The organism is Paraburkholderia unamae (genome assembly GCF_003096875.1).
Classification (GTDB): Bacteria; Pseudomonadota; Gammaproteobacteria; order Burkholderiales; family Burkholderiaceae; genus Paraburkholderia; species Paraburkholderia unamae.
The window spans coordinates 113,679-171,349 of record NZ_QEOB01000001.1; the positions used below are offsets into that span (position 1 = coordinate 113,679).

The 57,671-nt window shown below is 65.6% G+C and carries 49 protein-coding genes, 1 tRNA gene, 1 pseudogene and 2 riboswitches (1 of these 53 only partly in view); of the genes and pseudogenes, 15 read left to right on the forward strand and 36 right to left on the reverse strand.

The genetic code is table 11. The features are described 5' to 3' along the window. The 16 genes and pseudogenes from flhB to flhD all read right to left on the reverse strand — a co-directional run. Positions 1 to 180: pseudogene (gene flhB / locus C7402_RS00520) on the reverse strand (flagellar biosynthesis protein FlhB) (its annotated part extends 1,020 nt beyond the left edge of the window); the annotation flags it as partial. Positions 181 to 431: 251 nt separating this feature from the next. After that, a complete protein-coding gene (locus C7402_RS00525; RefSeq protein WP_116609319.1) occupies positions 432 to 1,754 on the reverse strand; it encodes a DUF3443 domain-containing protein in 1,323 nt (440 codons plus the stop codon). Positions 1,755 to 1,770: 16 nt separating this feature from the next. Continuing rightward, positions 1,771 to 2,367, reverse strand: a complete 597-nt coding sequence (locus tag C7402_RS00530) for a DUF2844 domain-containing protein (protein WP_116609320.1) — start codon at positions 2,365 to 2,367, stop codon at positions 1,771 to 1,773. 219 nt (positions 2,368 to 2,586) lie between these two features. After that, entirely contained in the window at positions 2,587 to 3,300 is a 714-nt protein-coding gene (gene cheZ / locus C7402_RS00535; protein ID WP_112170275.1) for a protein phosphatase CheZ, read from the reverse strand. Positions 3,301 to 3,382: 82 nt separating this feature from the next. Further along, positions 3,383 to 3,778 carry a chemotaxis response regulator CheY gene (gene cheY, locus C7402_RS00540; RefSeq protein ID WP_112169901.1) on the reverse strand — a complete coding sequence of 132 codons (396 nt, stop codon included), beginning with the start codon at positions 3,776 to 3,778 and terminating at the stop codon, positions 3,383 to 3,385. Positions 3,779 to 3,908: 130 nt separating this feature from the next. Then, complete coding sequence (locus C7402_RS00545) at positions 3,909 to 5,039, reverse strand: protein-glutamate methylesterase/protein-glutamine glutaminase (protein ID WP_112169902.1); 1,131 nt, start codon at positions 5,037 to 5,039, stop codon at positions 3,909 to 3,911. Further along, positions 5,036 to 5,842 carry a chemoreceptor glutamine deamidase CheD gene (gene cheD, locus C7402_RS00550; protein ID WP_116609321.1) on the reverse strand — a complete coding sequence of 269 codons (807 nt, stop codon included), beginning with the start codon at positions 5,840 to 5,842 and terminating at the stop codon, positions 5,036 to 5,038. Before cheD ends, C7402_RS00545 begins: the two co-directional genes overlap by 4 nt. Then, complete coding sequence (locus tag C7402_RS00555; RefSeq protein ID WP_112169904.1) at positions 5,839 to 6,801, reverse strand: CheR family methyltransferase; 963 nt, start codon at positions 6,799 to 6,801, stop codon at positions 5,839 to 5,841. Before C7402_RS00555 ends, cheD begins: the two co-directional genes overlap by 4 nt. 228 nt (positions 6,802 to 7,029) lie before the next feature. Beyond that, positions 7,030 to 8,871: a methyl-accepting chemotaxis protein gene (locus tag C7402_RS00560; RefSeq protein ID WP_116609322.1), complete on the reverse strand. Its 1,842-nt coding sequence runs from the start codon at positions 8,869 to 8,871 to the stop codon at positions 7,030 to 7,032. A gap of 176 nt (positions 8,872 to 9,047) precedes the next feature. After that, positions 9,048 to 9,587: a chemotaxis protein CheW gene (locus C7402_RS00565; RefSeq protein ID WP_425273755.1), complete on the reverse strand. Its 540-nt coding sequence runs from the start codon at positions 9,585 to 9,587 to the stop codon at positions 9,048 to 9,050. 58 nt (positions 9,588 to 9,645) lie between these two features. Continuing rightward, positions 9,646 to 11,979 (reverse strand): chemotaxis protein CheA, encoded by a 2,334-nt coding sequence (gene cheA, locus C7402_RS00570; protein WP_116609323.1) that lies wholly within the window; start codon positions 11,977 to 11,979, stop codon positions 9,646 to 9,648. 46 nt (positions 11,980 to 12,025) lie between these two features. Next, positions 12,026 to 12,400, reverse strand: coding sequence for a response regulator (locus tag C7402_RS00575; RefSeq protein ID WP_112169907.1), 375 nt, complete (start codon positions 12,398 to 12,400; stop codon positions 12,026 to 12,028). A gap of 13 nt (positions 12,401 to 12,413) precedes the next feature. Next, positions 12,414 to 13,568: a flagellar motor protein MotB gene (motB, locus tag C7402_RS00580; RefSeq protein ID WP_116609324.1), complete on the reverse strand. Its 1,155-nt coding sequence runs from the start codon at positions 13,566 to 13,568 to the stop codon at positions 12,414 to 12,416. 10 nt (positions 13,569 to 13,578) lie between these two features. Further along, positions 13,579 to 14,439: a flagellar motor stator protein MotA gene (gene motA, locus C7402_RS00585; RefSeq protein WP_112169909.1), complete on the reverse strand. Its 861-nt coding sequence runs from the start codon at positions 14,437 to 14,439 to the stop codon at positions 13,579 to 13,581. 359 nt (positions 14,440 to 14,798) lie between these two features. After that, positions 14,799 to 15,341, reverse strand: coding sequence for a flagellar transcriptional regulator FlhC (gene flhC / locus C7402_RS00590; protein WP_116609325.1), 543 nt, complete (start codon positions 15,339 to 15,341; stop codon positions 14,799 to 14,801). A gap of 103 nt (positions 15,342 to 15,444) precedes the next feature. Then, the gene (gene flhD, locus C7402_RS00595; protein WP_112169911.1) at positions 15,445 to 15,762 is read right to left on the reverse strand and encodes a flagellar transcriptional regulator FlhD; all 318 of its coding nucleotides are present in this window, start codon (positions 15,760 to 15,762) and stop codon (positions 15,445 to 15,447) included. Between the two features lie 552 nt (positions 15,763 to 16,314). Here flhD and C7402_RS00600 point away from each other — a divergent pair. Beyond that, complete coding sequence (locus C7402_RS00600) at positions 16,315 to 17,379, forward strand: glycosyltransferase family 4 protein (protein ID WP_112169912.1); 1,065 nt, start codon at positions 16,315 to 16,317, stop codon at positions 17,377 to 17,379. 215 nt (positions 17,380 to 17,594) lie between these two features. Here the strand turns inward: C7402_RS00600 and C7402_RS00605 are convergent, their stop codons facing one another. After that, on the reverse strand, positions 17,595 to 17,891 hold the full coding sequence (locus tag C7402_RS00605; RefSeq protein WP_112169913.1) for an H-NS histone family protein: 297 nt from the start codon (positions 17,889 to 17,891) through the stop codon (positions 17,595 to 17,597). Positions 17,892 to 18,178: 287 nt separating this feature from the next. Between C7402_RS00605 and aqpZ the strand changes: the two genes are divergently transcribed. Together aqpZ and C7402_RS00615 are read left to right on the forward strand one after the other, a co-directional pair. Beyond that, positions 18,179 to 18,925, forward strand: a complete 747-nt coding sequence (gene aqpZ / locus C7402_RS00610; protein ID WP_116609326.1) for an aquaporin Z — start codon at positions 18,179 to 18,181, stop codon at positions 18,923 to 18,925. 333 nt (positions 18,926 to 19,258) lie between these two features. Further along, positions 19,259 to 19,867, forward strand: a complete 609-nt coding sequence (locus tag C7402_RS00615; RefSeq protein WP_116609327.1) for a histidine phosphatase family protein — start codon at positions 19,259 to 19,261, stop codon at positions 19,865 to 19,867. 87 nt (positions 19,868 to 19,954) lie between these two features. Here the strand turns inward: C7402_RS00615 and C7402_RS00620 are convergent, their stop codons facing one another. After that, on the reverse strand, positions 19,955 to 20,776 hold the full coding sequence (locus C7402_RS00620) for a Cof-type HAD-IIB family hydrolase (RefSeq protein WP_116609328.1): 822 nt from the start codon (positions 20,774 to 20,776) through the stop codon (positions 19,955 to 19,957). A gap of 171 nt (positions 20,777 to 20,947) precedes the next feature. Then, on the reverse strand, positions 20,948 to 21,832 hold the full coding sequence (locus C7402_RS00625) for a glucosamine kinase nucleotide-binding domain-containing protein (RefSeq protein WP_116609329.1): 885 nt from the start codon (positions 21,830 to 21,832) through the stop codon (positions 20,948 to 20,950). Between the two features lie 221 nt (positions 21,833 to 22,053). On the opposite strand from C7402_RS00625, the gene C7402_RS00630 reads away from it, so the two are divergent. Continuing rightward, the gene (locus C7402_RS00630) at positions 22,054 to 22,650 is read left to right on the forward strand and encodes a DNA-3-methyladenine glycosylase I (protein WP_116609330.1); all 597 of its coding nucleotides are present in this window, start codon (positions 22,054 to 22,056) and stop codon (positions 22,648 to 22,650) included. Positions 22,651 to 23,021: 371 nt separating this feature from the next. Continuing rightward, positions 23,022 to 23,468 carry a hypothetical protein gene (locus C7402_RS00635; protein WP_116609331.1) on the forward strand — a complete coding sequence of 149 codons (447 nt, stop codon included), beginning with the start codon at positions 23,022 to 23,024 and terminating at the stop codon, positions 23,466 to 23,468. Between the two features lie 124 nt (positions 23,469 to 23,592). Here the strand turns inward: C7402_RS00635 and rpsU are convergent, their stop codons facing one another. Beyond that, positions 23,593 to 23,805 carry a 30S ribosomal protein S21 gene (gene rpsU, locus C7402_RS00640; RefSeq protein ID WP_006401410.1) on the reverse strand — a complete coding sequence of 71 codons (213 nt, stop codon included), beginning with the start codon at positions 23,803 to 23,805 and terminating at the stop codon, positions 23,593 to 23,595. Positions 23,806 to 24,240: 435 nt separating this feature from the next. Further along, positions 24,241 to 25,182, reverse strand: a complete 942-nt coding sequence (locus C7402_RS00645; protein WP_112169920.1) for an aldo/keto reductase — start codon at positions 25,180 to 25,182, stop codon at positions 24,241 to 24,243. A 324-nt stretch (positions 25,183 to 25,506) separates the two neighbouring features. On the opposite strand from C7402_RS00645, the gene C7402_RS00650 reads away from it, so the two are divergent. Further along, positions 25,507 to 30,396 carry an O-linked N-acetylglucosamine transferase family protein gene (locus C7402_RS00650; RefSeq protein WP_224045145.1) on the forward strand — a complete coding sequence of 1,630 codons (4,890 nt, stop codon included), beginning with the start codon at positions 25,507 to 25,509 and terminating at the stop codon, positions 30,394 to 30,396. Between the two features lie 145 nt (positions 30,397 to 30,541). Here the strand turns inward: C7402_RS00650 and C7402_RS00655 are convergent, their stop codons facing one another. The 12 genes from C7402_RS00655 to C7402_RS00710 form a co-directional block, all read right to left on the reverse strand. Then, complete coding sequence (locus tag C7402_RS00655; RefSeq protein ID WP_116609333.1) at positions 30,542 to 31,207, reverse strand: LbetaH domain-containing protein; 666 nt, start codon at positions 31,205 to 31,207, stop codon at positions 30,542 to 30,544. Positions 31,208 to 31,240: 33 nt separating this feature from the next. Further along, positions 31,241 to 32,386, reverse strand: a complete 1,146-nt coding sequence (locus C7402_RS00660) for an aromatic ring-hydroxylating oxygenase subunit alpha (protein WP_112169923.1) — start codon at positions 32,384 to 32,386, stop codon at positions 31,241 to 31,243. Between the two features lie 13 nt (positions 32,387 to 32,399). Continuing rightward, positions 32,400 to 33,590 carry an FkbM family methyltransferase gene (locus C7402_RS00665; protein ID WP_116609334.1) on the reverse strand — a complete coding sequence of 397 codons (1,191 nt, stop codon included), beginning with the start codon at positions 33,588 to 33,590 and terminating at the stop codon, positions 32,400 to 32,402. Next, positions 33,591 to 34,508, reverse strand: a complete 918-nt coding sequence (locus C7402_RS00670) for a nucleotidyltransferase domain-containing protein (protein ID WP_112169925.1) — start codon at positions 34,506 to 34,508, stop codon at positions 33,591 to 33,593. Positions 34,509 to 34,528: 20 nt separating this feature from the next. Further along, positions 34,529 to 35,728 carry an FkbM family methyltransferase gene (locus C7402_RS00675; RefSeq protein WP_116609335.1) on the reverse strand — a complete coding sequence of 400 codons (1,200 nt, stop codon included), beginning with the start codon at positions 35,726 to 35,728 and terminating at the stop codon, positions 34,529 to 34,531. Beyond that, positions 35,725 to 36,771, reverse strand: coding sequence for an aromatic ring-hydroxylating oxygenase subunit alpha (locus C7402_RS00680; protein ID WP_224045144.1), 1,047 nt, complete (start codon positions 36,769 to 36,771; stop codon positions 35,725 to 35,727). Before C7402_RS00680 ends, C7402_RS00675 begins: the two co-directional genes overlap by 4 nt. 73 nt (positions 36,772 to 36,844) lie before the next feature. Beyond that, positions 36,845 to 37,489 carry a PglD-related sugar-binding protein gene (locus C7402_RS00685; protein ID WP_116609337.1) on the reverse strand — a complete coding sequence of 215 codons (645 nt, stop codon included), beginning with the start codon at positions 37,487 to 37,489 and terminating at the stop codon, positions 36,845 to 36,847. A gap of 1 nt (position 37,490) precedes the next feature. After that, positions 37,491 to 38,246: an SDR family NAD(P)-dependent oxidoreductase gene (locus C7402_RS00690; RefSeq protein WP_112169929.1), complete on the reverse strand. Its 756-nt coding sequence runs from the start codon at positions 38,244 to 38,246 to the stop codon at positions 37,491 to 37,493. 2 nt (positions 38,247 to 38,248) lie between these two features. After that, positions 38,249 to 39,286: a ketoacyl-ACP synthase III gene (locus tag C7402_RS00695; protein WP_112169930.1), complete on the reverse strand. Its 1,038-nt coding sequence runs from the start codon at positions 39,284 to 39,286 to the stop codon at positions 38,249 to 38,251. Between the two features lie 4 nt (positions 39,287 to 39,290). Then, positions 39,291 to 39,533: an acyl carrier protein gene (locus tag C7402_RS00700; RefSeq protein WP_112169931.1), complete on the reverse strand. Its 243-nt coding sequence runs from the start codon at positions 39,531 to 39,533 to the stop codon at positions 39,291 to 39,293. Then, positions 39,530 to 40,651, reverse strand: coding sequence for a DegT/DnrJ/EryC1/StrS family aminotransferase (locus tag C7402_RS00705; protein WP_112169932.1), 1,122 nt, complete (start codon positions 40,649 to 40,651; stop codon positions 39,530 to 39,532). Before C7402_RS00705 ends, C7402_RS00700 begins: the two co-directional genes overlap by 4 nt. 84 nt (positions 40,652 to 40,735) lie before the next feature. Further along, positions 40,736 to 42,418: a glycosyltransferase gene (locus C7402_RS00710; RefSeq protein WP_116609338.1), complete on the reverse strand. Its 1,683-nt coding sequence runs from the start codon at positions 42,416 to 42,418 to the stop codon at positions 40,736 to 40,738. Positions 42,419 to 42,713: 295 nt separating this feature from the next. Here C7402_RS00710 and C7402_RS00715 point away from each other — a divergent pair, with 295 nt between their 5' ends. From C7402_RS00715 to fliT, 3 genes are all read left to right on the forward strand, one after another. After that, a complete protein-coding gene (locus C7402_RS00715; RefSeq protein ID WP_112169934.1) occupies positions 42,714 to 43,895 on the forward strand; it encodes a flagellin in 1,182 nt (393 codons plus the stop codon). A gap of 184 nt (positions 43,896 to 44,079) precedes the next feature. Beyond that, positions 44,080 to 45,663, forward strand: a complete 1,584-nt coding sequence (gene fliD / locus C7402_RS00720; protein WP_116609339.1) for a flagellar filament capping protein FliD — start codon at positions 44,080 to 44,082, stop codon at positions 45,661 to 45,663. A 19-nt stretch (positions 45,664 to 45,682) separates the two neighbouring features. Then, on the forward strand, positions 45,683 to 45,982 hold the full coding sequence (gene fliT / locus C7402_RS00725; protein ID WP_112169936.1) for a flagellar protein FliT: 300 nt from the start codon (positions 45,683 to 45,685) through the stop codon (positions 45,980 to 45,982). A gap of 230 nt (positions 45,983 to 46,212) precedes the next feature. Here the strand turns inward: fliT and C7402_RS00730 are convergent. Continuing rightward, positions 46,213 to 46,288: transfer RNA gene (locus C7402_RS00730), tRNA-Arg, on the reverse strand. Positions 46,289 to 46,619: 331 nt separating this feature from the next. Here C7402_RS00730 and C7402_RS00735 point away from each other — a divergent pair. Then, complete coding sequence (locus tag C7402_RS00735; protein ID WP_112169937.1) at positions 46,620 to 47,531, forward strand: c-type cytochrome; 912 nt, start codon at positions 46,620 to 46,622, stop codon at positions 47,529 to 47,531. An 84-nt stretch (positions 47,532 to 47,615) separates the two neighbouring features. On the opposite strand, the gene C7402_RS00740 is transcribed toward C7402_RS00735, so the two are convergent. Continuing rightward, positions 47,616 to 48,194, reverse strand: a complete 579-nt coding sequence (locus C7402_RS00740; protein ID WP_116609340.1) for a hypothetical protein — start codon at positions 48,192 to 48,194, stop codon at positions 47,616 to 47,618. Positions 48,195 to 48,281: 87 nt separating this feature from the next. Next, complete coding sequence (locus C7402_RS00745; RefSeq protein ID WP_112170277.1) at positions 48,282 to 50,372, reverse strand: UvrD-helicase domain-containing protein; 2,091 nt, start codon at positions 50,370 to 50,372, stop codon at positions 48,282 to 48,284. 358 nt (positions 50,373 to 50,730) lie between these two features. Here C7402_RS00745 and C7402_RS00750 point away from each other — a divergent pair, with 358 nt between their 5' ends. The 5 genes from C7402_RS00750 to gcvP all read left to right on the forward strand — a co-directional run bounded on the left by C7402_RS00750 (position 50,731) and on the right by gcvP (position 57,551). Beyond that, complete coding sequence (locus tag C7402_RS00750) at positions 50,731 to 51,792, forward strand: oxidoreductase (RefSeq protein WP_244314712.1); 1,062 nt, start codon at positions 50,731 to 50,733, stop codon at positions 51,790 to 51,792. A 188-nt stretch (positions 51,793 to 51,980) separates the two neighbouring features. Next, positions 51,981 to 52,355: a hypothetical protein gene (locus tag C7402_RS00755; RefSeq protein ID WP_112169940.1), complete on the forward strand. Its 375-nt coding sequence runs from the start codon at positions 51,981 to 51,983 to the stop codon at positions 52,353 to 52,355. A gap of 213 nt (positions 52,356 to 52,568) precedes the next feature. Further along, a riboswitch (glycine riboswitch) is annotated at positions 52,569 to 52,670 on the forward strand. 56 nt (positions 52,671 to 52,726) lie between these two features. Next, positions 52,727 to 52,863: riboswitch (glycine riboswitch) on the forward strand. Between the two features lie 81 nt (positions 52,864 to 52,944). Continuing rightward, entirely contained in the window at positions 52,945 to 54,063 is a 1,119-nt protein-coding gene (gcvT, locus tag C7402_RS00760; RefSeq protein ID WP_116609341.1) for a glycine cleavage system aminomethyltransferase GcvT, read from the forward strand. Between the two features lie 73 nt (positions 54,064 to 54,136). Next, entirely contained in the window at positions 54,137 to 54,517 is a 381-nt protein-coding gene (gene gcvH / locus C7402_RS00765) for a glycine cleavage system protein GcvH (protein ID WP_112169942.1), read from the forward strand. Positions 54,518 to 54,590: 73 nt separating this feature from the next. Next, positions 54,591 to 57,551, forward strand: a complete 2,961-nt coding sequence (gene gcvP, locus C7402_RS00770) for an aminomethyl-transferring glycine dehydrogenase (protein ID WP_116609342.1) — start codon at positions 54,591 to 54,593, stop codon at positions 57,549 to 57,551. Positions 57,552 to 57,671 lie beyond the last annotated feature (120 nt).

Sequence of the window (57,671 nt, forward strand, 5' to 3'; positions counted from 1 at the left end):
CATGGCCTGCAAGTGCTCGCTGATGGTGCCCGAAAGCATCCACGCGCCATAGAAGCCCGCCGAGAGCAGCGCGAACGTGGAAAGCTCCCGGGAACGCGGAACCTGCCCCTCCTCCCGCGCCTTGCCGATGCGCTTGGGAGTGGCTGATTCGGTTTTCTCGAGGTCGCTGTCCTCAGCCACGCATGCTCCGGTCGCGGGCACGCGCCGCTCGTCGCGGCTGCGCGGCTGGCGCGCGCCCTTTTTCAGTGAGAGCGATTATTGCCGCGCAAGCCAGGCACTGATTGACGGAGTAAGGCGGGGAAACCGGGGTATTTCGGTGGATGGAAACGGGGTGCCATCACTGCGGGCGAGCGATGGCGCGCGCCGCGCTCAAGGCTCGAGGCGGGCGGTCCGAAGCCGCCCGCCTTGCCTCACGCCGTGTGAGCCAGGCGTCAGAAGGCGACGAAGGGCGCCTTGCCGCCGCTCGCGGTCATGTCCTGACCGTAGTAGACATAGCGGCCGTAGAAGAACGGCAGCCCCAGGTCGAGGCTTGCCGACGAGCCGAACTGCCCGCCCAGGTTGTTGGCCGCGTAGTTCTGGCCGTTGCCGATCAGCGTGTTCGCGTTGGCGATGTTGAAGCTCGCGGTGCCCGACGCGCCCGAGCCATTGGGGATGAGCGTTGCGCTGAAACCCTGCGTGGTGGACGGGCAGTAGAACGTGCCGAGGTTGCCGCCGCACTGCGCAAGCCCGCTGTCGGCGAAGAAGAACGCGTTCGAGCCCGAGTCGAGGAAGGCCTGGAGCGTGCGGCCGTTGAAGGTCGCGCTCAGGTTGCCCCACGAGTCGGTGGCGAAGGTTTGCGAGGCGCTCATCGCATTGTTCGACTGCGTGCCGATGCCGAACACGAGCGTGCCGGTGGCGCTCGGCGCGCCGCTGTCGGACACGGGCGCCATCTGCAAGATCACGCCGTTGTTGTCGGTGGCGAAGTGCGGCACGGGGTTGGCCACCTGCTGCGCGAGGGTGACCGCCGTTTTGGCGCAGTTCGCGCCCGACGGGCAGGCGTAGTAGCTGCTGTTCGCCGCGACGGTGCAGGCCGAGCCGCAATCATGGGGGGCAACGCCGATGCCGAGAATGCCGTTTGCGCCCAGGTCCTGCACGGTGTTCTGCGCGGCCCCGAAGTTCGCGCAGGCCGTGGGCACCGTGCTGGAAGCGAGGTCGCCGATCAACTGGATCGGAATGGCCGAGGCGGTTTCGCCGCTGAGCTTGACGTCGGCGGAGCGCACGGTCCCCCAGGTATAGCCGTCGGCGAAGGCCGTGCACTCGGCGAGCGTGCTGCCGTTGCCGGCGGCGGCCACGGGCAGCGCGCTCACGAACGACGCCGGCAGTGACGACGCGAGCAGGCGCAAGCCGAACGACGCCGTGTCCACCTGCACGTTGTTGACGGTCTGGCAGTTGCTCGTGCCCGCCACGCACACCGTGACACTCACGGTGGGAATGTTCGGCAGCGAGCCGGTCAGCCCGCTATTCACCGTCACCGGCACCGTATTCGCGGCGGTGGCCGCGGTGGGCTGCTGGTTGGGGCTCGCGGACGGCGAGCCGCCGCCGCTGCTACCGCTGTTGCCACTGTTGCCGCTATTGCCGCCCGTACTGCTACTGGTGCTGCCGCCACTGCCGCCCCCGCCTCCGCAGGCGGCGATGAGCGAAACCAGGACAGCGATCGAAAGGAACCGGAAAGGGCGCAGCCAGCAAACGCTGCGGAGGTTGCGTGATGTCAGCACGTTGGGCCTCCGCTCGTCATTGGATATCGGTGGCGCTGACGCCGGCAGGCAGCGCCTGCGGCAACCACGCCTGACCGGAGAAGGCGCCCATGTGGCCGCCCGAATGCACGACGACGTTCGAGTTTTCGACCACGCCCGGCCCGCGCACGAGGCCGGCCGCGTGGCTCGCCTTCACGCCGGCCGTGTATTGGGGAAAGTAGCTGCCTAGCAGCGTGGCGAGATCGGGCGGCTGCGGGCCGCTCCACGCGACGCCGAACACGGTGCCCGCCTGCGTGAGGTACTCGCGCACAACGGTGCCGTTGGCGAGCGTGGTTTGCTGGACGGTGTAGGCGGAGGACGCACTCGAAGCGCTTGAAGCACCGGAAGCCGCGCTTTGCACGGCCTGGCGGGCGACGGCGGACGCGTTGCCTTGCGCGGCCGCGGCCGAAGCGGCGGAAAGCGTGCTGGTGGTCGCGCCCGCGGGCGTGGTCATCGGCGCGCCGCCCAGCGCGGCGCACGCCGGGCGCGCCGCGAGCAGCGTGGCGACAAGCGCCGCGCCGAGCGCGCAGGCAAGCGCGGCGCGGCGCGTGCTGGCGCGCGCGGCGGTGCCGGAAAACGGGGTGTGCGGGTACACGGCGGCTCCTCCCTCTTTCGATGGCGCGTTGCGCCATGCGCTGTCGGGCCGCGGACACACGTCGCGGCGGGGCGAAGCAGCGGGACTGGGCAACGGCCGGCTACGCTTCGTTGCACCGCCGCGACGGGCGTCGCGGCAGGGCACGAGCGAATGAGCAGTAGTATGCCCGCCCTGAATGACAAGCGACAGTTGGCCAAACGGCCAATGGTTTGTTAGCGCTCAAAAACCGAGGCTGGCGAGCAGATCGTCAACCTGCGCCTGGTCCTGCACGACGTCGGTCTTGCCTTCCGGATTGATCTGCGGGCCGTTGAGCAGCCCTTCGGGACTGCCGGTGCTGCTCTGCGTTTCGGCCAGCGCCGCCGCCGTCGCCGCGAACTGCTCGCGCCGTTCGGGCGCGATGTTCTCGACCAGCACGGTGAGCAACTGCTGCTCGATCAGGTAGACCACATCCATGATCTTCTTGATCACCTGCCCCGTCAGGTCCTGGAAGTCCTGCGCGAGCATGATTTCGAGCAACTGCTGGTTGGTGGCCGTGGTCGCCTGCGGCACGCCTTCCAGAAAGGCGCGCGTGTCGCCCATCAACTGGCGCACTTCCTCGCGGCCGATCGGCGCGTCGTACCACGTCGCCCAGCGGCTCGACAGCTCCTTCGCGTCGCGTTCGAGCGTCTCTTGCAGCGGCTTGGCGATGTCGATCGACGACAGCACGCGCTCCGCGGCCTGCTCGGTCATGTTCGCGACGTAGCGCAAGCGGTCGCGCGCGTCGGGCACCGCCTCGGCGGCGCGCTCGACATGCTTGTCGAGACCGAGCTCGCGCATCGAGTCGCGCAGGCTGCGCGTGAGCTGGCCGATGCGCGCGAGGATGCGGTCCGTCGCGAGCTCGCCCGCCTCGCCTGCGGCGGGCGCGGCAGCGGCGAGCGCAGCGAGTTCCGCCAGCTCGGCGACCTGCGCGGCGCGCTCGGCTTCCGGCGACTCATTGCGATGAGCGTCGGATTGCGCACTGATGGGCTCGTTCACGTCAGCTCCCTGTCTTGGCCATCTTCTCGAGAATCTTGTTGAGCTTCTCGTCGAGCGTGGCGGCCGTGAACGGCTTGACCACATAGCCGCTCGCACCGGCCTGCGCCGCCGCGATGATGTTCTCCTTCTTCGACTCGGCCGTCACCATCAGCACCGGCAGATGCGTGAGGTTCGCGTCGGCGCGGATTTCCTTGAGCATGGCGAGACCGTCGAGGTTCGGCATGTTCCAGTCGGAAATCACGAAGTCGTAGTTGCCACCGCGCAGGCGCGCGAGGCCCGCTGCACCGTCTTCGGCTTCGTCGACGTTCGAGTAGCCCAGTTCCTTGAGCAGGTTGCGGACGATCCGGCGCATCGTCGGAAAGTCGTCCACCACCAGAATCTTCATTCCCTTATCCATCTCGTTCCATTCCTCCAGGCGAAAACCCGGGCAATTATCCAGAGAAGCGCAGTGCCTATCCAGATAAATTAATCGTGAGCGATCGTGCAAGCGCGAACTGCCGGCACGATATCTCTATATCGGTTGTTCATCAAACGCGCTGAACCCGCTCGCCCATCGAGGCAAGACGGGTCATCACGCGTCGGCTCATATCGGAGAGCGAAGCGATTTCGTCGGCGGCGCCGAGCGCAATCGCCTCGCGCGGCATGCCGAACACGATGCAGCTCGCCTCGTCCTGCGCGAGCGTGAACGCGCCGGCGCGGCGCATTTCGAGCAGCCCGGCCGCGCCGTCGCGGCCCATGCCCGTGAGAATCACGCCGATGGCGTTCTTGCCCGCGTGCAGCGCCGCCGAGCGAAACAGCACGTCAACCGACGGACGATGCCGGTTCACCGGCGGGTCGTCGGACAGATTCGCGATGTAGTTCGCCCCGCTGCGCGCGAGCAAGAGGTGAGCGTGGCCCGGCGCGATATAGGCATGGCCGGGCAGCACGCGTTCGCCGTGCTCCGCTTCCTTGACGGTGATGCGGCACAGCCCGTTCAGGCGCTGCGCGAACGACTTGGTGAAGCCGGGCGGCATGTGCTGCGCGATCAGGACCGCGGGCGCGTCGGGCGGCAGCGGCTGGAGCACTTCGCGAATCGCCTCGGTGCCGCCCGTCGACGCGCCGACGATGATGAGCTTCTCGGTCGAGACGAGCGGGTTGTTGATCATCGGCGCCGGGCTCGCCGCAGGCGCGGCGGCGTGGCCGTGGGCGCCCGGCGCATGCGCGGCCGCGCTCGCTGCCGGCGCGCTCGGCGCGTGGTGGGCGCGCACGCGCGCGCGCGCGGCGGCGCGCACCTTGTCGGCGAGCTTTTCCGAGTATTCGAGCATGCCGTCGCGAATGCCGACCTTCGGCTTGGTCACGAAGTCGACCGCGCCGAGTTCGAGCGCGCGCAGCGTGATTTCGTTGCCGCGCTCGGTGAGCGACGACACCATCACGACCGGCATGGGGCGCAGGCGCATCAACTTCTCGAGGAAGTCGAGGCCGTCCATGCGCGGCATTTCCACGTCGAGCGTGAGCACGTCGGGGTTGTGCTGCTTGATCAGCTCGCGCGCGACGAGCGGATCCGGCGCTGTCGCGACGACCGTCATGTCGGGCTGGCTGTTGATGATTTCCGTCATCAGACTACGGATCAGCGCCGAATCGTCGACGCAGAGAACCTTGATTTTTTGCACAGCGTTCACGCCTCCTCTACTGTCCTGGCGTTGTCTTGACCGGATGCGCGCAGCGCCGACGCTCCGCCCGAGCCGAACAGCTCGATACGGGGGCGCGCGGGCTGCGGCTGGGATTGGAAATTCGGTTGTGCCGGCGTGGCTTGCGAAACCGCGCCCGCGCCTGCGCGCGTGGCGCTGCCCACGCCGAACAGCTCGACGCGCGCCCGCGCACGCGCGAGCCGCTCTGCGCGCGCTTCGGCGGTTTGCGCGGCGAGTTGCTGCTCGCGCTCGGCCACGCTCGCGTCCTGCGACAGGCGCAGCTTCTTGACCATCACCTGGCCCGTGCGCGGCAGGAACGCCACTTTGCGCGGGTGCGAGCCTTGCAGGTCCTCGGCCACGATGCGGATATTTTCGGTCGCGAGATAGCGGCGCACGAACGCGGCGTTGCGATCGCCGATGTTCATCGTCGTCATGCCCGCCAGCACGGCCGCGCCGCCAAACACCTTGGCTTCGAAGCGCTCGCGGCGGCCGCCCGCCTTGATGAGCTCGTTGATGAGCACTTCCATCGCGTACGCGCCGTAGCGCATCGAGTCGGAAGCGGCGGTGAGCGCATGGGCGGAGTCCGCGCCGTCGTCGGGCAGCATGAAGTGGTTCATGCCGCCAATGCCGGCGGTGCGGTCCTGAATGCAGGCGGCCACGCACGAGCCGAGCACGGTGACGAGCACCATGTCTTCGCTCGTCGTGTAGAACTCGTTGGGCAGCAGCTTCACGCCGGGGCGCTGGAAGTGCGTATCGAAATAGCGATTCGTCGCGATCGGGAGGCGGCCGCTCATGCTGGCACTCCAAGCGAATCGCTGGCGCGGCGCGGCGCCTGCGCGGCGTCGGCGGCACGGCCGCGCGTGAGTTCGTACACGGTCTGGCCGCGCAGGCGGAAGGCCTGCGTGACGTAGGTGAAGTTCTCCGAGTGGCCCGCGAACAGCAGGCCGTCCGGCTTCATGAGCGGCTCGAAGCGCGTGAGCACCTGCGCCTGGGTCGGCTTGTCGAAGTAGATCATCACGTTGCGGCAGAAGATCGCGTCGAAGGTCGTGCGCAATCCGTAGTCCGCGTCGGTGAGGTTGAGCTGCTCGAACTTGATCATCGCGCGCAGCTCGGGGCGCACCTTCACGAGCCCGGCGTGGGAGCCGGTGCCCTTGAAGAAGAAGCGCTTGAGGCGCTCGGGCGAGAGATGCTTCACCTGGTCGTAGGCGTACACGCCCGCTTCGGCCTTGGCGAGCACCTGGGTGTCGAGGTCGGTGGCGAGCACGCGCGCCTCGCGCGCGGCGCGATCGCCGAGCGCTTCGATGAGCGTCATCGCGATCGAGTAAGGCTCCTCGCCCGTCGAGGCCGCCGAGCACCATACCGAAACCGGCTGGGTGCGGCGTTTCACGAAGTCCGCGAGGATCGGGAAGTGATGCGCCTCGCGAAAGAACGCCGTGAGGTTGGTGGTGAGCGCGTTGGTGAACGCCTCCCATTCGCTCGCGTCGTTGCGCGCTTCGAGCTGGTCGAGGTAGTCGCGAAAGCTGTCGAGGCCGAGCGCGCGCAGGCGCCGGGCAAGCCGGCTGTACGCCATATCGCGCTTGTGGTCCGAAAGCGAGATGCCCGCGCGGCGGTGAATCAGCGCGCGAATGCGTTCGAAGTCCGCCGAGGTGAACTCGAAATCGCGGCCGGTTTCGCCACCGCCGCCGCCCGTGCCGGGCGACGCGCCGCGCGCGGGCTCGCCCGCGTCGTGGCGCGACAATCGCAGCGCTTTCATGCTCGTGCTCCTTCGCATTGCGCGCCGCCCGCTGCATGGACGGCCGTGGCGAACGTCACCCGTTCGCCGCGCCCGCCCGCTTGCAATGCGTGCGGCGCATGGGCGACCCGCGCCGCGCACGTAGCCCGGCGGGCGGTGCGCGGCAGGTCATGCCGTTGTGTAGCGCTCATGTGCATTGCAGTTGCTCGTCGTGTTCAGTGCTTCACTACGCTTTCATGCCGCGTTCGATCAGAACGTTTCCCAGTCCGAATCGTCCGTGGCGGAGGCCACCGGGCTCACGTGCGACTCCGCGCGCGCCGTGGCGGCCGGTCTCGCCGGCGCCTTTGCCGCGGGTTTCGCCGCCGCTTGCGGCGTCGACTGCGCGGCCGCCTCGACCGCTGCCGGCGCACTGACGGCCGGCGACCTCGGCGCCGCCGAAGCCACCGAAGACATCGTGCGTTTAGCCTTGGCCACCGGCAGGCTCGCCGGCGTCACCCGCGCCGGGCTCGCACCGGCGCCCATGCCGCGCGCCTGCGCGCCGCCCGTGCGCCACGTGCCGAGCACGCCTTGCAGCTGGCGCGTCTGCTCTTCGAGCGACGCCGCGGCGGCGGCCGCCTGCTCGACGAGCGCGGCGTTCTGCTGCGTGACGGTATCCATCTGCGTGACCGCGCGGTTGACCTGCTCGATGCCGCCCGATTGTTCCTCGGACGCCGCGCTGATCTCACCCATGATGTCGGTCACACGGCGCACGGCCTGAAGGATGTCTTCCATCGTCGTGCCGGCGCGGCCCACCAGTTGCGAGCCGCTTTGCACCTTCTGCGCCGAATCGTTGATGAGTTCCTTGATTTCCTTCGCCGCGCTCGCGCTGCGTTGCGCGAGGCTGCGCACTTCGCCCGCCACCACCGCGAAGCCGCGGCCCTGCTCGCCCGCGCGCGCCGCTTCCACGGCGGCATTCAGCGCGAGGATGTTGGTCTGGAAGGCAATGCCCTCGATCACGCTAATGATGTCCACGACCTTCGCCGAACTCACGGCGATGTCCTGCATCGTGCTCACGACTTCGCCGACCACCTCGCCGCCGCGCGTCGCGATGTCCGACGCGTTCACGGCGAGCTGGCTCGCCTGGCGCGCGTTCTCGGCGTTCTGACGCACGGTGCCGGTGAGCTGCTCCATGCTCGAAGCCGTTTCCTGGAGCGAGGCGGCCTGCTGCTCGGTGCGCTGCGAAAGATCGGTGTTGCCCATCGCGATCTCGCGCGCGCCCACGTCGATCGAGCTTGCGCCCGTGTTCACCGCGCTCACGAGCGTGACGAGGCTTTCCTGCATGCGCTTGATGCCGCCGAACAACCGCCCGATCTCGTTGTTGCTGTAGACGACGACCGGCTGCGAGAGATCGCCCTGGGCGATGCGCTCGAAGCACGTCACGGCGTCGGCGAGCGGCTGCACGATCAGGCCGCGCATGGCGAAGCGGATCACCACCACGAGCACGAGCGCCAGCACGATCACGGCGCCGATCAGCACGCGCATCACGCCGATCTTCTCGCGCGCATTCGCCTCGCGGGCCTGCGCGCCGTCCTGGAGCGACTGGGCGAGCGGCGCGGAGACGCTGTCGTAGTCCACGAACATCGGGCTGATCTTCGTGTCGGCGATCGCGTGATAGGCCGCCTGGTCGTTCGCGCGCAAGGCCGCGAATTCGGGCTGGACGCCGTCTTGCAGCAGCGTCGCGCGTTTGGCCGCGAGCGAGTCGAGCACGGCGGCGTCGAGGCCGCCCTTGGGTGCGCCCTGGAACGCCTGCCACGCTTCGTTGGACTTGCCGAGCAGTTGCTCGGCGCGATCGATCGCCTTCTTCGCGTCGTCGGCCTGGCCCGCCGCCGTGAGCGCGCTCGCGCGGTCGATCGCGACGCGCGAGCGCAGCAGATACGACGACGTGTCGTTGAGCGCGCGCATCGCGACGAGATCGCCGCGCGCCATCGTGCCGAGCGCGTCGGTCGCGCGGTCGAGCGCGAAGAGCCCGAGCCCGCCGACCAGCACGGTCAGCGCAACCAGAATGACCCCGACGCCCGTGAGCGTCGTGCGGATCGACCATTTTTGCAGCATCTCGTTTGCTCCTGTCCTGTGCGAAACGGGGCGGCTCACCGGACCGGGCGCGGCGGCTTCGCAGCCCAGGCACGCGGCGCGCGCGAGAACGAAGGCGGCTTGCCGCTTCTTTGCGGCGGCTTGTCCGCTCTCTCTCACGCTGGCCTCGCGGCCCCCCCGGTTTGTGTCGCGACGCGTTAGACCAGCGCCTCGATCAATGCCATTTCGCGGCTCGTCATCAGCTTTTCGATGTCCATCAGGATCAGCATGCGGCCTTCCACGGTGCCGAGACCCGTGAGGTACTCGGTCGTGAGCGTCGCGCCGAACTCGGGCGCGGGCATGATCTGCTCCGTTTGCAGCGTGAGCACGTCCGAGACGCCGTCCACCACCATGCCGACCACGCGATGCGCGACGTTCAGGATGATGACGACCGTCTGGTGGTCGTACTCGACGCGGCCCAGATGGAACTTGATGCGCATGTCGACGATCGGCACGATGATGCCGCGCAGGTTAATGACGCCCTTGATGAAGTCGGGCGCGTTCGCGATGCGCGTCACGCTGTCGTAGCCGCGGATTTCCTGCACCTTCAGGATGTCGATGCCGTACTCTTCCGCGCCGAGGGTGAAGACGAGGAATTCCTGACCGCCTGCGTCGGCCTGCTGCGCGTCGCGGCGTTGCGCGCCGGCGAGCGCCACGCTTTGCGCGCCGCCGCCTTGAATCGATTGGACTTCTGCCACGTTAGCCCCTGAACGGTTGGGAGATGATGGGTTGAGTGCGTCCGGACTTCACAACGTCTTACGCGAATTCGGCGAACGCACCCGAATTTGCGCTGGCGCTCACTCCGTGCGAGGCGCGTGTTTCGCGATTGAGCGCGGCCACGTCGACGATCAGCGCGACGCTGCCGTCGCCGAGGATGGTCGCCGCCGAAATGCCGTGCACCTTGCGGTAATTCGTTTCGAGGTTCTTCACCACGACCTGCTGCTGGCCGACCAGCTCGTCGATCAGCATGGCGAAGCGACGGCCCTCGGTTTCCATGATGGTGACGATGCCTTGCGTCGGGTCCGTGCGCGCGCCTTCCACGTTGAACGCCTTGTGCAGCGCCACCAGCGGCAGGTACTCGCCGCGCACGCGCACCACGCGGTCGCCGTTGGTGACCGTGTAGATGTCTTCGTGGCGCGGCTGGAGCGACTCCATCACGAAGTTCAGCGGCAAGATGAAGATCTCTTCGCCGACCTTCACCGACATGCCGTCGAGAATCGCCAGCGTGAGCGGCAGCACGATGCGCGTGGTGGTGCCCTTGCCCGCGTGCGAGGTGATCTCCACGTGGCCGCCCATCGACTGGATGTTGCGCTTGACCACGTCCATGCCCACGCCGCGGCCGGAAACGTCGGTGACCTGCTCGGCGGTCGAGAAGCCCGGCATGAAGATGAGGTTCCACACCTCGTCGTCGCTCATGCTCTCGCTCACCTGCATGCCCTGCTTGATCGCCTTGGCGAGAATCTTGTCGCGGCGCAGGCCCGCGCCGTCGTCGCTCACCTCGATCACGATGTTGCCGCCGTGGTGCGCGGCGGAAAGCACGAGCTGGCCCGTGCCGTCCTTGCCCGCGGCGCGGCGCGCCTCCACGGTTTCGATGCCGTGGTCGAGCGAGTTGCGCACGAGGTGGGTGAGCGGGTCGATGATGCGCTCGATCAGGCTCTTGTCGAGCTCGGTCGCCTGACCGAACGTGACGAGCTCCACTTCCTTGCCGAGCTTCGAGGCCAGGTCGCGCACGAGACGCGGGAAGCGGCTGAACACGTAATCCATCGGCATCATGCGGATCGACATCACCGCTTCCTGCAAGTCGCGCGCGTTGCGCTCGAGCTGCGCCATGCCGTTGAAGAGGCGGTCGTGCAGGGCCGGGTCGAAGGTGCTGGTGGTTTCCGCGAGCATGGCCTGCGTGATGACCAGTTCGCCCACGAGGTTGATCAGTTGATCGACCTTCTCCACGCCCACGCGAATCGAGCTGCCTTCCGCTGATGCGGCGGCGGCGGCCGGGCGCGCCTTGCGCTCGCCTTCGGCATGCGCGGGCGCACTCGCGGCGGCGCGCGGCGCGTCGTGGTCGGCGTGAGGCGCGGCGCTCGCTGCCGGCACAACCGCTGCGGCGGGTGCGCTCGCGGCGGCAACCGGCGCGGGAGCCGCTGCGGCGACCGGAGCCGCGGGCGCTGCGGGCGCGGGTGCGTGTACCTCTGCTGCTGCGGGCGCGGCTTCGGCGGCCGGTTGCGCGTCGTCCTGGGGCGCTGCACCCCGGCCGATCGAGATCTGCTTTTCGTCGATCACGAAGCAGCAGACCGCGATGATGTCGTCGGACGGCACATCGGTTTCGAGCCACAGCGTGAGGTCATCGCCGGTCTTCACCTGGCCGAGAATGCGGCCGAGATTGCCTAGCTCCTCGACGAGCAGCTCCTGATCCTTCGCGTCGACGGCGCGCAGCGTGATGCGCAGGTGCGGCCCTTCGCCACCCGCCGCGCCGTCCGCCGTGCCACCCGCCTGAGCGCTCACGCCGGCGGCGTCGATCGCCTCGTTCACGACGTGCTCGGGCGCGCCTGACGCCCCCGCGGCGAGCGTGCTGTGCGCTTCGAAGGCGGCTTCGAGGTCTTCTTCCGAATCGGCGGCGCTCGCTTGCGCGGCCGGTGCCGGTGCGGCTACGGGAGCAGCGGCGGCCACGGGAGCCGGAGCGGCTTCGGGCGCGGGCAGGCCACGGCTTTCCGCGTAGAGCCGCTCGAGCTTGCCGCGCACGGCGGCGGCGGCCGCCGCGTCGGGCTCGGCGCTCGCGCGGTACGCGCCGAGCTGGTCGGAAAGCACGTCCTTCGTTTCGAGGAACGTGTCGATCATGTCCTTGCGCAGCACGAGTTCGTTGTTGCGCGCGCGGTCGAGCAGCGATTCGAGAATGTGGGTCGTCTCGGTCAGGGCCGTGAAGCCGAACGTCGCCGCGCCGCCCTTGATCGAATGGGCCGCACGGAAGATCGCGGCCAGATCCTCGGGATCCGGGCGACCGACGTCCAGGTTCAGGAGAAGCTGCTCCATCTGCGCGAGCAGCTCGTCCGCCTCGTCGAAGAACGTCTGATAGAACTGAGTGATGTCGAGAGTCATTGCTCTTTCACCGCGAAAAATGCCGGGTTGGCAGGCGCGCCGCGCCTCATGGGTTGGCCTCGCCGAGCGCGCTCGCCAGATCGACGAGCAGCTCGGGGTCAACCGGTTTTTCGATCCAGCCGGTCGCGCCTGCGTCGCGTACGGCTGCCTTGAAGCCTTCGTCCGATTCCGTGGTCAGCACCAGGATGGGCGTCGCGAGGTACGAAGGATTCGCCCGCAACTGCTTGATCAGGTCGAGTCCGCCCATGCGCGGCATGTAAAGGTCGGTGAGCACGAGGTCGAAGCGCTGGGCGAGCGCATGCTCGAGCCCTTCTTCGCCGTCGCTCGCCACCGTCACCGCGTAGCCGGCCGAACCCAGCGCCGCACGCAGGATCTCCCGCATGGACACCGAATCGTCGATCGCCAGAATGTTCCTGATCATCCGTTCCTCGTTGTCATTGCGCTTCTGTTGACGCCGCCGCCGGGGGCGGCGTCACGACGGGCGCCGCTTGCGCAGCCGTGGCCGTCACCGGCTCCGCCTTCACCACGACCTTCGGCGTCGTCGCCGGCGCCGTCGAGGGCGAAAGCAAAGGCGGAAGCCCAGGCGCGACCCGCACCGGAGCCGGCGCGGCCTTGCCCGGCACCAGGTCGGGCGTGAGCGCGGGCAGGCTCTTGCCCGAGCCCGCAGCGTCGTCGGAGAGCGTGGTGGTGGTCGAGTCGTCGTGCATGAGCGCGTCTTCGGACTTCCTGTTCAACACGATGATGCTGATGCGGCGGTTCTCCGGGTCGAGCGGATCGGCCTTGTTCAGGTTCTGCGTCGAAGCCAGACCGAGCACGCGCAACACCTTCGATTCGTCCATGCCGCCCGCGATCAGCTCGCGGCGCGAGGCGTTCGCGCGGTCGGCGGAAAGCTCCCAGTTGCTATAGCCCTTCTCGCCGCCCGCGTAGGGCACGGCGTCGGTGTGGCCCTGCACGACGATACGGTTGGGCACGTCATTGAGCGTCTTGCCGATCGCCTGCAAGATGTCGCGCATGTACGGCTCGACCACGTCGCGGGCGGTGGCGAACATCGGCCGCTTCTGCGAGTCGACGATCTCGATGCGCAGGCCCTGCAACGTGGAGTCGATGCGGATCTGCTGCTTGAACTGGCGCAGCACGGGATTCGCCTCGATCGCCGCCATCAGCTTCACTTGCAGGTCGTGCAGGCGCACCTGCTCCTTGCGTTCGAGCGAGCCTTCGAGCTGCTTGGTGGCGTCGTCGTCGTTGTGCTTCGACTGGGTGCGCTCCGAGCGCTCGGTCGCGCCGTCGCTGCGGCGCGTGATGCCCTGCTCGGGCGAGGAAATGTCGCGGCCGCCGCCCTTGAGGATGCTCGAGTCTTCGGCGCTGCGGTCGCCGCCCCAGAGCGTGATCTTCAGCGGCTGGTTGAAGTAGTCGGCAATCCCGCGCAACTGCACCGTCGAGGCCGACGAAAGCAGCCACATCAGCAGGAAGAACGCCATCATCGCGGTCATGAAGTCCGCGTAGGCGAGCTTCCAGGCGCCGCCGTGGTGGCCCGCCTTCTTCGGCGCGGCGCGCTTGACGACGATCGCGCGGTCCTTGTTGTTGCTCATGGCCGGATCCTTACTTCGCCTTCACGCGGCGCACGTGCTCTTCGAGCTCCGTGAACGACGGGCGCTCGGTCGAGAACAGCACCTTGCGGCCGAACTCCACGGCGATCGCCGGGGCATAGCCGTTCAGGCTCGCGAGGATCGTCACCTTGATGCACTGGAACATCTTGGTCGACTCGGTCACGCGCTGCTCCGCGAGGCTCGCGAGCGGGCCGATCAGGCCATACGAAAGCAGAATGCCGAGGAAGGTGCCCACCAGCGCCTGGGCGATCATCTCGCCGAGGACCGCGGGCGGCTTGTCGGCGGAAGCCATGGTGTGCACGACGCCCATCACGGCCGCGACGATACCGAACGCCGGCATCGCGTCGCCCACCTTCGAGAGCGCGTGCGCAGGCGCTTCGCCTTCGGCGTGGTGCGTTTCGATTTCCTCGTCCATGAGGCTTTCGATCTCGAAGGCGTTCATGTTGCCGCCCACCATGAGACGCAGGTAGTCGGTGAGGAATTCGACGATGTGGTGGTCGGCCAGGATCTTCGGGTACTGCGTGAAGATCGGGCTCTTCTGCGGATCGTCGATATCAGCTTCCAGCGTGAGCGTGCCTTCCTTGCGCGCCTTGGCGAGCAGGACATAGAGCAGTGCGAGCAGCTCCATGTACACGTCCTTGTTGTACTTGGCGCCCTTGAACAGCGCCGGAAGAACGCGCAGCGTGGCCTTGATCGTCTTGATGCCGTTGCCGAGGACAAAGGCGCCAACGCCCGCTCCGCCGATCATGAGCAGCTCCATGGGCTGCATCAGGGCGCCCAGATGGCCGCCTTCCAATGCGTAGCCGCCGAAGACGGACAAGATCGTCACGAGTGTTCCCACGATAATCAGCACTGCCGGGTCCTCACTAGAAATGCGCCGCGAACCGCCGTCGGCCCGCGCCCTTAGCTGGGTTTACGGCATCGGCGCGAAAAACTTTGGGATTGGGTGAGTGCGGACCGCCGGTGCGGTGGCCCGCGCGTTGTTTGCGGCTTGTTTGTGGCTTGTTTGCGAGTTTCACGATGCCCGCGGAAAGGGCAGAACAGATTTGGGGCCGATTCGCCGGGCGTTGCGCAGCCTGGGTTCGCACCGACACGCTGATACGCGCGGCGAGCCCCGGCTCGGCGGCGGCACGCAGGCCGGGCCGGGTTTATCCGGATTCGCCGGCCCGCTCGCCGGAATCAGGCCACCGTCAGCCCACCATCAAGCCAACATCAGGCCGCGATCTGCGCAGCGAGCGCGTTGCGCCGGGTGCGGCCCGCCCGCGAAGGCGGCTGGCACAACCCGCACACGAAGCCGCGCTGCGGATCGTGCGCATGGGCCACATAGCGCCCGCCGCAGCGGCTGCACGGCGTCATCTGCAACAGGCCCGAGGCGAAATAGCGCACGAGCGTCCAGGCGCGCGTGAGGCTCAGCGCGGGCGTTTCGTCATGCAGCCGCAGGTGCTCGAGGTAGAGCCGGTAGCTCTTCACGATGGCGTGAATGGGCTCGCAACGCGCCTGGCCGCTCATGAACAGGAACGTGTTGTAAAACAGCGAGGAATGGACGTTGGGCTGCCAGGTCATGAACCAGTCGGTCGAAAACGGCAGCATGCCCTTGGGCGGCGATTCGCCCTTCACTTCCTTGTAAAGCCGGATGAGCCGGTCGCGCGAGAGCGAGGTCTCCGCTTCGAGCAGTTGCAGACGCGCCCCCAGCTCGATCAGTTCGATCGCCAGAGCGATCTCCTTCACCTCCTGAACCACACTCTTGGTCGCCATAGACACCCGTTGGAAGCCGCAAAGGAATGCGCTCGGCCCCGGCGGCCGCCTGGCGGGCCGCTCGAGTGCGATGCGCTGCCGCGCGCTGCGGCGCGGAGCTGGATCAGCCGATCTGCTCGATGTCCTGGCCGGCCATGATGATGGCCGTATGGGTCAGCGCGGTTTTGCCCTTGTCGGCAAGCGCGCTCAAGATCGCGTGGTCGTCGAAACGGAAGCGGCAAAGCAACTGGTTCGATGCCGCAAGACGGACGGTTTGCGCGAAAGAGAGATTCGCGAGCACTTCGGCGGACTGCTCCGAAATGCCCATGCGGAACATGCCGGTCGGCTTGTCCTCGCGCAAAAGCCGTTGCGCGAGCAACAAATACGACAGATTGACTTCCTTGATCTCACCCAGCATGTCGCTGTGCGTCGTCGCGCTCATGGATTCCCCCGAATCAAAACGCGGCGGCTGGTCAATCCGCCTGCGGAAAACGTTTGCTCGTCCGGATGCATACGTGTGCAGCCAAACGGCCTGTTTATGGTCGTGCTCGCATTGTGGCTGGGGCGGGAACAAATGGAAATCGGACGGATGCCGCGACGCGTTGCGAGAAAAACTTTCGCAAGCGTGTAGGAATTTTTCTGACAAGAGGCGAGGAGAAGCGGCGGGGCGCGGGGTGCGTCATGTCATGAGCATAAGCCGCTCAATTGTCTGTAGATTACAGGATTTTTCATTCCTGCGACATATTCGCACAGCATACCCCCTCATCCGGGCACGGCGCTTGCGCATCGCGCGGCCATGCCGCGTCACGCTTTGCAATGGCCTTTTACACGCGCTGTATCCCGCTGTAACAACATTAAGCGTTTGCAAAAGCGCGTGTGTCGCCCGGCAAAATGGCCATAATCGGACTCAGGGATAACCCGATAGCGCTGTATCCGCCGCAGTGCCGCATCCCGTTTTTGCACACACGCGGCCAATGCCCATGGAGATCGAAGAATGCGAATCGCACAAATTGCGCCACTTTACGAAGCCGTTCCGCCCAAGCTTTATGGCGGTACCGAGCGCGTCGTGTCCTACCTGACCGAAGCGCTGGTCGACCTCGGCCACGACGTGACGCTGTTCGCCAGCGGCGATTCGGTCACTTCGGCAAATCTCGAAGCCGCCTGGCCGCGCGCGTTGCGCCTCGACCCGACCGTGCGCGACGCGCTGGCGCCGCACATGGTCCTGCTGGAGCGGGTGCGCCGCGTCGCGCACGAGTTCGACGTGCTGCACTTCCACCTCGATTACCTGCCGTTCCCGCTGTTCTCGACCATGGACTCGCCGTTCGTGACGACGCTGCACGGCCGTCTCGACCTGCCCGAGCTGCAACCGGTGTTCGAGCAGTTCCCGAACGCCCCGGTGATCTCGATTTCGGACTCGCAGCGCCAGCCGCTGCCGCAGGCCGCGTGGCAGAACACGATCTATCACGGCCTGCCGAAGAATCTGCTCACGCCGCAAACCGACCGCAAGCCCGAGTACCTCGCGTTCCTCGGCCGCATCTGCCCGGAAAAGCGCGTGGACACGGCCATTCGCATCGCCGCGCTGTCGGGCCTGCCGCTGAAGATCGCCGCCAAGGTCGACAAGGTCGACCAGGAATACTTCAAGACCGAGATCGAGCCGCTGCTCTCGCAGGCGCACGTGGAGTTCGTCGGCGAGATCAACGAGGAGCAGAAGCCCGCGTTCCTCTCGGGCGCGAAAGCGCTGCTGTTCCCGATCGACTGGTCGGAGCCGTTCGGCCTCGTGATGATCGAAGCGATGGCGTGCGGCACGCCGGTGATCGCCTTCAACCGCGGTTCGGTGCCCGAAGTGATCGACCAGGGTGTAACCGGCTATATCGTCGAGGACGTGCAAAGCGCGGTGGCGGCGCTCCAGAATATCGATTCGCTTTCACGCGAAGCGATTCGCACTCAATTCGAAAGCCGATTCACTTCGCACATCATGGCGCGCAATTATGTCGACACTTATACCGCGCTCAACGAAGCCGCACAGCGTCCGGTACTGCGCCGTGTGGCCGCAGGCTGAATACGATCGCGTGCGACTTTCGAGATAAATCCAGACAAATGTGCGGCGTGAATCGTTTGCGTCAGATCGAATAGCGTAATTACGCCCGAGGTGAAAAAAAGAGCCGCATGGATCATGCGGCTCTTTTATTGGAATTGCGATGGCGCCGCTGGGGCGCCATCGTGCTTTCCGGCGTCTTTGCGACGCTCTCCAGCATGCGCGGACGCGTGCGCGCGTCAGGCGATCAGGTAGCGCTCGCGGTTCTTGCCCGCGATCCACTTGGGCGGCTTGCCGCGCCCGCTCCAGGTCGCGCCGGTCTTCGGATCCTGATAGCGCGGGGGCAGCGGCGCCTTCTTCGGCGGACGCCCGCGACGCGCGGCCTCGGCGAACCCCAGGTCCTGGGCGGAGAGACCGTACTCGGCGATCTTCTCCCTGATCGTGGTGATGACGTCTGCGATCTCCGTACGCCGCGCATCTTCCGCCTGAGCCTGGAGTCTCGCGATCTGCGCCTTGAGTTCTGAATATTGCGACATTTCTATCCCCCCTTCATTGTCCGTCTAACCGACTCGATCGGAGATTAGACGTAAATAACGGAATTCGCAATCGCTATTAATACTGCTTTATCACGTAATTCCACGATTTAACGTTCTATCGTTCCGACAACTATTCGAGGTACATCAATCGCAATAATTCCTTCAATTACGTCAAAATTGACAATCCTTGACACCTCACCAAAGGGCGACTGCCTAGAATCTGGCATTTCCAGGTGCCGGTGCTTTTCGCGGCCCCTTCAAAAATCGACTTTTCGAGGTGTCACTCCATGCACTTGTCCAAACGACTCACCGCCGAACTCATCGGCACATTCTGGCTGGTCCTCGGCGGTTGCGGCAGCGCCGTCCTCGCCGCCAATTTCGCGGGCCCGGTTCATGGGCTCGGCATCGGCTTCGTGGGCGTGGCGTTCGCGTTCGGCCTGACCGTGCTCACCATGGCGTTTGCGATCGGCCACATCTCGGGCTGCCATCTGAATCCCGCCGTGAGCGTCGGCCTCATGGTGGCCGGCCGCTTCCCGGCGCGCGACCTCGTGCCCTATATCGTCGCCCAGGTGGTGGGCGCGGTCATCGGCGCGTTCGTGCTCTCGCTCATCGCCACGGGCAAGCCGGGCTTCGACCTCGTGGCAAGCGGCTTCGCGACCAACGGCTACGGCGAGCACTCGCCGGGCCACTATTCGATGGGCGCGGCCTTCGTCTGCGAAGTCGTCATGACCGCCTTCTTCCTGTTCGTGATCCTCGGCGCCACCGACAAGCGCGCGCCGGCCGGCCTCGCGCCGATCGCCATCGGCCTGTGCCTCACGCTGATCCACCTGATCTCGATTCCGGTCACCAACACCTCGGTGAATCCGGCGCGCTCCACCGGCCCGGCGCTGTTCGTGGGCGGCGAGGCAATCTCGCAGTTGTGGCTGTTCTGGGTCGCACCGATTGTCGGCGCGATCATCGCAGGCATCGTGTATCCGGCGGTGGCGGGGCGGCGCGAAGCGCTCGCAACCGTTGCCGTGCGCGAAGCTGCCTGAGGCGTCGCGACGGTTCGAGCCGGGCGAAGCCTGGCTCGACTATTTTCCGGATTCTGGAGAGGGATTGGCAAACGGGCGCTGCGGCGCCCGTTTGCCTTGGCGGGTGCAGCATGCCCATTGCGGGTGCACTGCTAGAATCGGGCAACAGTTCCATCCTGTTGCAATCGTACGCCACCTCGACTCCCTCGCCACCGCATGAAGCGCTCACGAACCCGGCCGTCCCGGCTTACCCCGACGCTCGCCTCGATGCTGGCCGCATGCCTTGGCGCAGTGCTTTGCGCTTGCGCGCCGCTGCCGCAGGCGGGTGGCACTAGCGAGGCGACTCCCGCACCCGTGCGCGCTCACCAAGCCGCGAGCCGTACGAACAGCACGAGCCAGGCTCGCGACATCGAGACGCTCGTTTTCGTGAGGCACGGCGAAAAGCCCGCGGAAGGACTCGGCCAGCTGAACTGCAAAGGCCTGAATCGCGCGCTTGCGCTGCCGGCGGTGATCGCGGCCAAGTACGGCAAACCGGACGCCATCTACGCGCCCGACCCCGGCGAACAGAAGAACGACAACGGCCGTCCGTACTATTACGTGCGCCCGCTCGCCACCATCGAGCCGACCGCGATCCAGTTCGGCATGCCGATCCAGACGCCATACGGCCACTCGCAAATCGATTCGCTGCAAGCCGCGTTCATCGATCCGCAGTGGCGCGGGCGTACCGTGGTCGTCGCCTGGGAGCATCGCGAAATCGAGTCGTTCGTGCGGCGTGTCGTCGCCGCGCATGGCGGCAACGCGAGCGATGTGCCGCACTGGGAAAGCGCGGACTTCGACAGCATTTACGTGGTTCGCATCGACTGGAGCGGCAACGTTGCGCGCGCGCATTTCTCGCACGAGCGCGAAGGGCTGGACGGGCGCTCCGACGACTGCCCGTGCGCGCAACTGCCTGCTGCGCAGTAGCGCGCAGGCACGCTCAGGCAGAAAGCGCGGGCGCGATGACGACGCGCCTCGCGTGGCATCCGCCGCTTGTCACGCTTGCTACGCTTGTCAGGACGCGATTTCGTCGTTGAGCGCGAACAGCTTGCGCAGGTGATGGGCGACACCGGCCTCGAAGTTATTGCCGATGCGCGGCACCGAAGGCAGCCGTTTGACGAGATCGGGATTGGCGTTGTTCATCATGAACGGATGGCCCGCCGTTTCGAGCAGGTCGATGTCGTTCATGTTGTCGCCGAACGCGACACAACCCGTCGCATCCATGCCGAGCCGCTCCAGCACCACGCGCAGCGCGCGGCCCTTCGACACGCCGGCCACCATCACTTCGAGACAATCGGGCAGCGAGTAGGTGACATAGAGCGCGTCGCCAAACTCGCGCGCGAGATTCTGGGCGACGTGCGCGAGATCCGCCGGCTCGCCGATATACAGCGCCTTGGCGATGCCCGCGCCCGCATAGGTGCGCAGCTCCGCCACACGATACTCGAAGCCCGAGTCCTGGTGATACGCGAGCAACTCCGGCGCGTGACGGTCGATGAGCCACGCGTCGTCGGTATAAATGCTCACGATCACGCGGCCATGCGCCCCAACGGTGTCGGGCGCCACGAGGCGCTCGACGACGGGCGCGGACAGATTGCTTGCGTGGATGAGCGTGTCGTCGGGTGCGTGCACGCGCGCGCCGTTCGCGGTGATCAGATACGGGCGGATGCCCAGCACGTCGCGAATGCCGGCCACGTCGCAATAGTGGCGGCCGGTGGCGATGACGAACGGCAGACCCTGCGCGTCGAGCGCGCCCAGCGTGGCAACCGTGAACGGATCGACCTGATGGTCGCTGTTGAGCAGCGTTCCGTCGAGATCGGTTGCAATGACCTTGTACATGGTGATCGGACAGCTAGCGGGAAACCCTGAATCGTAGCATCTGCGGCGGGGCATTGCCCTTGACCTACGTGCCGTGCGCGTTGCCGGTGTCGCCGCCCGATCTCCGTGCATTGGCCTCGCAATGCATCGCATTCGACCCTTAAGCGAAGCGACGATTGAAGGAAACGATGGCTAGCCGCCCGCCAGCCTGCGGGCTTCCTGTTGCGCGAGCCGCAGCGCGCCGCTGGTGGAATCGGCGAGCGGGGCGCGCAGGCGATCGCGCACGGCCTGCGGCACCCATTCGCGCAGCGGCTGGCCAAGCCCGCCCGACAACGCCACCGGCAAGCGGGCCGACGGATCGAGCGCGGTGATGAGCTTCGCGATCTCCACGCCCGCCTCGGCCAGCAGCTTCGCGACGAACGGATGCTCGCGATGCGCGAGCACGACCGGCGCGAGGCGCGCGTAGGCCGTCTGGTTGGCCGCGCACTGCCACACGATCAGGCTTTCGCGGTCGCTCGCATGAACGTGCGCGAGCAGCGCCCGCGCGAAGTCGTCCATGGGCGCGCGCGCGTCGAGCGCCTGCTGCGCCCAGGCGATTGCGCGCAGGCCGAACCACGCGCCGCTGGCTTCGTCGCCCGAAGGAAAGCCGAAGCCGCCGGCTATGCGGCACTGACCGTGCTCGTCCAGCGCGGCCGCGATGCTGCCGGTGCCGAGCGCAACCGCCACGCCCTGCGCCCCGGCATGCGCGCCTAGCACCGTGGTGTAGACGTCGCTCTCCACGGCGAGTCCGGCGACCGGCGGCGCAGCGGCGCGAAACGCCGCCTGCCAGTCCGGATTGTTCACGCCCGCAAGCCCGCAACCGAGCACGCATTGCGACCAGTCGAACGCAAGGCCCGCTTGCGCGAATGCCGCGCCGCAGGCTTCCTCGATCGACTGCCAGGCGCGCTCGATGCCGAGCCCGAGCCCCGACGGCCCCGCCGAGGCGCGCGCGAGTTCAGCGCCGTTCGTGTCGCCAAGCGCGACGCGCGTGCCGGTGCCGCCACCGTCCACGCCGATCAACCAAGTGTATTTCTGCATGATGTCTGCCGCGCCTCGCGCGCGTGTGAGTCGGGTTCGATTGGTCCGATAACCAGGGGAAGGCCAAAAAGCGACCCTGGCCGGGCTGAATATCGCTTCGTGCCGCAGAGACTAACGGCTTCACTGCGTTCGCACAATCGGCCATCCGGCCAGGGTGGCGGGGCGCCCCCGATCCGCTATGCTTGCGTGGCCTGAACGACGTCTCGCAAGGAGAACTCACCGTGACACACCGCTGCAACTGGGTATCGGCCAGCGCGTCGCCGCAGTACGTCCAATATCACGACGAGGAGTGGGGCGTGCCCTCGCGCGACGACCAGCATCTGTTCGAAATGCTCGTGCTCGAAGGCGCGCAGGCCGGGCTCTCGTGGTCCACGATCCTCAACAAGCGCGAGGGCTATCGTCGCGCCTTTGCGGGCTTCGACATCGCCAAGGTCGCGCGCTTCACGCCTGCGAAAGTGGAAACGCTCATGCAGGACGCCTCCATCGTGCGCAACCGCGCCAAGATCGAGGCCGCCATCGCCAACGCGCGCGCGGTGCAGCAGATCCAGGCCGAGCACGGCTCGCTCGCGAAGTTCGTCTGGTCCTTCGTGAACGACACGCCTATCCAGAACGACTGGGCCTCGTATCGCGACGCGCCGGCTTCCACCGAAATCTCGGACGCGCTCAGCAAGGCGCTCAAGAAGTGCGGCTGCAAATTCGTTGGCACGACGATCTGTTATGCCTTCATGCAGGCAGTCGGCATGGTCAACGACCACGAACACGACTGCATGTGCCGCGCCGCTTGCACCGCGCAAGGGAAAAAGAAGCGCCGCGCCTGAGCGGCTGGAACGGCCCGCGCGGCACGCATGAACGCAGCCGTGCAAGCACCGGGCTGCGGCGTCAAGGCAACAGTCCAGCCACCGGGCGCCGGTCGTCCGGGAAAGTCCCAAGCCTCTGCCTCGATACGCCGCGAATCCTTGTCCACCAAGGCTTTGCGCAGATTTCACGGTCACCCGCGCACTTCGGTCCGAGGCATTTTCGTGTCGCCACGGTGCGCAGCCCCACGTTCGTTTTCCGGCGTGCCGCTATAACTGAAAGTGAGTGCAGGCGTGTCAGGGGAACGCTTGAAATAGCCGGCGGGAAGGCCGGCGGCGCCGCATTCGCTGGGAATTAACCGCTGTGCCCGGCAGTTGGGCAGCAGGGGGCTGAAATGAAAAACGTCCACTTCCTGACGCATCAGGAGATCTTCGACCGCGCGGTGGCGCATCTTCTTGGCCAAGGGTGCGCGGCACTGCTTCCGCATGGCGGCGGCGCCTACCGGGGCGGCGGCTGCGGCGGGGGGCACAGCTATGGCGGCTGCCCGGTCGGCAGCTTCATCCGGCCGCGCGACTACATGAGCGCCATGGAAGGCATACCGGTGCGTTACGTCGGCCGCGAGGCGGGCGACGTGCCGCTCTACATGGACGTCGGCGTGGCAGCGCTGAAAAAGGCGCTGCTGCGCGCCCATCTCAACATCTACGACCCCGCCACAATCAAGCTGCTCAGTTGCCTGCAAAACGTCCACGACGTGTTCGGCGTGTGGGAGTGGCGCGAGCGGCTTTGCGCGATCGCCGCGCAGTTCGGGCTATCGCCCGCGCGCCTGAAGGACGCGGCCTGATCGCGTGAAGCACGGCGTGGCCCGCGCCCAATCGTCAATCGTGCGGCACCAATGCAAACGGCGGTGCAGCTTCTTTCGAAGCATGCACCGCCGTTTGGCGGAACAGCAAAAAGCGCGAAAAAGCTTAGTGGAGCTTCTTCGGCAGCATCTGGCTGCGCAGGCGCTTGTGCAGGCGCTTCACAGCAGCTGCCTTTTTGCGCTTGCGAACTGCCGTCGGCTTTTCGTAAGACTGGCGCTCACGCAGCTCGGCGATCAGGCCGTTCTTTTCGATTGCACGGCGGAAGCGGCGAATAGCCACTTCGAACGGCTCGTTTTCCTTCAGAAGAATCGTCGTCATGTATTTCCTAACTCAAATCGCTTGATACGGTTCAATTGCGCGAGCGCCAAAGTCGCTCACGCCCCGGCCCTCCGGTCGTTCGCCACACTGGGGCTGAACGAGAGGCAAGGCGGCCACGGAGGCCGGAAAAGAGAAGTAGGGGGTTCACAGCGGAACGCGATCAGGTAGACCTTGCTGCAACACACCTGATCGCCGGTTTGCGGCCGCCAACAGTAACGAACACGGCAACAAAACAGGCAAAGATCTCAATTCACTCTCAATGATATCAGGAAACGATCTGCGCGACCAGGGTTTCTTGATTCTACTCAGTGACTTGCGCGACCGCCCACGGCCGTCGCGCTCGCCGCATCGTTTAGGACACCTGGATTAACACCGACTCGCGCGCTTTTGCCCTGACTTTGTCCCCGTTTTGCGTCGTTTTGAGCAGTTTTACGCTCAGGCGCTCGCGTCGTTCAGCGCCTGGACATCGGCTGGATCGAGCTTCAGGCGCACCGCCGCCGCGAGGCTTTCCAGCTGATCGAGCGAAGTTGCGCTCGCGATCGGCGCGGTGATGCTCGGACGGGCGATCAGCCACGCAAGCGCGACGGCCGCAAGTGTGCTGCCGTGGCGTTCGGCCACGTAGTCGAGCGCCGCGAGAATGCGGATGCCGCGGTGATCGAGATACTTCTCCACGCGCGAGCCGCGCGCGCTCTTCGCGAGATCCTCGCGCGAGCGATATTTGCCCGAAAGAAAGCCGCTCGCGAGGCTGTAATAGGGCACGACCGCGAGCTTCTGCGCCATGGCGACCGGTTCGAGATCGGCCTCGTAGTGGGCGCGATCGTACAGGTTGTACTCGGGCTGGATGATCTGATACGCGGGCAGTCCCGAGGTCTTCGCGACCGCGAGCGCCTCCTCGATGCGCGCGCCCGTGTAGTTCGACGCGCCGACCACGCGCACCTTGCCCGCCTCGATCAGGCGTTGGTAGGCGCCGAGCGTTTCTTCGAGCGGCACCTTCTGGTCGTCCTCGTGCGAGAAGTAGACGTCGATGTAATCGGTTTGCAGGCGGCGCAGCGAATCTTCCACGGCCGCCGCGATGTTGGCGGCGGAGAGGCCGGGACGGCGTGAATCCTTCGCGACTTTGGTTGCGATCACCACCTTGTCGCGCTTGCCGCTTTTCGCGATCCACTTGCCGATGATCGTCTCCGATTCGCCGCCGTGATTGCCGGGCACCCAGGCGGAGTAGACATCGGCGGTGTCGATGAAGTTGAGACCGGCGTCGGTGAACGCGTCGAGGATCGAGAACGAGGTGGCTTCGTCGGCCGTCCAGCCGAAGACGTTGCCGCCGAACATGAGCGGGGCGACCTGCAAGGCGGAAGTGCCGATCCTGCGTAGTTCCATGATGGCTCCAGGGTTGAGTGGTCGGGTGGTGCGGGCGAGCCCGGGACCGTTGAGCATACGCCGCATCCCACGAGGTTGCAGGCGAGCACGGCAGGCGAGCCGCATGCCGCGCGCCCGGTTGCAGTGGGTCGCGCCCGGTCGCGGTCGAGCGCAATCGATTCAGCATGCAAAAGAGGTCGTAATAGCTTGCGCCCCTTTTGCCGGAACACGTCGCCGTTATTCGTAATTGACGGTCGTTTTGGCGTTAGCTCGGCGCTTAGGGCCCGCGGAGCGCCCCGCATAATGGCACGCTCCGCCTCCTCGCCATCTATGCGTGAATTCGACATGTCCACTGCCGCTACTTCAACCGCCGCCCCCGAGCGCGAACCACAGCTGGAGCAGGACATTGCCGTCGTCATGCAAGCGGCGTTCGAGCATCACCGCAGGCAGGAATTCGACGAGGCGGCTTCGCTCTACACCGCGATTCTCGACGCGATTCGCGATCACGCCGGCGCGCACCATCATCTGGGGCTGCTGCTCGTGCAATCGGGCCGCCAGGCCGAGGCGTGGCCGCATTTCGAAGCCGCACTCGATCGCGAGCCGAACAACGGCCCGTATTGGGTCGGCTATATCAACGCCCTGATCGAGAGCGGCCAGACCGAAGCGGCGCGGGCCACATGCGACCTGGCGCAGCAACTCGGCGTGCGCGAGCCGGCCTTCGCCACGCTGATCGCCCGCATGCCGTCGAGCGATACGCGTCGCGCGAGCGTCGAGGAGCTCAACGAGCACGCGGCCCTGTTCAGCCAGGGAGAGATCGAGGCTTCGCTCAAAGCCGCCCTGCGCCTGACGACGCATTACCCGTCGCACGGAGAAGGCTGGCGGGCGCTCGCGCTCTCGCAGCAGCGTCTCGCGCAGTACGCCGAATCCGTGGCCACCGCGCAGCACGCGGTGCGGTTGCTCCCCCAGGATCTGGTTTCCCACATGCTGCTGGCGAGCGCACTGTGCGCCATTGCCGACTGGCCGCGCGCCGAGGCCGCATGCCGCGAGGCGCTCAAGCAGTTTCCCCGCTACGCCGAACTGCATCGCATGCTGGCAAACAGCCTGACGGGGACGCACCGCTACACCGAAAGCATCGCCAGTTGCCGCCGCGCGGCGGCGCTCGCGCCCGGCCATGCCGACATCTACGGCACGCTCGGCACCGCCCTGCTCGGGCACGGCCAGAACGAGGAGGCGGAAACCGCCTATCGCCGCGCCCTCGAATTGACGCCGATGGACGCCAGCGCGTACACCGCTTTGCTGCACTGCCTGATGCACAAGGTCGATCGCGACATGGCGATGTTCCGGGCCGAGGCGCGCGAGTTCGCGCAGCGCCACGAAGCGCCGCTGCGCGCGCAGTGGCCGGACCATGCGAACCCGCGCGATCCGTCGCGGCGACTGCGCATCGGCTTCGTTTCGGGCGATCTGGTGGATCACCCCGTGACGTCGTTTCTGTTGCCCGCCGTCGAGCATCTCGCGCAGGACAACGGCCTCTCGCTGCACTTCTATTCGAACAATCCGGCTCGCGACAGCGTCACGGCCCGGCTCCTCACGTTCGCCGGCGGATGGCGTGACGTATTCGGTCTCACCGACGCCGCGCTCGCGCAGCAGATCCGCGCGGACGGCATCGACATCCTCATCGACCTCGCGGGCCATTCGGGCCGCAACCGGCTTGCGGCGTTCGCGCACAAACCGGCGCCCGTGCAGGTCGGCTGGATCGGCAATCCGGCCACGACCGGACTCGCGTCCATCGACTATTACCTTACCGACCGTTTCGTCACGCCGCTCGAACGGTTCGCCGACAAGTTCACGGAAAAACTCGTGTTCCTGCCCGCGCTCGCGCCATTCCGGGCGCCGGAGCACGCGCCGCCCGTGAACGCGCTGCCCGCGGCGCGCAACGGCTTTCTGACGTTCGGCAGTTTCAGCCGGATGAGCAAGATCGGACCGGCGGTCGTCGCGCTGTGGGCGCGCGTGCTGCGCGAAGTGCCGGATGCGCGTCTGGCCATCGGTTCGATTTCCGGTCAGGACGAGATGGACAAGCTGACCGCGCTGTTCGCGGCCGAAGGCATCGACGCGGCGCGCCTCGCCTTTCTGCCGCGCAAGGGCATGCGGGAGTATCTGGAGCAGCACCACCAGATCGACGTCATTCTCGACGCGTTTCCGTTCGGCGGCTCGACCACGACGCTGCAAGCCTTGTGGATGGGCGTGCCTACGGTGACGCTGCCCGGCGACTCGATGGCGAGCCGCAGCAGCACGGGCTGGCTCTCGCTGCTCGGACTCGACGCGCCCTTCGTCGCGCAGGACAAGGACGACTATGTGCGCAAGTGCGTGACGCTCGCCGCCGACGTCGAGGCGCTCGCGACGCTGCGCCACGAGCTGCGCCCGCACTGCGCGCAGTCGAACGTGTTCCGTGCGCAGCCGGTCGCGCAAGCCGCATCACGCGCGCTGCGCATCATGTGGCAGCGCTGGTGCGACGGGCTCGCGCCCGAGCATTTCGACGTCGCCGCACCGGTTCCGGCCGAAGCCGTCGCGCCGACCGTCGCGGCGCAACCCGAACGCGAGATCGCCGCGGCGGATGCCGCGCCCCCGGCAAAAAGCGATGGCCGGCGCGCGAACGCCAAGGAGATGCGCCAGTACACCGATCTCTTCGCCAGCGGAAAAATCGAGGCGGCGCTCAAGACCGCGCAGCGCTTGACGCAGCAATACCCGTCGCACGGCGAATGCTGGCTCGCGCTCGCGTGCGCGTGGCAACGCCTGGGCAAGCACACGGAGTTCGCGAGCGCCGCCGAGCGCGCCGCCGCCCTGCTGCCCGACACCCTCTCCGCGCAAACCCTGCTCGCCGACGCGCTGAAAATCACGCACCAGTTAGAGCAAGCCGTAGCGCACTGCCACCAGGCGCTCGAACGCCATCCCGAGAGCGCGGCGCTGCATCACAGCCTGGGCGTCGTCTTGCAGGCGATGGGCCGTCACGCCGAAAGCATCGACTGTTTCCGCCGCGCCGTGGCGCTCACGCCGGACAACGCGCTCGCGCACGACGCCCTGGGCGTCGCGCTGCTCGAATATGGCGATAGCAAGGCGGCCGAACCTGCCTTGCGTCGCGCACTCGAATTGGCGCCGATGCAGGCGCAGGTGCACAGCAACCTGCTGTTCTGCCTGATGCACAAGTACGGTCTCGACGCAGCGAGCACCTTCGCGCAGTACCGCGAATTCGCGACGCGCCACGAGGCGCCCCTGCGCGCGCGCCGGCCAAAGCATGCCAATGATCGCGATGCGTCGCGGCGTCTGCGCATCGGCTTCGTTTCGGGCGACCTGTTGAATCATCCGATCGCCTATTTCCTGCTGTCGATCGTCGAGCATCTGGCGCGCGACACAAGCCTCGCCCTGCACTTCTACTCGAACCACACGGTCAGCGACGGCTACACCGGGCAGATTCGCGCCCACGCCCAGGGCTGGCATCTGGTTGCCGGGATGAGCGACGCGGCGCTCGCGGAAAAGATCCGCGCCGACGGCATCGATATCCTCATCGATCTGTCCGGCCATACCGGCCGCAACCGGCTCGTGACCTTCGCGCACAAACCGGCGCCGGTGCAGGCGAGCTGGATCGGCAATCCGTCGACGACGGGTTTGACGGCCATCGACTATTACCTGTCGGACCGCTTCGTCACGCCGCTTGCGCAGTTCGCCGGGCAGTTCTCCGAAAAGCTCGTGTTCCTGCCGGCGCTCGCGCCGTTCAAGCCGCACCCGCTCGCGCCCGAAGTCAACGCCTTGCCCGCCCTGAAGAACGGCTTCGTGACCTTCGGCAGCTTCAGCAAGATGCTCAAGATCGGGCCGGAAGTCGTCGCGCTGTGGGCGCGCGTGTTGCGCGAGGTGCCGCACTCGCGCATGGTCATCGGGGCGATTGTCGCGCCGGAGCAGATCGGCAAGGTGAGCGCGCTGTTCGCGAACGAAGGGATCGACGGCAGCCGCATCGGCTTCTTGCCGCGCGTGGACATGGCGGGTTATCTGGAGCAGCACCATCAGGTCGATGTGTGCCTCGACGCCTTTCCGTTCGCAGGCTCGACCACGACCATGCACGCGCTGTGGATGGGCGTGCCGACCGTGACCCTGCCCGGTGTCTCGATGGCGAGCCGCGGCAGCACGGGCTGGCTCTCGCACCTGGGCATCGACGAGGCATTCGTCGCGCGCGACGAGGACGACTTCGTGAGCAAGTGCGTCGCGCTGGCCGCCGACCCGGAAGCGCTCGCGATGGTGCGCGGCGAGCTTCGGGCGCATTGCGCGCAGTCCTCGCTCATCAGCGCGGAAACGATCGCCGACGCCGCTTCGCGCGCGCTGCGCACGATGTGGCAACGCTGGTGCGACGGGCTCGAACCCGTCCACTTCGAGGTGGCGGCGCGCGACAAGCATGCGCTGGCGCAGCCGGCCGCGGCGCGGGAAGTCGACGCGCAACCCGCCGCCAGAGCGGCGGCCACGCCGGTCGCGACGAGCGACAACGTCGACAACACTCCCGCGGCACTCAAGCCGATCCGTCTGGTCTGCGGCACGCGGAGCAGCCGCGAGCAGTTCTGGACCGAAACCGCACTGGGCCGCACGCTCAAGCCGTACGCGAACCAGCCGGACATCCAGCTTCAACTGTTCGCGAGCAACTCGCGCGGGCTCTCCACCATCTACAACGAGGCCATCGAGCAGGCAAAGCACGACCCGGCGATTCTCGTCTTCATTCACGACGACATCTGGCTCAGCGACTTCTTCTGGAACCTGCGCGTGCGCCGGTCGCTCACGCAATTCGACGTAGTGGGCCTCGCCGGCAACCTGCGCCGCCTGCCGAAGCAGCCGTCATGGATCTTCGCAACGCCCGATCTGCGCTGGGACGAGCGCCGCTACCTGAGCGGAACGGTCGGCCACGGCAAGGGATTCCCGTGCCATGACGTGTCGAACTTCGGCCCGGTCGCACAGGAATGCAAGCTGCTCGACGGCCTCCTGCTGATTGCCGACAGTGAAACGCTGGTGAGCCGCGACGTGCGATTCGACGAGCAGTTCAAGTTCCACTTCTACGACATGGATTTTTGCCGCCAGGCCGAACTCAAAGGCCTGCGCATGGGCACCTGGCCGTTGAGCGTGGTGCACGAAAGCGGAGGGGCGTTCGGGTCGCCGGGTTGGCGTGAGGGGTACGAGCGGTATCTGGGGAAATACGGGGAGTAGCGCAATGCAAGCCGGAGTCCCGCCGGACTCCGGCGAGCGCAGCCTGACATGAGCGGAAACGAAGCCGATGCCGGAAGGCTGCGCTAGCTTCGTTGTGTTTCGCGGCGTCTGCGGCCCCCAAAAAGCGGGGGCGGCACGCCCTGCTCTATTTTTCTACGGCAAGCCGGCGATCGACAATGCGGGCGGCCGCGCGCAGCGCCTCATGGACGAAAACCGGTTCCGTCGACGAGGCGCGCACATCCTCGAACGCCCTGAGATAGGACCAGGCCGGCACGTTCACCGATTCGGCAATGCGAACCTGGCTCCCCATCGTGCAATGGCTGCCGATTTTCGCGTAACGATCGACGAACACCGCGGAGCCGAAGTAGGCGTTCTTGCCCACTTCCGTACCCTGACCGAAGAAACACTTTGCCCCGACGATGACGTTGTCGCCGATCTGCACGCCGTATTGCGCGATGACGCCTTCGAGCACCAGGCTGTGTTCACCGATGACAACACCCGCGCCGAGTTGCGCCGAAGGACTGACGTACGAAGCCAGTCGATAACCCTGCTGGCGGGCGGTTTCGGCGATTTCGGCGCGCGCGGCGTTCTGCCTCGCGTGCTCCAGCGCGACGAACACCTCGTACTCGTGCGGCGGATGGCTCTGCGCCAGCGCCTCGAACGGCACGAAAGGCAAATCGCCCTGCTCGTCCTGCGGGATGAAACGCTGATGCGCCGTACGCACAACCGCGTCGGCGCCGCTGTCCGCGAACAACGAGCAGACCATGCGCGAGAAAGGGCCAACGCCAAATACGATGATCTTGCGACTCATGAAATACCGTTCTCGTATCGTGATTAGGCGTGGTTATGCGCCGATGTCGACACCAGCGCGCGTCATGGCGGCGACGTAGGCGCTGTCGAAATTGATGATCTTGTCTTCACGCTTGCCCAATGCCGCATGGCGCCGCACCGACGCAATGCCGCGCTGGCTGGATTCGACCGCCTCGATGTCCTCGTTGAACACGCGCAGGCCGCTGAGCGCCAGGTGATACAGGACATCCGGCGTGATTTTGGACTGGCCGTCTTTCTGGCGACCCGGAACCACCCACACATCGATTTCCGTCGAAGACTCCGAAGTCGGACGATAACGCACGATGTTGTACCAAAGGCCCTGCACCGAGGTAATGATGACGTTGGGCCACAGCGCCAGATGCATGTAGTGGTCGAACGCAAATTCCCGATTCGCCAGGCGGCCTTCGAATATCGCCGCATTACGCGCCAGCGCCTCTTGCGTCATCATCACCTTGAGCAACGCATGGCGTTTGCCGTAACCCTCGGGAATGCGTTCGCCGGCGGCGTCGAAAGGATGGGACAACCACTCGGCGCCGGTGTAGTCGCGCGTATCCAGCGACGACACCGGGTGCACGAACTGCGCGTGGATGTCGTCGTAGCCGTTGTGCATCAGGAATTTCCAGTTACACGCGGCATGGATACGGGTGCGAAAGCTGATGTCGTCGAGCGCGTTGCCGATACTCGACAGCAAACCGGCGTGCTCGCCCAACTGCGTACGCAAGTCAGCGTCCGGTGCGGCCGACACGAACACGAGGTTGCCCAACGCCGCATGCGAAAAGGACTTCGCAGCCAGACATTTGGCCTCCTCCACGCTAACGGGATAGAACGCCTCGTTGTGCGGAATGCCGACCGGCACGCCGGACGGGTCATAAACCCAGCCGTGATACGGGCAATGCAGGCCGCGATTGCCGCGTTCCGCCGGCTGCAACGGTGCCGCGCGATGCGAGCACACGTTATGCAAGGCACCGAGACGGCCGCGGAAATTCTGCAACACGAATGGCTGCCTGCCGACATTGCCGGTCACAAAATCCTTGTCGTCGCGGACGTCGGTCCCGAGGCAGGCAAATTGCCAGGTTCTCTCGAACAGGACCGACTGCTCGGCGGCAAAGATAGCCGGATCGGAGAAGCATCGCGGCGGAAGCTTCGATTCAATAGCCATGTCGAAGGGCTTCCTATTGCGCCCGCGTCAGCGGCGCCCAGTCATCGCGCGGCGAAGCATAGATGATGCTGTCGTAGAAGAAGCTGTAGTGATGACGCAAGTTCAGGCGATGGCCAGGGACGATCTCGCGCAGCGTATCAGCCACGTCGAGCAGGTCGTTCGCGTAGTGGTAGGAGGCGATCGCCATTCTCGGCTTTGCCCGCGCGATCAACTGCGCCGCGCCGCGCAAGGCGCGCGCCTCGAAACCTTCGACGTCCATCTTGATGAAGGTAGCGTCTTCCACCCGATCGTCGAGCTTCACGCAAGGCACCTCGACTCCGCCGCTCGCGCTGACATGGCTGCCCATCGTGCCGGTTTCGTGGAAACGCAGGGTCTCGTTACGGTCGGACACCGCACAGTGATGCGCGTTCATGAAAGGCAGCGGATAGGGCATCAGCTTGTTCAACGCCTCATAGTTCTTCGCATCCGGCTCGAACGCGTGCACGCTCTCCACCTTCCAGTCGGTCGCGCCCAGCAGCTTGGCGACGACCGTGCCGGTATGCGCTCCGCAATCGACGAAGTGCTCACGGGTACCGATCGCGAAGGTTTCGCTATGTGCGCTGCCCACGCCGAAATATTCGTCATGAGGGCTGGTCAGGATCGAATCCAGCGCGTGGCGATCGAATTCCAGGCGCTGGAGCAGCACGGCATAGAGCGTTTCGCGGCTGCGCTCGTCTTCGAGGCTTTCGGCGAAAGCGAGCCAGTCGTCGGCACGCTCTTTGGTGCGCGCCCGATACTGCAACACCGGCTCGTAGACGCCCGGGCAATCATAGGCCGCAAGCAATTCCACGAGATCGTGCATCGGCAGGTCCAGATGCTGCGCGAGCGCGCGAAAGCGCGCCTGCCCATAGCGGCTCTGCGTGAAATCGACGGCCTTGACCGGCGTGCCCTTCGGCACGCGCCGCGCCAGTTCGGCAGCCAACTGCCCGGACGTGCACACCGGAATGCCGGCGACTTCGTCCACGCGCGACCAGTCGTCCACCGCCAGCACCACGTTCGCCCCGCGCGCGAGCAAGCTCGGCAGATGAATCGACGCGAGGAATGAGCCGGGACCGCAGACGACCAGCGCCACGTCCTTCAGACTGGCGGCGGCGCGCGCGGGCGCCGTATCGTCGGCAAAGGCGCGCAGCAGCCGCTCGCGCAGGGATGAGGATGCGTTCGTCATTTATCTTGTCTGTTCAGTGAAATAGCGATCCAGTCCGGCGTGGTCAAGCAGACTGTCTCCGAACAAGGTCGTTTTGACCAGTTCACGGGCTTGTTCCAGGTCGTAGCGAAAGCACGCGCGCAGCGTGTCGAACTTCCTGTCACGGAAATCCGGCTTGGGTTCTTCGAGCTCGATGTTTTCGATCGAGAAAGACAGCGGCACGTCAGGCGTATCGACGTCCTGCTCGAACACCTCGCGAACGAAGTGGCGGCGTCGATCGGGGTCGGCAAGCTGATTGACGGAGATCACCGCGATATCTTGCGGCAGGTATTTTTCCAGCAGCATGCGAATCGGGCGGTAATAAAACCCGCCGGCAAGCACCGAGCAGAACGGCCACTGCTGCCGTGAGAGATAAAAACCCATTTCGTACTCGACGCGTTCGAGAAAGCTATGGGTGCGGATATGCTCCATTTCCTTCTCGACGTATCCCTTGAACACGCCGTGTAGACGCCGCGGAAAGTAACGCTCGACGATTTCGAAAAAAGTCCGGCGCTTGATCTCGTCCGCCCCCCGCTTTTCCAGCGGCGAAAGGAAATAGCTGTCGAGTTCGGCGCCGCTTCTTTCGTAGACCTTCAGCATCTTGTACAAGGACCACGACCGGTCGAGCTGATTGCGCCAGCAAATGACAATCCGGGTGTCGTGCTCGGGCAGCAAGCCAATGTATTCGGCGCTCTTGGAATAGGCCACGGTCGCGTCCAGCAGCGGACGCCCTTCGGGAAGGCGGAATTTGCCGGGATGCGGTTCATCGCTGACATACAGCGCGGGTTCCTTCACACCCGGCACCCTGTCTTCGGCCAGATCGTTCGCGACCACCCATTCGGACAGCGCGGTCGTGCCGCACTTGTCCATACCGGCGATGAAGATGTTACTGATTGCCATGCTTTTCCTTGCTCGCCGGCTCAGTAAAAGTACAGGCAGGTATCCCACCGGTCTTCGGTGTGGTGACGCAGGCCGATCCGGTAACCCGGCTCGATGGAATCGACGAATGCCGGGAGATCCAGCAAATCCGTGGCGCGGTGATAAGCCGAAATGGCCATCTTCGGATGTCCGGCCTGGATCGATTTCACGCTGCCCTTGAGCGCCGGCAGCTCGAACCCTTCGATGTCCATCTTGATGAAGGTAGGCGCGTCGTCGATGATCTCGTCGACAGGGCGAAGCTCGACCATCCCCGAGGGCTTTTCGTCGCCGCCAGGGAGAATCGATCCGCCGTGCCCGCCCACATGGTTGAACGGCACCATCGCGCGGCTCTCGCCAACGGCATAAGGATGCAGGCTGACCTTGCGTTCCACGTCCGTACCTTCAAAACGTCGCAGGAATTGCTTGAGCGTCTTGATGTTGAGGTTATCCGGCTCGATCATCCATGCGCGATCGAACTTGCCTTGCGTCGTTCCGATCAAGCCCGTCGTGGACTCCGCAATGGAAGCGCCGCAATCGACGAATTTTTCGTGATCGGTGAACGACAACAGGCCCGAGCGGAAATACAAGGTGCAATACGGCCGGGCGACGTTCAGATACCACTCCGGGTCGCATGTCAGATGAAACGAGAGCACGCGCCAGAGCGTTTCCTGCGAATAGCTGTCCGCGAGGCGCTTCGACAACGCAACGAACCCGTCGGCACGGTCTGCAATGACCTGCGCCCAGTCCGCCACGCGATAGTCGAGCGACGAATTCAGGTCGAGAACACGCACCGCCTGCTCGAAATTCAGGCAGGGAATCTCGTGGCGACGGCACAGATCGTCGAAGAAGCGCTTGGAATGGTCATAGCGACAGGAATTGATCGCGACGATGGCGGGGTCTTTCTTGACCAGATCGAGGAAGACGTCGGTGGAAATGATATCCACGCCCCAGAACTGCTCGCCGCGATGGCATTTGAAGTCGTCCACGACATGCAGCGCGCGGCCCTTCTCGCCCAGTGCGGCGATAAACTGCGCGCCGAAATCCTTCGTGCCGAGCACGACGTATTTCGTTTCCTTGCCGTATTTCCCGATTACCTTGCGCGCATTGTCGGGGACGAAGCAGGCCGCATCTTCCCGATACTGCTCCAACAGACGATAAAACGATTCTTCCGCAGTTTTTCCCGCGATATCAACGGCACTCATTCCTGTCCTTCAATGGGTTGGGCTGCAACATAGGCCTGCTGAAAATGACGAACGCGGTCTTCGATTCCCTCGCCGAGAACAGCCAGCTTCGTCGCCTGGCGCACGCCCGCCTGCACCTTGGCGCAAATCGCGCCGTCTTCCGCAAACACCTTCTTCGTGAAGGCGTGCCCGTCGGCGTAGATGTGCTCCATCATCTTTTTCCCGGCCTCCGTGGCGCCTTCGAATTTCACGCCGACCGTGCGCGAATGCACCGTCGTGGATTCCGCCGAGGTCGGGTCGAAACGCTGCACGTGAAAGCTGTAGCCCATGAAGGACGTCACGGTCAGGTTCGGGAAAATGTGATGGTGCGTGTAATGCTCGAAACGCCACGGCCAGCTGCCGATCTTCGATTCCATGCGCTTGAAGCGGGCGACCCAGTCGGCGTTGGCGTCGTGTTCCAGGTGGCTGTGCCGAGCGTCGTCGAAGAAAAAGCGCGGCGCTTCTTTCTCGCGGCTCATGCCGTCGACTTCCATGAACGTGCCGGAATGCACCGAGGGAACGTGATAGCCCTCGAGCGCGTTTTCGATCACGACTTTCCAGTTGGCGCCGACCTCTTCGCGGAATTCGTCCTGCACCGCGTCCAAGCCAACGCTGGCGTGTTCGAGGAAGTCATATTGCGAACCGAGATAGTCGCGCAGGCTCGGGCCGTCTTGCGCGAGGCGCACGAAGATGAATTCCCCTGCCGCCTCGCACGCGAACTCCTGCAAACGGAAGTTCTCCGGCTGAGCGACGACTTGAGGAAACGCCTGCTTTTGCGGCACGCTCAGCGGCACGCCGCACTTGTCGTAGACCCAGCTGTGGTACGGACAACGCACGAAGCCGCGATGCTTGCCGGGCTCGCACAAGCGGGCATGACGATGTGAGCAGACATTCAGAAACGCGCGCGGCTTGCCCGCCTCGTCGCATTGCAGAACGATTTCCGTATTGCCGAGGCGCACGCCCTGATGCGAGTTGCCTTGCAGTTCCAGTTTCAGGCCGGCGAAAAGCCAGGACTGACGAAACAAGCCATTCAACTCGTTTTCGTGCTGGACAGAATCGGCGTAAGCGCGGGGCGGGATCTGTTGAGTCGACATAAAATCAGCGGAAAGAAAAGCGTTTGGCCGGATTGCCCAGGACCGTGATGCCTGCCGGAATTCGGCCGATGACAACGCTGCCCGGCGCGACTGTCGCGCCGTCGCCAATGACGGCGCGGCTCGTAATCACGCAGTTGGGATGAATCGTGACGAAGTTGCCGATACGCGCGCCGCCTGCGATCGTGCAGTGGCTGTTGATCTGGCTCCACCCGCCAATGCGCGCATCGTGACCGACAACCGTGTATTCCTGAATGCAGGTAAATGCGCCGACGTGCGTGTCGACCGAAATGCCGACACCGGGGCCGATGATGCAGCCGTGCGCCAGATGCGCGTGCTTGCTGACATTGGCGCGCGGATGCACGACCGTCGCGAAATCGACGTGATGAACGTCGCGCAGCGTGGCGGTGTACTTGAAGCGCTGCTGCGGGTCGCCGAGCGCGGCCATGAACGCCTCGTTCGGCAACGGCTGGTACGTCAGCGGATCGCCGACGATCGGCACGTCGCGCGGCGTTGCGTCGAGCGCGTGAGGACGGCCGTCGAGAAAGCCTTTCACCTTGAATAAGGGATTGTCGTCCTCGACGTAGGCCAATACTTCGCGGCCGAGCCCTCCGGCCCCGACGATCAGCAGGTTGCGATGAGCGTTCGACATGTCAGCTGATGGTCAAGCCGCCGTCCATCACCATCGTCGTGCCGGTGATCCAGCGGCTCGCGTTCGACAACAGGAAAATCGCGGCATTGGCCACGTCTTCCGGCTTGCCGAAGCCGAGCGGGTAGTTGTTTCGCTCCTGCTCCATCGAGCCCACCATGGTGGCGGTCGCCTCCAGCAACGGTGTTTCGACGAGGGCCGGCGAAAGGCAGTTGGCGCGAATACGGCGCTTGACCACTTCCATCGCAAGGCAGCGCGTCATGGCGATCAGGGCGGCCTTCGTGCCCGAATAAGCCGCGACGCCGGCCACGCCGATGTGCGCCGCAATCGAGGCGACGAATACCAGCGACCCTTCCTGTGCGACCAGATTGCGCTTGAGCAGCGCCTGCGTCAGCAACATGGGCGCGTCGACGTTGATGGCCTGCACTTCGCGCAAATGCTGCTCCGTGAACATGCGCACCGGGCTGAGCCGCGAGATGCCGGCGCTATGCACGACGCCATTCAACGCAACGCCGCCCAGTTCCGCGATCAATGCGTCACGATCGGATGCATTGGTCAGCTCGGCTTGTATTGCCTGATGTCCTGCCAGCGCCGACTTGTCGAGCATCTCGAGCGTCTGTTTCAGACGCTCGCGGTCGCGACCCGTGATGACGACTTGCGCGCCCATCTGCGAGCAGGAGATCGCGATCTGGCGGCCAATGCCGGACGACGCGCCCGTGACCAGGATGCGCTTGCCGGAAAGCGAAAACGGATTGTCCATGTTCATGACTCGATCAATGCCGGAAGCTTCGCGCCTTCGATATCCATGATGACCGTGCCCCACGACAGGCCAATGCCAAAGCCGCTCAACAGCAAGCGATGGCGGGCCTGGCCCAGCACGTCGTGCAAGCGGGCCGTCATCGTCACAGGCAACGATGCACCGCTCGTATTGCCGAAATCCGGCAAGGTCGACGGCACCTTCTCCACCGGCAAGCCCAGTTTCTTGCGGATGGTTTCGTTGATCATCTTGTTGGCCTGATGGAAGACGAAATAGTCGATGTCGTCCTTGCTCATGCCGGTTCTTTCCAGAATCTTTTCGACGGCGGGCGGTACGCGCTGCGTGGAAAAACTCAGCACGGCAGGGCCATCGAGCGTCAAGTCCAGCCCGGAATGGAAAAAGCCGCCTTCGTCGCGAGTCGGGATCAGATGGTGGATGCCGACCGGTTCGCGATGGCCGCCGACCGGCAGGCAAATGGCCTTGTAGCCGCTGCCGTCGCTGTTGAGGTCGAAGTGCATGGGCGGCGCGTTCTCGTCGAATTCGAGCGCCGTCGCCGTGCCGGCATCGGAGAACAAGGGGTCGCGAAGATTGCCCGAGCGATCGCCGATCAGCAGCAGCGCCTTCTTGATCGCGCCGGCGGCAATCATGCTGCCCAGCAAATGCAAACCGAAGGGATAACCGGAGCAGCCCAGGTTCACGTCATAGGCAATCGTCGCCTGCGACAGCTTCAGGCGATCCTGCAAGATGATCGCCGTCGACGGAATCGGGTAGTCCGGCGACTGCGTCACGACGATCAGCGCATCGATCTCTTCCCGGTCCCACTCCAGCTCGGCCAGCAACTTCTCGGTCGCGTCGAAAGCCAGGTCGGAAAAGCACTGCCACTCCGGGCAAAGGCGTCGCGTCTTGATGCCGATATTGCGCACCAGGCGCTCGCGCTCCGAACGGATTTGCGGCGGAGCGTCGAGGACGTTGTCATAGACACGTCTGGGCACACATGTCGCCATGCCTGCGAAGCGCACGTTGCGCAGAGTGGAAAAAGCCATGTTCTTACCCGAGCAGTTTGTAGAGGTCGGTGATCGTTGCGCACTTCTTCAGGTCTTCACCCGTGATCGCCTTGCCGTATTCCGTGTCGAACATCACGATCACGCCCAGCGCGGCGAGCGAATCCCACTCGTCCAGGCTGCTCAATTCCGTTTCCGGGGTCACTTCCACCGGATTCTGGAAGTCCGTGACGACCAGAAAGTTTTCGATGAACTGCTCGATGGTGGGGGTTTGGTAATCGGTAGTCATGTAATGTCTCGAATCAGTGCTGCAATGTTTTCGACCTCATCGTCAGTGAGGTTCGGATAAATCGGCAGGCAAATCACATCCGTGGCGACTTTCGCCGCCACGGGCAAATTGCTGCGCGAAGCCCCTGGCATGCCGCGATACATCGGGAACTCGGTAATCAGTGGATAGAAATACCGGCGGCCGTGAATTCCCTTTTTCCGCAAGTGCTCGAACAGCGCGTCCCGGCTGACCGGATACTCCGGCCCAACGAGGATCGGGTAGTACGAATAGTTCGTGCCGTTGCCTTCCCGTTGCTGGACGCATTCGATGCCGGGCACGTTCTTCAACAGGTCGCCGTACTTCTCGCCGATCTCGCGGCGGCGGGCCAGCGCCTTGTCGATGTGTTGCAGTTGCAACAAGCCGAAGGCCGCATTGACCTCGGCCATCTTGCCGTTGATGCCCGGCGCGACGACGGTGGTTTCATCGACAATCCCGAAATTCTTGAGGTTGTCGATGCGCTGTTTGGTCTTTTTGTCCGGGCAAATGATTGCGCCGCCCTCGAAGGTCGTAAACACCTTGGTGGCGTGAAAGCTCAGTACGGAGAGGTCGCCGTGGCGCAGGATGCTGCCGCCTGCATCGCGCACCCCGAAGGCGTGCGCGGCGTCGTAGATCACCTTCAGGTTATAGGTGTCGGCGATTTTCTCGATGGCCTCCACCTTGCACGGGTTGCCATAGCAATGCACCGGCAGGATCGCCGTGGTCTTGGGCGTGATGGCCGCTTCGATCTTCGTGGGGTCGAGATTGAGCGTCACCGGGTCGATGTCGACGAACACCGGCTCGATGCCGTTCCAGCGCAGGGCGTGCGCCGTGGCGATGAAGGAGTACGGCGTCGTGATGACTTCGCCAGCAATGCGCAAGGCTTGCAGGGCCGTGACCAGCGCCAGGGTGCCGTTGGAAAAGAGCGCGATGTGCTCGACGCCGAGATACTCCGCGAGCGCATGCTCGAGCTGCTCGTGCATCGGCCCATGATTGGTCAGCCGCCGCGAGTCCCAGATCTTCTCCAGGTAGGGGATGAAGTCCTCCAGCGGTGGCATGTACGGCTGGGTGACGTAGATGGGCTCGGGGCCGGGCAATTTCATGATCAATCGCGATGAGTCGTTCCCGAGATTTTGAGGTTCGGGCCGCCATTTCAGTCTGGGGAACTAAGGGGCTTTTCCCCCTCACTACGCCTCATTGGCGTCGAGCTGCGCGAGGGGCATGTCAGGCCCCGCCGTCTCGCCGTATTTGCGCAGATACCGGTTGTAGCCTTCGTGCCATGCCGCAGTGCCGTAGCGCCGTCCACCCTCGTGAATCACGCTGAGCGCCCACGTTCCCATGCGCAGGCCGGCCAGTTCGGCCTGCCGGCAGAAGTCCAGATCGTGGAAGTCGAACGCAAAACGCTCGTCGAAGCGCACCCCGCTGGCCAGCAGCGTTTCGCTGTCGGCGATGAGCATGAGGCCGTCGAGGAGCTTGCACGCCTGCTCCGATGGGCCATACAGCTTCACTTCGTCGCAGGGCATACCCCGGCCGCGGCCGAGGCTTCCGCTCAGATGATCCGTGTCCGGTTCGAAGGCGAGCGTCGTCGAATGCCAGGCCGGCTGGCCCGGCACCCGCCGTGTATTGCCGGCGATACCGACCACGTCGAAATGGTCCACGGCGCCGTGGATGCGCGCCTGCCAGAAAAAATCGGCGAGCCAGACGTCGTCGTGGATAAAGACGAGGATCGCCGGATCAGTGGCCGCCGCTTCGATCGCGGCGTTGTAGATGGCAGGCAAGCCCTGCGTGTTGTTGATCGTCAGGCGGATATCCACGTCGTCTTCACGCCCGGAAGCGCCATACAGCCGCAATGAGCGGCCGAGCGCGGTTTCGGTCATGAACTGCGCCTGGCTTCCCCGCGTGGCGCAAACGAGCCGCACGCGCTTGCGCTTCTTTGCCGACGCCACCGCGCGCGCGTGAGCGATGCCGTCGAGGAACCGGGGCGACTCGGGCAGCTCGCGGGGCGGCATGCGCCCCAGTTCGTCCAGGCTTTGCCGCAGCGGCTCCAGCCCCAACAGGCCGCGCTGCTCGATGGCAAAGCGGTAAACCTCGTCCAGCCGCTCGCGCGCCTTGTCGAGCGACGCCGCGCCGATGGTCCCGGCAGCCGCCTCGCCGCGCACGATGATTTCCCATTCGAAAAAGCCCGCCGCGAGCCACGGGTTCGCAACGCCGGAGTTTTGTGTCGCGTGCCGCCGGAAACAGCTGTGGTAGCCGCCGGCGATGACGACCGGCCCCAACTGGGCCATGTTCAGGTACATCGTGACATCGGTCAGATAGATGAACGCGTGCTCCCGGTACTTCATCATGGCGCGGACATCGACCCGCTCGCGCACGAGCATGACGTTGCTGGGCTCACCGACGAAGTTGTTGGCGCTCACCACCATGTTCTCGACCAGAAACGCGCGATCGAGCAGCGCTGTCGCGCCGGGCTGGAGCAGCGCGGCCGGGACGTCGATCACCTTGTCGTCGGCGTCGATGACCACCCGCTGGTGAAAAGCCATGGCCGATTCTGGATGGCTTTCGAGCGCCGCCACCAGCGTGGCCACCGAAGTCGCCATCAAAAGATCGTCGTCGTAAAGCCACTTCACGTACTTTCCGGCCGCGCGCGCCCACAGTTCCTCCTGATTGCGCAGCCCGTCCTGGAATCCGTGGTGAAAGTAGCGGATCCGCGGATCGTTCACGCCTTCGACAATCTCGCGCAGGCTGGCGTCCGGGGTGTCGTCGCCGACCAGGATTTCGATGTCCGCATAGTTCTGCGCGCAGGCGCTCGCCAAAGTCCTGGCCAGGTAGGTCGGCTTGAACGCGGGAATAAGGATGCTGACGGTTGGCATACGACTGGCGGCGGAATTGGGCTAGCAGGCAGTGTATCGGCCGCCGCGAGCCCGCGATCCGGCAGACAAGCACGCTTTTCGCGCCCAATTCCTTCGATGCGCAGGCACCGGACATCCGCTTGCGGGCACCGCGCCCGATCCCGTCCCTGGATTTATTCTGTCCCCATTTGACTTTTTTTGTCGATTCCTCCCTTAAAGTTTTCCCGGTGGGGACCGTTATCACAAACAAGGCGGCCAACTCACTTACCGCTGCCGCTTTTTGGGATCGGGCCGTTGCCCTACTCGGAGAATTGAAATGCTCGGAATTAATACCAATATCAACTCGCTCGTGTCGCAGCAGAACCTGAGTGGTTCGGGCAGCGCGCTGTCGCAAGCGATCACGCGTCTGTCGTCGGGCAAGCGCATCAACAGCGCAGCGGACGACGCAGCAGGCCTCGCGATCTCGAACATCATGCAGACCCAGATCAACGGTCTGAACCAGGGCGTGTCGAACTCGAACGACGGCACGTCGATGGTGCAAACGGCATCGAGCGGCCTGTCCTCGCTGACGAGCAGCCTGCAACGTATCCGCCAGCTGGCCACGCAAGCAGCGAACGGCTCGATGACCGACGACGACCGCGCGGCGCTCCAGCAGGAAGTCACGCAACAGATTTCGGAAGTGAACCGTATTGCGTCGCAAACGACGTACAACGGCATGAACCTGCTCAACGGTTCGATGGGCAACGTGTCGTTCCAGGTCGGCGCTAACGTCGGCCAGACGATCAGCCTGAGCCTCACGCAAGACATGTCGGCTGCCAAGCTCGGCACCGGCAACGTGCAAGCCGGCAACACGCTCGGTTCGTTCAGCGGCCTGTCGCTGGACAACAGCGGCGCTTCGGTTGCTTCGGGCGCCACGATCACGTCCATCAACGTGATCTCGGACGGCAAGGGCGGCTACACGCTGACCGACCAGAACAACGAAGCCCTGTCGCTCTCCGCAGCCCAGGCCATCTTCGGCACCACCAACGTGGCGACCGACGCCAACGGCAACACCGCCATCAGCGCCGCCAATGCTTCGGGCATCGGCTCAGCTGGCGCCACGAAGCTGGATACCCTCACCAGCGGCACGACTGCGACTTCGAACGACACGGTCGGCAAGACGATCGACGCGCTGAACACGCCGTCGGACGTGGCAAGCATCAACATCAGCAGCCAGAGCGGCGCCAGCATGGCGATGGAGTCGATCGACAACGCGCTGACCACGCTGAACAACCTGCAAGCAACGCTTGGCGCGGCACAAAACCGCTTCACCGCCATCGGCTCGACGCAGCAAGCTCAAGCGACCGACCTGTCGAGCGCCCAGTCGTCGATCCAGGACGCGGACTTCGCACAGGAAACCGCCAACCTGAGCAAGGCACAGGTTCTGCAACAAGCCGGTATCTCGGTGCTGGCACAAGCGAACTCGCAGCCGCAGCAGATCCTGAAGCTTCTCCAGTAAGACGCTTCCGGCCTCTGGCCTCCGGCGCGCAGCGCATCGCGCGCCGGTCGCAAATCCGTCGGGAGGCTTGCCTCCCGATTGTCGTTTCCAGCGTTAAATCGCGCATTCGACCGTACGCTCAAGCGCACGTTCAACCACGCATTCAACCGTTTTAACCGGCCTTGCCGACGCACGGAGCCCCCTCATGTCCACCGTAACCGGATCTACGACTGCTGCGATCGCGAGCGCAGTTGCGACCACGACCGCCGCCGCCCAAGCCTCGGTGCAGGCAGCCGCCCAGTCGATCATCAGCGGCTCGACCAATTCGTCAATGGACACGAGCTCGCTCGTCACCGCGCTCGTCAACAGCAAGACCGCCGGCCAGGCCGCGACCATCGCCGCCGAACAGACCGCCGACAACACGCTGATCTCGGCATACGGCACGCTCTCCGCGGCACTCTCCGCGTTGCAGGCAGCCGTCCTGCCGCTCAGCGACGGCGACACGCTCAGTACGTTCTCGACCACCCTGAGCGGCACCGGCGTCACCGCCTCGGCCGCAACCGGCGCGGTGGCGGGTTCGTACGCGCTCAATGTCTCGCAGGTCGCCACGTCGCAGGTGCTCACTTCGGCGGGCTACGACGCGTCGACCGCCCTGGCCACCGGCGCGGCCACGATGACCCTGTCGGTCAACGGCCAGAGCGCCACGATTTCGCTGAACAGCTCGAACAGCACGATTGCCGGCATTGCCTCGGCGATCAACTCGTCGAACAACAATCCCGGCGTCACCGCGACCGTGGTGACCGGCTCGGACGGCGCCCACCTCGTGCTGCAATCGACCACGACGGGCGCGTCGAGCGGCATCAGCATCCAGATCAGCGACACGAATACGACCAACGGCAAGGCCGACGCGCTGAACGATCTCGCGGTGACGACCACGCCGGGCAAGACGATCAGCAGCTCGAGCGACCTCACCGCCACCGATAGCAGCAACAACACGTACAACCCCAGCCAGTCGACCATCAGCGGCTCGGGCTGGACCCAGACTCAGGCCGCCCAGAATTCGTACTTCACGCTCGGCGGCGTGGGCGTGTCCAGCACCACGAACTCCGTGACGACGGCCCTCTCCGGCGTGACGCTGAACCTCACGTCTGCGGCGGTCGGCACCACGCAAACGCTCACGATCGCGCAGGACACGAGCGCCGAGAGCTCGGCGATCGACACGTTCGTGACGCTCTACAACACGCTCGTCACGACGATGGGCTCGCTCACGGCGTTCAACGCGAACTCGACGTCGCAAGGCGTGCTGATCGGCGACTCCACGTTGAGCACGATCCAGAACCAGCTCGCCAAGATTGTGGGCAGCGGCGTGGGCAGCGGCACCTCCAAGACGACGCTTGCCGCGATCGGCATCACGCTCCAGTCGGACGGCACGCTGTCGGTCGACGACTCGACGCTCAGCAGCGCGCTCCAGAACAACCAGTCGGTCGTGGCGTCGCTGTTCAACCCGGTGAACGGCATTGCCGCGCAACTGGACGACAGCATCACGAACTACACGTCGACTGGCGGCATCATCCAGAACCGCACGGACGCGATCAACGCCGACCTGACGAGCCTGTCGAACCAGCAGACGACGCTGACGAACTGGCAAGCCCAGCTCACCAGCATGTACACGGCGCAGTTCACGGCGCTCGACACGCTGATGGCGACGATGAACAGCAACTCGCAATACCTCACGCAACTGTTCGGCGGCACCAGCAGCGCAGGCGCGCTCGCCACGAACAAGGGCTGAGCGCCGCCAGGAGCGAACCATGCAAAACGTAGCCCCGATCGAGCACATCTGGTCGATGACGAAAGACCTCGAACAGGCCGTCGCGGTCGGCGAGTGGGAGCGGGCCGCGCAGCTCGCGGACGCGCGCTCGCCGCTCCTCGCTTCGCTCGGCGCGCAGCCGCCGCAGGAAGTCATGGCGCGGCTGCGGTCGATTTACGAGATCGACAACCGCATCGTCGAGGTCGCGCGGGCCGCCCGGCAGGCGCTGGGGGCCGAGTATCAGTCGAACATGCAGGCGAGCCGCAACGCCGGGCAGTACTTGAGCATGGCGCGCAGGTGAAGCGGCGACCACGATTACGGTCGCTGTGAATTGAAGAAAGCCGGCCCGCCTTGTGCGGGCTTTTTCTTTTTGATGGGATTATCTGATTGGGCCCCAATTATCGGATCGGTAGATCAGGGCCTCGTGCGAGGTCGAACGCGAACAGGCGCTGAGAACAGGTGCTGAGATACGCGTGTACCGCGTAATCGAAACCGCTTGGAGGAAGATCGGGCGGAAACCCTTGTCAGACTTGGCGCGCCCGGCTGGGATCGAACCAGCAACCCCTGCCTTCGGAGGGCAGTACTCTATCCATTGAGCTACGGGCGCATTGACTTGCTGGCGCCGCCATCGGACCGTGGAACACGGGGACGACAGCACCGAAGAGAGACCGAGAGAATACCCGGTTTCGGTTAAACCGTCCACCGCACGGGCCCGTGGGGACGGCGCAACGATCATGCGGGTCGACGGCGCCATGAACCAGGACGCCAGCCAGAACGCCAGCGGCCCGCGCTCCGGGTAAACGCCCGCTGAACTCCCCCCGCGCGCGCCAACCCGCCGCAAACCCTTCCGACTATAATCGTCGGTGTTTGATCCGACGCATGGCCATTGCCGTCCTGCTGTACCGCTCACCAAAAAACCAACGGGAGACGAGACAAGCATGAGCGAAGCACCCCACGGAGCCCCGATCAAAACGCCCGGCCAGCTGATCGCCGCTGTCATCGCCGGGTTTGCCGTCCCCATCGTCATCATCATTCTGCTCGCCTACTACGTCGACAACACGACGCGCACCGGCGCGGGCACCGAGGAACTCTCCGACCAGCAGGTCTCCGCGCGCATCGCGCCGATCGCGCAGCTCAACCTGCGCGACGCCAACGCGCCGCGCGTCTTCAAGACCGGCGAGCAGGTTTATCAAGCCGTGTGCTCGGCCTGCCACGCGGCGGGCACAGCGGGCGCGCCGAAGTTCGGCAACGCGGGCGACTGGGCGCCGCGCATCGCGCAGGGCTACGACACGCTCTGGAAAACGGCGCTCTCCGGCAAGGGGGCGATGCCCCCGCGCGGCGGCACGAGCCCCGACGACTACAGCGACTACGAAATCGGCCTCGCCGTTGCCTACATGGCGAACCACGGCGGCGCGACCTTCCAGGACCCGCCCAAGCCCGCGCCCGGCGCGGCCAATGCCGCCAATGCGGCTGCGGGCGCGGCCGCTCCGGCTTCGGGTGCGGCCGATGCGAACGCCGCCCAGGCGCAAGCCGCCGCAGCGGCCATCGCGGCCCTTCCGCAAGCGTCGTCGGCCCCGGCGGCCGGTGGCGGCACGCAAAGCGCCGACGCCTCGCAAGCAGGCAAGGCGCTCTACGAGCAGGTCTGCCAGGCGTGTCACGCCGCGGGCGTGCTGGGCGCGCCGAAGTTCGGCAACAAGGCCGACTGGGCGCCGCGCCTGAAGGATTCGATGGACACCGTCTACAACTACGCGCTGCATGGCAAGGGCCAGATGCCGCCCAAGGGCGGCTCGACCGCTTCGGATGCCGACGTGAAGGCCGCGGTGGATTACATGGTGAGCGCCGCGAAGTAAGGTGCCGCAACCGCACGCCCATCCCCGCCCGTAGCGATACGGCGCGGGGATTTTTACTTCCGCAGACGAGCAAGCGTTCGCGCGTCAGTGCGCCGGTCGCGAGAATGCGCGAGCGAAGGCGAGCCCGCCCGAAGCCTCGTCGGCCAGCGCGCCGTAACGCGCGGCGAGATCGGCGGGGGCGAGCCACGGATAGCTCAAGCCCTCTTGCAAGCGCGCGAGCCGCGCGCCGTCCGGGTCGTCGATCACGTCCATGCGCGCAATATGAATGTGGAATTGCGCCACGCGCGGGGCGGCCTCATTGGCGTCGAAGGTCCAGCGATACGTGCCGTTGCCGATGCGCAGCACGCCCGCCGCCGCCTCGCGCATCACGACGAGCCACGGCAGCGCGTCGATCACGCGGTCATGCGCCGCCAGCGCTTGCGCTTCGCAAAGGTAGTAGGTGCGGCAGCATGAATAACGCTCGCCGAAATCGCTCACCAGCGTCTTCGCGATCGCCTCGGCGCCGACGCTGCGCGACGGAAACGTGATGTTCGGCGTCGCCAGCGAAAACGTCAGCACCGCATCGGGCACGAACGCTTCGTGGATGCGCGCGGGCTTCGTGTTGTCCTTCGCGTCGATATAGGTTTCGAGCGCGTGACGGTAATGCGCAAGCAATGAATCCATCAGGTATCGGCCGGGAGTGAAACAAGGTCGTTCACTCTACTGCGCGGCGCATCCCGAAATTGCAAACACGCGCCGCGCGCAAGGTCATCAGCCCTTTTGCAGCAGCGCCTTGAGACTCGCCAGCCGGTCCTTCGGCGTCATCGGCGCTTCCTCGGCGGTGGGCGGCGGCGCTTCGTCCAGTTCCATCTCGGGGATGAAGCGCGACGCCTCGCACACCACCGTCTCGCGCGCCCGCTTGCGCTTCTTGCACCAGTTCAGATGCAGGCTGCGCTGCGCGCGCGTGATCGCCACGTACATGAGGCGGCGTTCTTCCTCGATGCGCGAGTCGTCGATCACGTCGTCTTCCGAACCGCCACGGTGCGGCATGATCCCTTCTTCCACACCCACCAGGAACACGTGCGGATACTCCAGCCCCTTCGAGGCATGCACGGTGGACAGGCGCACCGCGTCCGGGTCCTCTTCCTTGCCTTCGAGCATCGACATCAGCGCGACGGTTTGAATCAGGCCCATGAGGTTCTTGCCGGTGTCCGCGAGGCCGTCGGCATTGTCGTAGCCCGTGGCCTCGCTCTCCTCGCCGATTTCCTGCTCCGGCTTCGTGCCCTTGCGCTTGAGCCACTCCAGGAATTCGAGCACGTTCTGCCACTTCGACTGCGCCTGGCGCTCGTCGAACGCGTCGTAGAGATACGCCTCGTAGTGGATCGCGTCCATGAGGTCGTCGAGCACGACCGTCGCCGGATCTTTATGCGCGCGCTCGGCGAGGCGCTGCATGAAGTCGCAGAACACGCGCATCGGCTCGACCTGGCGCGCCGACAGCCGCGCCTCGATGCCGCCCATGTACACCGCCTCGAACAGCGACACCTTCGCCTGCCCGGCAAACGAGCCGAGCGCTTCGAGCGTGGTGTTGCCCACGCCACGGCGCGGCGTGGTGATCGCGCGGATGAACGCGGGATCGTCGTCGTGGTTGGCGATCAGGCGCAGGTACGCGCAGATGTCCTTGATCTCGGCCTTGTCGAAGAACGACTGGCCGCCCGAGAGCACGTAGGGAATGCGCTCGCGGCGCAGCACCTGCTCGAAGATGCGCGCCTGAAAGTTGCCGCGATAGAGAATCGCGTAGTCGCGGAATTGCGCGCGCCGCTCGAACTTGTGCGCGGAAAGGCGGAACACCACCGACTCGGCTTCGTGCTCTTCATCGTTGCAGGGCGTGACGGTGATGGTGTCGCCCATGCCGTGCTCGGACCAGAGCTTCTTTTCGAAGAGCTTCGGATTGTTCGCGATGACGTTGTTCGCCGCCGTGAGAATGCGCACCGTCGAGCGGTAGTTCTGCTCCAGCTTGATGACGTGCAGCTTCGGGTAGTCCTTGCCGAGCTGCGCGAGATTTTCGATCGTGGCGCCGCGCCAGCCGTAGATGGCCTGGTCGTCGTCGCCCACGGCCGTGAACGCGGCGCGCGGGCCCGCCAGCAGCTTGAGCAGCTCGTACTGGCAGGTGTTGGTGTCCTGGTACTCGTCGACCAGCAGGTAGCGCAGCTTGTTCTGCCAGCGCTCGCGCACCGGCTCGTTCTTCGCGAACAATTCGGCAGGCAGGCGGATCAGGTCGTCGAAGTCCACGGCCTGATAAGCATGCAGCGTCGCCATGTAGTTGCGATAGACGATGGCGGCCTGGTGCTCGTCCTCGTTCGACGCGGTCGCGAGCGCCTGCTCGGGCATCACGAGGCCGTTCTTCCAGAGCGAGATGATCGACTGGATCTTGCGGATAAAGCCCTTGTCGGTCGAGCCCACCTGCTCCTGGATCATGGCGAAGCAGTCGTCGGAATCCATGATCGAGAACTGGGGCTTGAGGCTCAGATGCTCGGCTTCCTGGCGCAGGATCTGCACGCCCAGCGAGTGGAACGTGCAAACCGTGAGCTGGTTGGTCGGCACCTTGCGGCCTTCCTTGCCGGGCGTCGTGAGCGTCTTGCCTTCGAGCAGCTTGCCCACGCGCTCGCGCATTTCGGCGGCGGCCTTGTTGGTGAAGGTGACGGCGGCGATATGGCGCGGCTCGAAGCCTTTCGCTTCGATGAGGTGCGCGATCTTCTGGGTGATCACGCGCGTCTTGCCGCTGCCCGCGCCCGCGAGCACGAGACAGGGACCGTCGAGATAGCGCACCGCTTCGCTTTGGGCGGGATTCAGGCCTGCGGACATCGTTGCTGGATTGGAAAAACGGGTGGTACGGCTGGGATGCGTGCGGGCGTTGCGCCTCTCGTGACGCCGCCGCTTCGGGCAATAACCGCCAAAGCGCGGCGCACCGCACGGCGCGAGGCGCGCGAACATCGCGGCGGCCTCTCACGCGGGAGGTGCGATGTTAACACGTCGCGCGGTGCGCCGATGTTGCCCCGAGTTGTCCGCAGTTGCCTCCGCGTTGCCCCGCAGTTGCCCCCACATTGCCCCAGCCCGCGCGGCGGGCCCGCGGCGCATCCGTCCCTCGACGCGCTCCGCACGCGTGGGCGACCGTGCCACAATAACGGGCTCCCGCCACCCTGCTGGAAAAAGGACGCGCCTCATGACTGCACCGCAGACTGCACCGCTGCAAATCGGCCTGATGGGCTACGGCTTCGCCGGCCAGACCTTCCACGCCCCCGTGATCGCGCACAGCGGCGCGGCGCAACTCGCCGCCATCGCGACGAGCCAGGGCGAGCGCGCCCAGGCCGACTATCCGGACGCCGCGATCGTGCCCGACCTCGACGCCCTGCTTTCGCTCGACGCGATCGAATGCGTCGTGATCGCCACGCCCAACGACACGCACTACGATCTCGCGCGCCGCACGCTCGAGCGCGGCAAGCACGTGCTGGTGGACAAGCCGGTCACGCTCACTTCCGAGGAAGCGCGCACGCTCGCGGCCATCGCGAAGCAGCGCGGCCTCGTGTTCGCGCCCTTCCACAACCGCCGCTGGGACGGCGACTTCCTCACCGTTCGCGACCTGATCGCAGGCGGCCAACTCGGGCGCGTCACGCACTACGAGTCGCACTTCGACCGCTTCCGCCCGCAGGTGCGCCAGCGCTGGCGCGAGGACGCCACGCGCGGCGGCGGCCTGCTCTACGACCTCGGGCCGCATCTGATCGACCAGACGCTCGCGCTTTTCGGCGCGCCCGAATCGATCACCGCGTTCGTCCACACGCGCCGCGAGCACGCGAGCGCGCCGGACTACGCGCACCTCGTGCTGCGCTACCCGCACCACGACGCCGTGCTGCACGCAAGCGCCCTCGCCGCGTACGCGCCGCGCTTCGCGATTCACGGCACGCGCGGCAGCTATCTGAAGAACGGGCTCGACACCCAGGAAGATCAGCTCAAGGACGGGCTGCGTCCCGGTCAGCCCGGCTTCGGCGCGGGCAACGAGGCGGGCCGCCTGCACGTGCTGAAAGACGACGGCCAGGAAGCCGATCTCGAAGTGCCCAACGCCGCGGGCAATTACGCCGATCTGTATCGCGCGCTCGCCGCCGCGATCCGCGAAGGCCAGGCGTTCCCGGTGAGCCCCCAGGACGCCATCGACGTCATGACGCTCATCGAGCTGGCGATGCAAAGCGCGAAAGAAGGCCGCACGTTGGCGTTCGTGCGCGAGTCCTGACGGCGCCGGCTCACGCCGCCGCTTTCGGATGTGGCGGCGTCGAGCTTGCATTGCGCCGACGCCGCTGAAAGGTCCGAACAATTGGTTACATCTGGTTGCCGCGGCCGGGTCATCACGCGGCAATCGCCAGACGTTTGTGGACATGCAAGACCAAAAAAGCAGCAACGACAAGACAAAGGAGAGTCTGAATGACCCGCTTTACCCACGCTCTACGCCTTGCCGCCGCCGGCGTGCTCGTCTCGACCCTCGCCGCGTGCGTGGTCAACCAGCCGGCGTCGCGCCCCGTTGCGCCGCCCCCGCCGGGCCCGAACCCGCATGAAGTCGCCGTCGATCGCCTGCATCAGGTCGACAGCCGCATCGACAATCTGGGCCACCGCATCGACATGCGCGTAAGCCAGGGCTACTACCCGCCGCCCCAGGGCGGCGCGCTGCATCATCGCCTCGACACGATCCGCGGCGAAGCGCACGACATGGCTGCGCAGCACGGCGGCGGCATTTCGGCCGACGAACAGCATGTGCTGAACCAGGAACTCGACACGGCCGCGCGCGCCATCGGCGAGTAAGCGTCCTCCAGGTGCGAGCCGCGCGGTCGCGGCTCGCACTGCCTTCCGGCCGCTATCCATACCGCCCCCGTTTTCCCCTGGCGCCGCGCCGCGTGCGCCCTCAATCTGCGCAATCCCGCACGCACCGACAGCCACCGGCCTTCCCGCCCGTTGCCCGCGCCGCGCGCCGAATTTTTCCGCATTGACATAGCCCCGAGGCGTCGCGCACAATCGCTGCGCGCGCCGGGAGAGCGTGCCGTTTGCCTTTCACCAGTGCAAGCGGCGCCGCCGAAGGGGCAACCCACAAACTCTCAGGCAAAAGGACCGTGCGCGCCGGACCGCTGATTCGCCTGTTTCGTGCTTTGGCGCGAGGCAAGCGAGACAGCAGACAAGTCCGTAACTCTGGAGAGCGGCAGTAGAACGGGCGGCGGCGGATCGTACCCCCACGCGTTCAGGCTGCCCACCGAAGGGGCGCGCGCCAGTCGCAGCAAGGCGCAATCTCTCAGGTACCGAGGACAGAGGGGCCATGCAAGAATCGACCACGGGCATCGTGCCTGCGGCGCTTCCTGCATGGCCTTTTTCGTTTTCGCGCGTATCTCGCTGAGGCCCCATGACCGAACTCAAACGCACCCCGCTGAATGACACGCACCGCGCGCTCAACGCCCGCATGGTCGACTTCGGCGGCTGGGACATGCCCGTCAACTACGGCTCGCAGATCGACGAGCATCGCGCCGTGCGCACCGACGCCGGCATGTTCGACGTCTCGCACATGTGCGTGGTCGACTTTGCGGGCCCGAAGGCGCGCGAGTTCTTCGCCCGTGCGCTCGCCAACAACGTCGCCAAGCTCACGACGCCCGGCAAGGCGCTCTACTCGTGCATGCTGAACCCAGAAGGCGGCGTGATCGACGACCTGATCGTCTACTTCTTCGCCGACGACCAGTTCCGCACCGTCGTCAACGCGGGCACGGCTGAAAAAGACATCGCCTGGTTCGAGAAGCTCAACGCCGAAGGCGGCTTCGGCCTCACCATCACGCCGCGCCGCGATCTGGCGATCGTGGCCGTACAAGGCCCGAACGCGCGCGAAAAGGTCTGGCAGGTCGCACCCTCGTCGCGCAGCGCCACCGAAGTGCTCAAACCCTTCAACGCCGCGAAGATCGAAGCCACGCCGTTCGGCGAACTGATGATTGCGCGCACCGGCTACACCGGCGAAGACGGCTTCGAGATCGTGGTGCCGGCCGCCGCCGTGTGCGAACTCTGGGACGCCCTGCAACGCCAGGGCGTGAAGCCCTGCGGTCTCGGCGCACGCGACACGCTGCGCCTCGAAGCAGGCATGAACCTCTACGGCCAGGACATGGACGACGGCGTCTCGCCGCTCGACGCGGGCCTCGCCTGGACCGTCGACATGAAGGAGCCGCGCGAGTTCGTCGGCCGCCCGGCGCTCGAAGCCAACGGCTCGCGCTCGGCCTTCGTCGGTCTGATCCTGCAAAAGGAAAACGGCAAGGCCGGCGGCGTGCTGCGCGCGCACCAGAAGGTGCTCACGCTGCACGGCGAGGGCGAGATCACGAGCGGCACCTTCTCGCCGAGCATGCAGGAATCCATCGCCTTCGCACGCGTGCCCCAGGGCGTGCAGCCGGGCGATGTCGTGCAGGTGCAGATCCGTGACAAAGCCCTTCCCGCAAGCGTGGTAAAACTGCCGTTCGTGCGCAACGGCAAGGTGCTCGTCGCCTGATCCGCAAGGATTCGAGCCGCGCACGCCCTCCCCTTTTCAAGCAACAAAAACCGAACCACGCACTGGAGCAACCATGAGCATCCCGGCCGATCTGAAATACACCGAATCGCACGAGTGGATCCGCACCGAAGCCGACGGCACGCTGACCGTCGGCATTACCGACCACGCGCAGGAAGCGCTGGGCGACATCGTCTTCCTCGAACTGCCTGACGCGGGCCGCGCGGTCGCCGCCGGCGACGCCGTGGCCGTGATCGAGTCGGTCAAGGCCGCCTCGGACATCTACGCGCCGGTTGCGGGCGAGATCGTCGAGTCGAACACGTCGCTCGTCGACACGCCCGACCAGGTGAACGGCGCGCCGTACGAATCGTGGCTCTTCAAGATCAAGCCCGCCGCCGACGCCAAGCTCGACTCGCTGATCGACGCTGCCGCGTACGAAAAGGCAATCGGCGCATAAGCTGGCAATCTCGCCTTAACCGCCATGGCGCGGCGGCGCGCTGACATCGCCGCCCGCGCCCGCAGGAACCCCTATGAAGCTCGAACACCCGGATCGTCTGATGAACTCCCCGCTCTCGCTTGCTGCGCTCGAAGCGCACGACGCTTTCGCCGCCCGCCACATCGGCCCCGACACGGCCGACCAGCAGGCGATGCTCGACGCGCTCGGCTTCGCCTCGCGCGCCGCGCTGATCGATGCGGTGATTCCGGCGAAGATCCGCCGCAACGAGACGCTGCCGCTCGGGCCGTTCTCGCAGCCGCGCTCGGAAGCCGAGGCGCTCGCCGCCCTGCGCGCGCTCGCGGACAAGAACCAGGTGTTCCGCTCGTACATCGGGCAGGGCTACTACGACACGCACACGCCGGCCGTCATCCTGCGCAACGTGCTCGAAAACCCGGCGTGGTACACCGCGTACACGCCGTACCAGCCGGAAATCTCGCAGGGCCGCCTCGAAGCCCTCTTGAACTTCCAGCAGATGATCACCGACTTGACGGGCCTCGCGATCTCGAACGCATCGCTGCTCGACGAAGCCACGGCCGCCGCCGAAGCCATGACGCTCGTGCAGCGCGTGGGCAAGTCGAAGTCGAACGTGTTCTTCGTCGCCGACGACGTGCTCGCGCAGACCCTCGAAGTGGTGAAGACGCGCGCGAAGCCGATCGGCATCGAGGTGAAGGTCGGCCCGGCCGCTGAAGCCGCTCAGGCGGGCGCCTTCGGCGTGCTGCTGCAATATCCGGGCGTCAACGGCGACGTGCGCGACTACCGCGAACTCGCCGCCGCCATCCACGCCGCAGGCGGCGCGGTGATCGCCGCCGCCGACCTGCTCGCGCTCACCGTGCTCACGCCGCCGGGCGAATGGGGCGCGGACGTGGCCGTGGGCAACTCGCAGCGCTTCGGCGTGCCGATGGGCTTCGGCGGCCCGCACGCCGCCTACCTCGCGGTCAAGGACGAATTCAAGCGCCAGATGCCGGGCCGTCTCGTCGGCGTGACCGTCGACGCGAATGGCAACTCCGCACTGCGCCTCGCGCTGCAAACGCGCGAGCAGCACATCCGTCGCGAAAAGGCCACCTCGAACGTCTGCACGGCGCAGGCGCTGCTCGCGATCATGGCGAGCATGTACGCCGTCTACCACGGCCCGCAAGGCCTGAAGCGCATCGCGCAGCGCGTGAACCGGGTCGCCGCGATCCTCGCCGCGGGCGCGAAGCAACTGGGCTACACGCTGGTGAACGACGCCTTCTTCGACACGCTCACGTTCGAAGCCGGCCCGCGCACGCAGGCGCTGCACGACGCGGCGCTCGCGCGCGGCATGAACTTGCGCCACGTGAGCGAAACGCGAGTTGGCGTGTCCGTCGATGAAACCACCACGCGCGCCGATCTGGCCGATCTGCTCGCCGTGTTCGCGCAAGCCGCGTTCGCGGGCGAAACGCCTTCGCTCGACAAGCTCGACGCCGAACTCACCGCCAGCGCCACCGTGTCGTTCCCGGCTGCGCTCGCGCGCGAAAGCGCGTACCTCACGCACCCGGTGTTCAACCGTCATCATTCGGAAACGGAAATGCTGCGCTACCTGCGCAGCCTCTCCGACAAGGACCTCGCGCTCGACCGCTCGATGATCCCGCTCGGCTCGTGCACGATGAAGCTCAACGCGACGTCGGAAATGCTGCCGGTCACGTGGCCCGAATTCGGCCGCATCCACCCGTTCGCGCCCGCCGAACAAACGGTCGGCTATCGCGAGATGGTCGATCAGCTCGAACAGATGCTCGTCGCCGCAACCGGCTACGCCGCCGTGTCGCTGCAACCGAACGCGGGCTCGCAGGGCGAGTACGCGGGCCTGCTGATCATCCAGGCGTACCACGCCTCGCGTGGCGAAGCGCATCGCAACGTCTGCCTGATTCCCGCTTCCGCGCACGGCACGAACCCCGCTTCGGCGCAGATGGCCGGCATGCAGGTGGTCGTGGTGGCGTGCGACGCGCAAGGCAACGTCGATCTCGACGACCTCAAGGCCAAGGCCGAACAGCACGCGGCCAGGCTCGCGGCGATCATGATCACCTACCCGTCCACGCACGGCGTGTTCGAGGCGAACGTGCGCGAAGTCTGCGAGATCGTGCACGCGGCGGGCGGCCAGGTGTATGTGGACGGCGCGAACATGAACGCCATGGTCGGCCTCGCCGCGCCGGGCCAGTTCGGCGGCGACGTCTCGCACCTGAACCTGCACAAGACCTTCTGCATTCCGCACGGCGGCGGCGGCCCCGGCGTGGGTCCGGTCGCGGTGGGCGCGCACCTCGCGCAGTTCCTGCCGAACCAGCTTTCGTCGGGCTACAAGCGCTCGACCGACAAGGGTCACGGCATCGGCGCGGTGAGCGCTGCGCCTTACGGCTCGGCCTCGATCCTGCCGATCTCGTGGATGTACATCGCCATGATGGGCGCGGACAACCTCACGGCCGCGACCGAGAACGCGATCCTCAACGCGAACTACGTGGCGAAGAAGCTCGCGCCGCACTTCCCGGTGCTCTACAGCGGCCCGGGCGGGCTGGTGGCGCACGAGTGCATTCTCGACCTGCGCCCCATCAAGGACGCGAGCGGCATCACCGTGGACGACGTGGCCAAGCGCCTGATGGACTACGGCTTCCATGCGCCGACCATGAGCTTCCCGGTGCCGGGCACGCTGATGGTCGAGCCGACCGAGTCGGAGTCGAAGGAGGAACTGGACCGCTTCATCGACGCGATGGTGGCAATCCGTGACGAAATCCGCGCTGTGGAAGAAGGCCGCGCGGACAAGGAAGACAACCCGCTGCGCCACGCGCCGCACACGGCCGCCGTGGTGGTCGCCGACGACTGGAAGCACGCCTACTCGCGCGAGCAGGCTGCGTACCCGGTCGCGTCGCTCGTCGCGCGCAAGTACTGGCCGCCGGTCGGCCGCGCCGACAACGCTTACGGCGACCGCAACCTGTTCTGCTCGTGCGTGCCGATGGCCGACTACGCCGATCAGACCGCCGGCGAGTAAGTCACCGCAAGCCAACGCGAGCCCCCGCCAGGCCGCTGCGTCACCTCCGGTTGACGCAGCGGCGGTCATTCCGCTCACATTTGCCGCCGCAAACCGCTAACATCACACACCTGTCAGCCT

Bases quoted from the DNA above. Each gene is read 5' to 3' on its own strand.
- cheY (WP_112169901.1), bottom strand. From the start codon at position 3,778: ATGGATAAGGGAATGAAGATTCTGGTGGTGGACGACTTTCCGACGATG.
- cheD (WP_116609321.1), bottom strand. From the start codon at position 5,842: ATGAGCGGCCGCCTCCCGATCGCGACGAATCGCTATTTCGATACGCAC.
- C7402_RS00555 (WP_112169904.1), bottom strand. From the start codon at position 6,801: ATGAAAGCGCTGCGATTGTCGCGCCACGACGCGGGCGAGCCCGCGCGC.
- C7402_RS00560 (WP_116609322.1), bottom strand. From the start codon at position 8,871: ATGCTGCAAAAATGGTCGATCCGCACGACGCTCACGGGCGTCGGGGTC.
- cheA (WP_116609323.1), bottom strand. From the start codon at position 11,979: ATGACTCTCGACATCACTCAGTTCTATCAGACGTTCTTCGACGAGGCG.
- C7402_RS00575 (WP_112169907.1), bottom strand. From the start codon at position 12,400: ATGATCAGGAACATTCTGGCGATCGACGATTCGGTGTCCATGCGGGAG.
- motB (WP_116609324.1), bottom strand. From the start codon at position 13,568: ATGAGCAACAACAAGGACCGCGCGATCGTCGTCAAGCGCGCCGCGCCG.
- flhC (WP_116609325.1), bottom strand. From the start codon at position 15,341: ATGGCGACCAAGAGTGTGGTTCAGGAGGTGAAGGAGATCGCTCTGGCG.
- flhD (WP_112169911.1), bottom strand. From the start codon at position 15,762: ATGAGCGCGACGACGCACAGCGACATGCTGGGTGAGATCAAGGAAGTC.
- C7402_RS00600 (WP_112169912.1), top strand. From the start codon at position 16,315: ATGCGAATCGCACAAATTGCGCCACTTTACGAAGCCGTTCCGCCCAAG.
- C7402_RS00605 (WP_112169913.1), bottom strand. From the start codon at position 17,891: ATGTCGCAATATTCAGAACTCAAGGCGCAGATCGCGAGACTCCAGGCT.
- aqpZ (WP_116609326.1), top strand. From the start codon at position 18,179: ATGCACTTGTCCAAACGACTCACCGCCGAACTCATCGGCACATTCTGG.
- C7402_RS00620 (WP_116609328.1), bottom strand. From the start codon at position 20,776: ATGTACAAGGTCATTGCAACCGATCTCGACGGAACGCTGCTCAACAGC.
- C7402_RS00625 (WP_116609329.1), bottom strand. From the start codon at position 21,832: ATGCAGAAATACACTTGGTTGATCGGCGTGGACGGTGGCGGCACCGGC.
- C7402_RS00635 (WP_116609331.1), top strand. From the start codon at position 23,022: ATGAAAAACGTCCACTTCCTGACGCATCAGGAGATCTTCGACCGCGCG.
- rpsU (WP_006401410.1), bottom strand. From the start codon at position 23,805: ATGACGACGATTCTTCTGAAGGAAAACGAGCCGTTCGAAGTGGCTATT.
- C7402_RS00645 (WP_112169920.1), bottom strand. From the start codon at position 25,182: ATGGAACTACGCAGGATCGGCACTTCCGCCTTGCAGGTCGCCCCGCTC.
- C7402_RS00650 (WP_224045145.1), top strand. From the start codon at position 25,507: ATGTCCACTGCCGCTACTTCAACCGCCGCCCCCGAGCGCGAACCACAG.
- C7402_RS00655 (WP_116609333.1), bottom strand. From the start codon at position 31,207: ATGAGTCGCAAGATCATCGTATTTGGCGTTGGCCCTTTCTCGCGCATG.
- C7402_RS00660 (WP_112169923.1), bottom strand. From the start codon at position 32,386: ATGGCTATTGAATCGAAGCTTCCGCCGCGATGCTTCTCCGATCCGGCT.
- C7402_RS00665 (WP_116609334.1), bottom strand. From the start codon at position 33,590: ATGACGAACGCATCCTCATCCCTGCGCGAGCGGCTGCTGCGCGCCTTT.
- C7402_RS00670 (WP_112169925.1), bottom strand. From the start codon at position 34,508: ATGGCAATCAGTAACATCTTCATCGCCGGTATGGACAAGTGCGGCACG.
- C7402_RS00675 (WP_116609335.1), bottom strand. From the start codon at position 35,728: ATGAGTGCCGTTGATATCGCGGGAAAAACTGCGGAAGAATCGTTTTAT.
- C7402_RS00685 (WP_116609337.1), bottom strand. From the start codon at position 37,489: ATGTCGAACGCTCATCGCAACCTGCTGATCGTCGGGGCCGGAGGGCTC.
- C7402_RS00690 (WP_112169929.1), bottom strand. From the start codon at position 38,246: ATGGACAATCCGTTTTCGCTTTCCGGCAAGCGCATCCTGGTCACGGGC.
- C7402_RS00695 (WP_112169930.1), bottom strand. From the start codon at position 39,286: ATGGCTTTTTCCACTCTGCGCAACGTGCGCTTCGCAGGCATGGCGACA.
- C7402_RS00700 (WP_112169931.1), bottom strand. From the start codon at position 39,533: ATGACTACCGATTACCAAACCCCCACCATCGAGCAGTTCATCGAAAAC.
- C7402_RS00705 (WP_112169932.1), bottom strand. From the start codon at position 40,651: ATGAAATTGCCCGGCCCCGAGCCCATCTACGTCACCCAGCCGTACATG.
- C7402_RS00710 (WP_116609338.1), bottom strand. From the start codon at position 42,418: ATGCCAACCGTCAGCATCCTTATTCCCGCGTTCAAGCCGACCTACCTG.
- C7402_RS00715 (WP_112169934.1), top strand. From the start codon at position 42,714: ATGCTCGGAATTAATACCAATATCAACTCGCTCGTGTCGCAGCAGAAC.
- fliD (WP_116609339.1), top strand. From the start codon at position 44,080: ATGTCCACCGTAACCGGATCTACGACTGCTGCGATCGCGAGCGCAGTT.
- fliT (WP_112169936.1), top strand. From the start codon at position 45,683: ATGCAAAACGTAGCCCCGATCGAGCACATCTGGTCGATGACGAAAGAC.
- C7402_RS00735 (WP_112169937.1), top strand. From the start codon at position 46,620: ATGAGCGAAGCACCCCACGGAGCCCCGATCAAAACGCCCGGCCAGCTG.
- C7402_RS00740 (WP_116609340.1), bottom strand. From the start codon at position 48,194: ATGGATTCATTGCTTGCGCATTACCGTCACGCGCTCGAAACCTATATC.
- C7402_RS00745 (WP_112170277.1), bottom strand. From the start codon at position 50,372: ATGTCCGCAGGCCTGAATCCCGCCCAAAGCGAAGCGGTGCGCTATCTC.
- C7402_RS00750 (WP_244314712.1), top strand. From the start codon at position 50,731: ATGACTGCACCGCAGACTGCACCGCTGCAAATCGGCCTGATGGGCTAC.
- C7402_RS00755 (WP_112169940.1), top strand. From the start codon at position 51,981: ATGACCCGCTTTACCCACGCTCTACGCCTTGCCGCCGCCGGCGTGCTC.
- gcvT (WP_116609341.1), top strand. From the start codon at position 52,945: ATGACCGAACTCAAACGCACCCCGCTGAATGACACGCACCGCGCGCTC.
- gcvH (WP_112169942.1), top strand. From the start codon at position 54,137: ATGAGCATCCCGGCCGATCTGAAATACACCGAATCGCACGAGTGGATC.
- gcvP (WP_116609342.1), top strand. From the start codon at position 54,591: ATGAAGCTCGAACACCCGGATCGTCTGATGAACTCCCCGCTCTCGCTT.